This is a genomic window from Nonomuraea sp. NPDC050547 (genome assembly GCF_044457345.1).
Classification (GTDB): Bacteria; Actinomycetota; Actinomycetes; order Streptosporangiales; family Streptosporangiaceae; genus Nonomuraea.
The window spans coordinates 52158-109196 of record NZ_JBITGW010000028.1 but is presented as its reverse complement, the minus strand read 5'-3'; the positions used below and the strand labels follow the sequence as shown (position 1 = coordinate 109196).

The window sequence follows — 57039 nt, the reverse complement described above, 5'->3', positions numbered from 1 at the left end:
GGGGAAGCGGGTGCCGATGTTGATGGTCACCCGCATGATCCGCGAGGTGGCGACCCTGGCCACGTAGACGACGTCCTCCTGGTCGAGCACCGCCACGGACGCGGATTCGTGCACCTCGGCCACCAGCCGTTCCAGGTGCGGCTGCGCGACTTCGGGCAGCGACATGCTCGACAGGTACGCGTACCCCAGCTCCAGGACCCTCGGCGTGAGCGTGAAGAACCGCCCGTCGGTCCGCACGTAGCCCAGGTCGGCCAGCGTCAGCAGGAACCTGCGGGCCGCCGCCCGGGTCAGTCCGGTGGCCCTGGCCACCTCGGCGAGTGTCAGCGCGGGATGTTCGGAGTCGAACGCGCGGATCACCGACAGGCCTCTGGCCAGCGACTGTACGTGTTCCGGCGCCCGGTTTTCGGAAGTGTCCCTACTTACCATGAAGTAACTATAGAACGTGTTCGCCATCCGTACATTCGTATGGACTGCGAACATCTATCCATTGACGTGACCCCGATCACCGCCTAACGTCACGGAAACGCACACTGTGCGAACGACTGTGCGGCATACGAACATCGAGGCGATGATGCAGACGGTCCGAGACGCCACCTTTGACGTGCTTCGGCGCTATGCCATGACCACCCTTTTCGCCAACCCGGGTTCCAGCGAGGTGTCCCTGCTCACCGGGCTGCCCGACGACCTGACGTTCGTTCTCGCGTTGCACGAGGGCTCCGTGGTGGGGATGGCGACCGGCCACGCCATCGCCACCGACCGCCCGGCGCTGGCGATCGTGCACACGACCGCCGGGCTCGGCAACGCCGTCGGCGCCCTGGCCACCGCGCGCGTCAACCGCGCGCCGCTGGTCGTGATCGCCGGCCAGCAGGACCGCCGCCACCTGGCGCTGGAGCCGTTCCTGACCGGCCGGCTCGACGGCCTCGCCGGCGACTACCCCGTGTGGCGGGCGCAGCCCGCGCGGGCCCAGGACGTGCCGGGAGCGGTGGCCCGCGCGTGGCACGAGGCGCAGACCGCCCGCGGACCCGCCCTGGTGGTGGTGCCCATGGATGACTGGCTCAGCGTCATGCCGCCGGACCAGGTGGTCGCCGCTCCCCATACGCTGCTGCGGCCCAGCGCGACCGCCCTCGACGCCGCCATCGAACTGGCCGCGCTCCTGAACGAGTCCGCCTCCCCGGTGATCGTCGCCGGCGCCGGCGCCGACCACCCGCGTACCTGGGCCGCCCTGGTCGCCCTGGCCGAACGGCTGGGCTGCCCGGTCTGGCAGGAGTCGTTCGGCGCCAGAGCCGGTTTCCCCCAGCACCACCCGCAGTACGCCGGAGTCCTGCCTTCCGGCCGGGCCCAGCAGCGCACGATCCTGTCGGGCCACGACTTCGTGCTCGCGGTCGGCGCCCCCGTCTTCCGCCACAACCCCTACCAGCCGGGCCACCTCGTCACCCCCGGCACCCGGATCGCCGTGGTCACCGACGACCCGTCCGAGGCCCACCGCGCCCCCGCCGACCTGGCCATCCTCGCCTCGCCCGCCACCGTCTGCGAACACCTGCCCACCCACCTCCACCCCCGCCCCGCCCCGCCCCGGGCGCTCACGAACCCGGCCACCCCGAACCACCAGGCCGAGCAGGAACCCGGCGAACCGCGCGACACCGCGTTCGCGTCGCCCGAGCCCGTGGACCCGCGATGGGACACCGGTGGGCGGCCCGCACCAAGCGCGGGCGGCATCGGGCCCGTGCAGAGCGCGGGCGACGGCGGGCGCGTGCTGAGCGGGGGCCGGTGGGCGACGGACGAGCCGGCGGAAGGTACATGGGAGCCGCGCTGGGTGGTGCCCGCCCAGCAGGGCCGCGCCGACGCGCACGGCCTGGTCGACCCCGGCGTGGGCGAGCCGCTGCGGGCCGCGCACGTCCTGGCGGCCCTGGCGGTACGGCTGGCGCCCGAGACGATCGTGGTCGAGGAGACCCCGTCGTCCAGGCCGGAGCTCCACCGCCTGCTCCCGGCCAGGCGCCCCCTGGGTTTCGTGTCGGCGGCCATGGGCGGCCTGGGCTTCGCGCTGCCCGCCGCGGTCGGGCTGCGCATGGCGCTGCCCGACCGCCCGGTGGTGGCGGTGGTCGGCGACGGGTCGGCCATCTACGGCATCCAGGCCCTCTGGAGCGCCGCCCGCTACCGGGTGGGCGCCCTGTTCGTGGTGCTGGCCAACGGCAGGTACGCGGTCATGGACCAGCTCGCCGAGGCGGCGGACGCGGGCAAGCCCCCGTGGCCTGCCTTCGAGGAGGTCAGCCTGAGCGGCCTGGCCACCGCGTTCGGTTGCCCGGCCCGCCGCATCACCGGCCACGACGAACTGCTGGACGTCCTCGACGGCGTCATCCCCAGCCTGCTGGACCGCACCCAGCCTCTCCTCCTCGACATCGCCATAGCCCCCTGACGCCGACCACCCCCCTCAAGGCCACAACAGCAGGAGGCCCACCCCCATGACCCTGCTCGACCCGTCCACCTGGACGGGACGCCTGTTCGGCGGCACCTGGACGCAGGCCGCCGCCACCGCTCCCGTCACCGAGCCCGCCACCGGCGTCCGTCTCGGCACCATCGGCCTGGCCACGCCGGACGACGTCACGGCCGCCGCCCGGCGCGGCCGGGCCGTACAGCCGGAATGGGCCCGCACGAACTTCGAGGAACGCGCGGCCGTGCTGCGCCGCGCGGGCCTGGCCTTCGAGCAGCACGCGGCCGAACTCCACGAGTGGATCATGCGTGAGTCCGGCTCCATCCGCGGCAAGGCGGGCTTCGAGACCCACATCGCCGCCCAGGAGTGCCACGAGGCCGCCGCGCTGGCCTCCCGGCCGATCGGCGAGATCCTGCCCACGGCCAAACGGCGGCTCAGCCTGGCCAGGCGGGTGCCGTCGGGTGTGATCGGGGTGATCGCGCCGTTCAACGCCCCGCTCATCCTGGCCATCCGCTCCGTCGCGCCCGCCCTGGCCCTGGGCAACGCGGTCGTGCTCAAGCCGGACCCGCGCACCGCCGTGTGCGGCGGCGTCTCGATCGCCCGCGTCTTCGAGGACGCGGGCCTGCCCGAGGGACTGCTGCACGTGCTGCCCGGCGGCCCCGACGTGGGGCAGGCCCTGGTCGCCGACCCGGACGTCAGGGTGATCTCCTTCACCGGCTCCACGGCCGCCGGCAGAAAGGTGGGCGAGGCCGCGGCCCGCCATCTCAAGCGGGCGCACCTGGAGCTCGGCGGCAACTCCGCGCTGATCGTGCTGGACGACGCCGACCTCGACCGGGCCGTCTCCGCCGGTGCCTGGGGCTCCTACTTCCACCAAGGTCAGATCTGCATGACCGCGGGCCGCCACCTCGTCCACGCGTCCGTCGCCGCCGAGTACGTCGGGAAGCTGGCCGCCAAAGCCGCCGCACTGCCGGTCGGCGACCCCTTCACCCAGGACGTGGCGCTCGGCCCGCTCATCGACGCCGGCCAGCGCGACAAGGTCCACGCGCTCGTCGGCGCCGGCGGCGAGGTGGTCACCGGCGGCACCTACGACGGCCTGTTCTACCGCCCGACCGTGCTGACCGGCCTCACCCCCGACAGCCCCGCCTATGCCCAGGAGGTCTTCGGCCCGGTGGCGCCCGTGCTCACCTTCCGCGACGAGGACGAGGCCGTGGCGCTGGCCACCGGCAGCGAGTACGGGCTGTCGCTGTCCATCCTCACCCGCGACGCCATGCGTGGCCTCGACCTGGCCGAGCGCATCCCGACCGGGATCGCGCACGTCAACGACCAGACCGTGGACGACGAGGCGGTCGCCCCGTTCGGCGGCGTGGCCCACTCGGGCACCGGCTCCCGCTTCGGGGGCGCCGCCGCCAACGTCGAGGCGTTCACCGAGACGCGCTGGATCACCGTCCAGGGCCCGATCGAGACCTACCCGTTCTAGGGAGACGGCGTGAAGCGTGTCTTCGGTGTGGACGAGTTCGGCGTCGTCGTGGTGCTCGTCGTGCTCGTGGTGGCCATCGGACTGTTCCACCCCGCCTTCCTCGACCGCGCGCAGCTCATCGACGTGGTACGGCAGGCCTCCTTCATCGGCGTGCTGGCCTGCGGCATGACGTACCTGCTCGCCATGCGCGAGCTGGACCTCTCGGTCGGATCCACCTACGCGCTCAGCCTCATCGCGGGCAGCATGATGATGCGCGCGGGCGTGAACCCGTGGCTGGCCGCGGCGGCCGGCGTGGCCGTGGGCGCCGTGCTCGGCCTGGTCAACGGGGCGCTGTGCAACACGCTCGGCATCCCGTCGATCATCGCCACGCTGGGCACCCTGTCGGTCTTCCGCGGCCTGGCCCTGGCGCTGAGCGAGGGCCGCCAGGTGGCCGGGCTGCCGCGCGAGGACGCCTTCTTCACGGTGGTCGGCGGCGACCTGCTGGGCCTGCCCACCTCGATCTGGGTGCTGGCGGCGGTGGCGATAGCGCTGACCGTGGTCTTCAAGGCCACGCCGTTCGGCTACCGGGTGCGGGCGATCGGCTCGAACCCCGACGCCGCGCGCTTCTCCGGCATCTCGATCCCGCGCGTCCGCCTCCAGGTGCTGGTGCTGTCCGGCGCGCTGGCCGGGGTGGCGGGCGTGCTCACGCTGGGCTTCTTCGCCTCCGGCCAGCCGACCATCGGCCAGGGCTACGAGCTGCAGGCCATCGCCGCCGCGATCATCGGCGGCACCCCGCTGCGCGGCGGTTCCGGCACGGTCTGGGGCTCCGTCCTCGGCACCGTGATCCTCGGGACGGTCGCCAGCGGACTCGTGTACTTCGGCGTCCCCATCAACTGGAGCCTGTTCGCCACAGGCATCGTCATCCTCCTCGCCGTCGCGCTCGACGCCCTGTTGCGCCGCCGCGGCTCCGCCAGCTCTAGGGAGTCCCTGTGAGGAACTCTGTGAAACGCGCCCTGATCGCCGCCGTCCTCGTCCTGACCGCCGCCTGTTCCGGCGGCGGCCCCACCTCCTCCGGCGCCCCGAAGATCGGGTTCTCGCTGGCCACCACCGACGCCGACTTCGCGCAGGAGATGGCGGCCGGCGGGCAGTTCGCCGCCGACGCGGTCGGCGGCGTCGACCTGCAGATCAGCGCCCCCAACTCGGTGGACCCGCCGGCCCAGGTCAAGCTCTTCGGCGACCTCGGCCGCACCGCGCCCGACGGCATCGCGATCGAGGACCTGGCGCCGGAGTTGTTCGTACGGCCGCTGGCCGACCTGGCGGCGCGGAAGATCCGGCTGGTCGGCGTGGACACCGTGCCCGCCCCCGGCAGCAACGTCGGCCTCTACGTCGGCAACGACAACCGGGGCGCGGGCAAGCAGCTCGCGCTCGAAGCCATCAAGCTCCTGCCGCCGGACGCCACCGGCGACGTGGTGCTCGGCACGCCGAACCCCGGTGTGCCGGTGCTGGACGAGCGGGCCAACGGCATGAAGGAGGCCTTCGCCGAGAAGCTGCCCGGTGTGAAGGTGCTCGGCCCCTTCGAGACCAAGAACGACCCGGCCGCCAACTTCGAGATCTGGAACGGGCTGGTCAAGGCCCATCCGAAGGCGCTGGCCTTCCTCGGCACCGGGGACCAGGACGCGTACAACCTGGCCAAGGCCAAGCAGACCGCCGGGGGCTCGTACCTGGTGGCCGCCTTCGACCTCGACCCCAAGACGCTGGCCGCGGTCAAGGACGGCACCAGCTTCGCCGCCATGTCCCCCGAGCACTACTTCAAGGGCTATGTCGCGATCCGCATGCTGGCCGAGGCCGCCAAGGCGGGCAAGGCGCTGCCCGAGGGCTGGGCCGACCCCGGTCACCTGCTCGTCACCAAGGCCAACGTCGACGAGATCACCGCCAGACAGGCCTCCGACCAGGCCAAACGGGCGTGGCTGAAGAGCCGGGCCGATGAGTTCTTCAGCGGTATCCAGGGCAGGCTGAGGCCGCTGAGCGAGGCGAAGTAGCCCATGTACCTCGCGTCGGGCATCGGCAAGCGCTTCGGTGGCGTGCGCGCCCTCGACGGCGCCCGCATCGAGCTGCGCCCCGGCAGCGTCCACGCCCTCCTCGGCGAGAACGGCGCCGGCAAGTCCACGCTGGTCAAGATCTTGGCCGGCGCCCTCCCGCCCGACGAGGGCGAGCTCCTGCTGAACGGCGCGCCCGTGCGCTTCTCCACCACCCGCGACGCGGTACGGCGGGGCGTCGCCGTCGTCTCCCAGGAGCCCAGCCTCTTCCCCGACATGGACGTGCTGGCCAACCTGTTCCCCGCCTGCGACCTGCGCCGCGGCGGCCTCCTGCTGGACAGGAAGGCCATGGCGCGCAAGGCAGGACCGGTCCTGGACGAGCTGGAGCTCACCCGCCCGCCCACCACCAGGGTGGGTGAGCTCACCCTCGCGGAACGCCAGCTCGTCGAGATCGCGCGGGCGCTGCTGGAGGACCCCGCGGTGCTCATCCTCGACGAGCCCACCTCGGCGCTCCAGGCCGACGCCGCCGCCCGGTTGCTGCGCATCCTCGCCGCGCTGCGCTCGAGGCAGGTCGCCGTCGCCTACGTTTCGCACGTGCTGGAAGAGGTGGTGCAACTGTGCGACGAGGTCACGGTCCTGCGCGACGGCCGCAACGCGCTGAGCGCCGTCCCGATGGCCGAGCTGACGCTTGAGAAGATCGTGCGCGCCATGGTCGGCGAGCGCCCCACGGTCCCCGCCGCCCGTGCCACCCGCCCCGCCGGCCCCGGTACGGCCGGCCTCCGCCTGCGCGGCGTCCACGTGCCCGGCCACCTCGACGGCGTCGACCTGGAGGCGCGGCAGGGCGAGATCGTCGGCCTGGCCGGCATCGCGGGCGCCGGCCAGACGGCCGTCCTTGAGGTCGTCTGCGGCCTGCGCGCCCCCTCGGCCGGCACGCTCGCCTACCCCGGAGGCGGCCCACGCCCGCGCGGCCTGCGCCAGGCCATCAAGGCGGGCGTCGCCGTGGTGCCCAGCGACCGCAAGCGCCTCGGCCTCATGCTGGACAAACCCCTCTGGGAGAACATCGCCCAGGTGCGGACCGTCGCGCTGGGCCGTACCGGGACCTGGGTGCGCGCGAAGGACCTGCGCGAGCGCGCGGTCGCGGCCACCGCGCGGCTGCGGATCCGGGCGAGCGGCCCCGGCCAGCTCGCCGGCCGGCTGTCCGGCGGCAACCAGCAGAAGGTCGTCTTCGCCAAGTGGCTGGAGGCCGCGCCCGGCGTCGTCCTGCTCGACGACCCCACGCGCGGCGTCGACGTCGCGGCGAAAGCCGAAATGCACGCCATCGTGCGGGAACTGGCCGCGGAGGGCCGGGTCGTGCTGCTCACCTCCACCGACCCGGCCGAGCTGGCCGAGGTCTGCGACCGGGTCCTTGTCTTCCGCAAAGGCCGCGTCGCCGCCGAACTGGCCGGCGAGCGGCTGACCGACCACGAGATCCTCCACCTCGCCCATGGAGCCAACAGTGAGTGATCGTCTCGCCGGACGTACCGCGGTGGTGACCGGCTCGGCCGGCGGGCTCGGCCGGGAGTTCGCCGCCGCCCTGGCCGCCGCCGGGGCGCGGGTGGCCGGGTTCGACGTCGCCGCCCAGAGCGCGACCGCCCGGCGGATCGGCGCCGCGTTCCTACCCGTCACCGTCGACGTGACCGAACCCTCGCAGGTCACGCGGGCCATGGCGCTGGTCGCCGCCGAGGCGGGCGGGCCGCACATCGTGGTCAACAACGCCGGGGTCTACCCGCCCATCCCGTTCGAGAAGACGACGCTCGACGACCTGCGGCGGATCCTGCGGGTCAACGTCGAAGGGCCGTTCACGGTGACGCAGGCGGCGCTGCCGTACCTGCGCGAGGCCGGGTGGGGGCGCGTCGTCAGCATCGCCTCCGGCGCCGTCTTCGTCGGCCCGCCCGACCTCGTCGCCTACACCGCCTCCAAGGCCGCGCTCATCGGCATGACCCGCTCGCTCGCCACCCTGCTCGGACCCGAGAACATCACCGCCAACGTCATCGCCCCCGGCCTGACCAGGACCGAGACCGCCGCGCGCAGCACCGGGGCGGACGGCGGGTTCGAGCGCGTGGCGGCCATGCAGCGGGTGCCGCGGGTGGCGGAACCGGACGATCTGGTGTCGACGCTGCTGTACGTGTGCGATCCGGCCAGCGGGTTCCTCACCGGGCAGACACTCAACGTCGACGGAGGGGCGGCCTTCCTGTGAACGTCTTCGACCGGCTCGTGCCGGGATCGGCTGACATCGGGGTCACCGAGTACGCCGCCAGGACCGACCCGCCCGGCCTCGCCGCCGCCCTTGCCACGCTGGGCCGTGCCGACCTCGCGGGCCAGGTGGGCAGCCCCGCCTTCGACCTGGTGCGGGCGGTCGCGATCGAGGCCTACTACGGGGACTACACCGCCCCCGGGCATACCGGGCCCACCGGGCATGAGGCGATCGGGTTCCAGCCGCCGCAGGGGGCTCGGCTGCGTAAGGACTGGGACTTCCTCGACGAGCGGCGGGAGCCGTACCGGGGAGACGACACGGCGGACGTGGTCGTCGTCGGGTCAGGCGCGGGCGGCGGGCTGATCGCGGCCGAGCTCGGCCGCGCCGGGCTGGACGTGCTGGTGCTGGAGGCCGGTGAGCTGCGCGGCGCGGCCGACCACACCCGCTTCGAGCTGCGCGCCAACCACCGGCTGTGGTGGCCGGCGCGGTTCGCCGACGTCGAGGGCGAGCGCCCGCTCACCCTCCTGTCCGGGCGCTGTGTCGGCGGCACCACCGTGATCAACACCAAGGTCGCGCTGCGGGCGCCCGCGAGCGAGCTCCCGTTCGACCTGACGCCCTACTACGAGCGGGTGGAGGCCGCACTCGGCGTGCGGGTCCGCGCCGACTGGCCGCCCAGCGTCCACCGGGTACGGCCCGGCTTCCGGGCACTCGGCACCGACCTGACCCCGGTCGAGTCCTACACCGACTACAACTGCAGCCGATGCGGCTCCTGCCTGCAGGGCTGCCCGACCAACGCCGGCCGCAACACCCTCAACACGTGGCTCGCCCCCGCCCTGGCCCGCGGCGAGATCCGCCTGGCCACCGGCGCCGAGGTCGACCGGGTGCTCATCGAGAACGGCAAGGTCACCGGCGTCGTTCACACGGGCGGCGTGGCCCGCGCGCCCGTCGTCGTCCTGGCTGCCGGGGCACTCAACACACCGCAGATCCTCCGGCGCAGCCCCGGCTTCCCCGACCTGCCCGGCACGCTCGGCCTGCACCCCGCCCGGCTCGTCTACGGCCTGTTCGACGAGCCGCAGGACTGCCACATGGTCTACCCGATCACCGCGCACTGCCTCGACTACCAGGAGGACTTCGTCGTCGAGGGCACCACCATCCAGGACCCGGTGGCCTTCGCCATGAGCCTGGTGGACGCCTCCGGCCTGCCTCTGTGGGGCGACGCTCTGACCGAGACCCTGCGTACGTACCGCCACTGGGCCGGGCTGCTCGTCATGGCCAACGACCTCAACACCGCCACGGCCGAGCCCGGCGACATCTTCCGCAAACGCTTCGCCCCCGTGGAACGCCGCCGCCTGGCCGACGGCCTCGCCTTCGCGGTCGAGGTACTGGCCGCCGCCGGGGCCAGGCGCGTGGTGTGGACCGGCCTGACCACCTCGCACGTCCAGGGCAGCGTCCCCATGGGCGGCGCCGTCGACCTCGACGGCGCCGCGATCGGCGTCTCCGGCCTGTACGTCGGCGACGCCTCCCTGATCCCCGTCTCCCTGTCGGTCAACCCGTCGCTCACCGTCATGGCCCTGGCCACCAGAGTCGCCGACGCCATCCGCTCCGCCCGATAATCAGCACATGACGCCCACTCCGACGCTGCCGATCGTCATCGCGGTCATCGCGATCGTCCTGGCCTTCCTGGTCACCTCGCCGCTGCTGATCGCCAGCCTGTGCGTGCTCGGTCTGATCTGCCTGGCCTGGTGGTTCATCCTCGACCGCCGCAACCGCCGAGGCTAACCGCGCGACCTCGTCCGGCGGGCCAGCCCCGCTCCGGCCCCGGCCAGCATGACCAGGCCCGCGAGCACCACGATCCGCCCATCCGGCCCGGCCTCACCACCACCACCCGTCTCCGCTCCACCGACAGGCGTTTTCACCTCGTCCACCGGCTCGTCGGACTGCACGGTCTCGGCGTCGTCCACGGTCTCGTCGGGCTGCTCGGTCTCGGCGTCCGTGGGGGTCGTCCCTCCTTCCACGGTGAGCGGGTAGTCCAGACCGGCTCCCCGCGCCTTGACCTCGCACTCGATGGCCCGCGCGCTGGGCGAGGTTCCGAGGTTGAAGGAGGCCGGGTGCACCGAGCCGCTGCCCGTCTGCTTGGGGGTCGTCTTGAGCTCGACGACGCTCTCGGGTAATGGGATGGGCTCCCCGGCGGCGATCTCGGGCAGCGTCGCCACCCCGGTGGCGGAGGTCAGTTTGTCGATCTTGCTGATGCCCGCGTAGACGTACAGCTTGAGCCCGGCTATGGGTGCGATCAGCTCGCCGCCCCCGGCGTACGAGCCACGCCACCCGATCGTCATCTGCTCGCCCACCTTCGCGGTGGGGGGCACGGTCAGGTCCACGTTCACCCGGATCTCCTGGGTCTGCGCGGTGGCGGTCGTGGTGCACGTGTACGTCATCACGCCGGCGCTCTCACCGCCCATCGGGAGGACGCCGGAGGAGGCGGCGAGCAGGACGACGGCGGGGACGAGCAGGTGGACGCGCATGGTGGCCCCCTCGGGGTGGGTGGGACGCAAGAGAGGACGGGGGAGAGGGGGGTTCGGTTGGCATGGGGAGAAAACCCGTGGTCGGGTGGGCCGGGGCGCTGATAGCGTCGCGATGTCCGTGAAGGTGAATCAACCGGGCCGCCGAGCCCCAGGAAGCAGTGATGTATGCCCCGGTCCGCGCCGAGCGCGCCTACCGTGTCTCGGGCCGTCACGCTGTCCCGGGGCTGCCGCATCGCATGCTGAGCTAGGCGGCTCGGCGCTTCCTTGCTGTCGTTCCACGTGGTTTCTCGGCAAGGAGCACCTCCAACGTGTCCGAATACTTTTCCTGTCCGGGGTGCGGGGTCACCTCGGACGACCGGCGTCATCACTGTCCCGAATGCCTGACGGCCGTACACGAGACCGACGGTGCGCGCATGGCGCCCATCGCGGTCGCCGTGCCGTCCGAAGGCGACTGGGTGGTCGTGCACCGGTGCGAGTCGTGTGGTCATCTCGTCTCCTCGCCCGCGCGCGGCGACGACAACGTCCTCATCCTCATGCGGATGGCCGTACGCCCGCTGGCGTCGCCGCCGTTCCCGTTCGAGCTGTTCGGGAGGCTGTGATGCGCGGGCGGGTCAGGAGGCCGCAGCGGCGTAAGGAGCCGCGGGCGGCGACCTTCCGGTGCGCCTCGTGCCGGATGGACGTGTCCATGCACGCGCCGGGCACCGCGCACCGCAACCACTGCCCGTCCTGCCTCGGCAGTCTTCACCTCGACCGGCGGGTGCCGGGCGACCGTGCGGCCGGGTGCGGCGGGCGGATGGAGGCGCTGGGCGTGACCGTACGCGACGACGGCGAGTGGCTGCTGATCCACGAATGCCGCCGGTGCGGCGTGCTCAGCGCCAACCGGATCGCCGGCGACGACAACGCGCTGGCTCTCATGCGGCTGGCCATGCGGCCGCTGTCGGGGAGCCGGCTGAGCATCTGAGCGGACCGCTACGCCCGGGGCGGAACCGCTTCCTCACCCCACGCGCGCCTCCCTACAGTCGATCGTGAAGGGAGGCGCGACGTGGCACTCTGGCGGCTGCTGGCCAGACATCTGCGCCCGCGTCGCCGCGCGGTCGCCGCCGTCGTCCTCCTGCAGGTGGCGCAGACGGCCGCCCTGCTCTACCTGCCCACGCTCAACGCCGTGATCATCGACGACGGCGTGTTCACCGGCGACACCGGGCTGATCCTGCGCCTGGGCGCGGTCATGGCCGGTGTGTCCCTCGTGCAGGGCGGCGCCACGCTCGCCGCCGTCCACCTGAGCGCGCGTACGGCCATGGGGGTGGGCCGTGACCTGCGGGAGGCGGTGTACCTGCACGTCCAGCGCCTGTCCACGCAGGAGGTGGGCGCGCTCGGCGTACCCTCGCTGATCACCCGCACCACCAACGACGTCCAGCAGATCCAGACGCTCGCGCTGTCGCTGCTGACGGTGATCGTCACGGCTCCGGTCATGGCCGTGGGCGGGATCGTGATGGCCGTCCTCCAGGACGTCGCGCTGTCGTGGCTGCTGGTCACGCTCGCGCTGGTCCTCGGTGCCGTCACGGCGGTGCTGGTCGGCAGGATGCGGCCGTTGTCGCGGGCCGTACAGGAGCGCGTCGACGCCGTGAACCGGGTGCTCAGGGAGCAGATCGCGGGCATCCGGGTGACCCGCGCGTTCGTCAGGCAGGACGCCGAGCGCGCGCGCTTCGGGCGGGCGAACGAGGAGCTGACCGACGTCTCGACCCGCCTGGGCTACACGTCGGCCGCGCTGATGCCGCTGGTGGTCAACCTGGTCAACGTCTGCGGCGTCTTCGTGATCTGGGCGGGCGCGCGGCGGGTCGACGACGGCGGTCTGGGCGTCGGCGAGCTGACCGCGTTCCTCACCTACCTGGCCATGATCCAGACCGCCGTGCTCACCGCCGCGTTCGTCATCATGAACCTGCCCAGAGCCGAGGTCTGCGCCGTCCGCGTCGCCGAGGTGCTGGACACCGAGCCCGGCCTGGCGCCGCCCGCGAACCCGGTCGGCCGGATGCGCGCCCCCGGCCGCGTCGAGCTGCGCGGCGTGCGCTTCCGCTACCCCGGCGCGGAGGACGACGTGCTCCACGGCGTCGACCTGGTGGCCCGCCCCGGCACGACGACGGCGATCGTCGGCTCCACCGGCAGCGGCAAGAGCACGCTGCTCAGCCTGATCCGCCGCCTGTCCGATCCCACGCAAGGCACGGTGCTCTTCGGCGGCGAAGACGCCACCACCCTCGACCCCGGCCTCCTGGCCCGGTCGGCGAGCCTGGTCGAGCAGCGCCCGCACCTGTTCTCCGGCACCGTGGCCACCAACCTCCGCCACGGCCGCCCGCGCGCCACCGACGACGAACTCTGGCACGCCCTCGGCATCGCCCAGGCCCGCGACTTCGTGCCCGCCCTCGACACGCCCGTCGCCCAGGGCGGCGCCAACCTCTCCGGCGGCCAGCGCCAGCGGCTGTCCCTGGCCCGCGCGCTGGTCCGCCGCGCGCCCGTGTACCTCCTCGACGACCCCTTCTCCGCCCTCGACCACACCACGGAGTCGCGGGTACGGCAGGCCCTCGCCGCCGAGACCGCCGACGCCACCGTCATCGTCGTGGCCCAGCGCGTGCGCGCCATCCTCGACGCCGACCACATCGTCGTCCTCGACGAGGGCCGGGTCGCGGGCGCGGGCACGCACGACGAGCTCGTCCGCGACAGCCCCGTCTACCGGGAGATCGTCCGTTCCCAGCTCGGCGAGGAACTGGTCGGATGAGCTTCGGGCGCACGGCCTGGCGCCTGCTGACGCTCCTGCGGCCGTCGCGCCGGTTGCGGGGGGTGGCGGTGCTCGGCCTGGCCAGCATCGTCCTCAACGTCACCGGCCCGCTGCTGCTCGGCCGCGCCACCGACCTCGTCGTCATCGGCGCGATCACCCGGCCGGAGCAGGGGATCGACGGCCGCGCGCTGACCCTCACGCTGCTGGGCGCGCTCGCCGTGTACGCCGGTTCCGCGACGTTCTGGATACTCCAGCGGCGCTACACCACCCGGCTCGTCCAGGGCGCCATCTTCCACCTGCGGCGGGAGGTCGAGGAGAAGCTCGGGCGGCTGCCCGTGCCCTACTTCGACCGGCAGCCCCGGGGGGAGGTGCTGAGCCGTACCACCAACGACATCGACAACCTCGCGCAGAGCATGCAGCAGAGCATCGGCCAGATCACCAACTCCGCGTTCCTGATCGTGGGGACGCTGGGGATGATGTTCTGGATCTCGCCGTTGCTGGCGGTGGTGGCGCTGGTGACCGTACCGCTGTCGGTCCAGCTCACGCGGGTGGCGGGGCGGCGGGCGCAGGTGGAGTTCGCGCGGCAGTGGCAGGCCACGGGCGAACTGAACGCGCACGTCGAGGAGGCCTACACCGGCCACACCCTGATCACCGCCTACGGCCGCGGCCAGGAGTCGGCCGAGTCCTTCCGCGAACACAACGCCCGCCTGTACCACTCGTCGGCCCGCGCCCAGTTCGTCAGCGGCGTCATCGGCCCGGCGACCGGGCTCGCAGGGAACCTCGGCTACGTGCTCGTCGCGGTCGTCGGCGGCCTGCAACTGGCCGCCGGTGGATTGACGGTGGGGGCCGTGCAGGCGTTCGTCCAGTACTCGCGCGAGTTCGGCGGGCCGTTGACGGCGCTGGCGGGTCTGGCGGGGGTGATCCAGTCGGGGGTGGCGTCGGGCGCGCGCGTCCTCGACCTGCTCGACGCCGAGGAGGAGCCCGCGGACCCGCCTGGGACGGCCGCGCCTGTGCGGGGCCGCGTCGTCTTCGAAGCGGTCTCCTTCACGTACGGCCCCGCGCTCCGCAAACCCGAGGCGGCGTTGGAACGCGCGGTCGCCCTCGAAAGCGCGGGAGTGCCTGGAGCTGTGTCCGGCGAGGCGGTGATCCGGGACCTTTCGCTGGTCGTCGAGCCGGGCAGCACCGTGGCCGTCGTCGGCCCGACGGGTGCGGGCAAGACCACTCTGGTCAACCTCCTGATGCGGTTCTACGACGTGACGTCCGGCCGTATCACCGTCGACGGGGTGGACGTCCGCGACATGAAACGCGACACGCTACGCGCGGCGACCGGCATGGTCCCCCAGGACAACTGGCTGTTCGGCGGCACCATCCGCGACAACATCGCCTACGGCCGCACCGGCGCGACCCAGGCCGACGTCGAAGCCGCCGCCAGAGCCGCCCACGCCGACCACTTCATCCGCACCCTCTCCCACGGCTACGACACCGTCATCGACCAGGACGGCGGCGCCCTGAGCGCGGGAGAACGCCAGCTGATCACCATAGCCAGAGCCATTCTCGCCGGCCCGGTCATCCTCGTCCTGGACGAAGCCACGAGCTCGGTCGACAGCCGCACCGAACTCCTCATCCAGCAGGCGCTGACCCGAGCCCGCCGCAACCGCACCAGCTTCGTCATCGCCCACCGCCTGAGCACGATCCGCCAGGCCGACCTGATCCTGATGCTGCACAACGGCACCATCACCGAACAGGGCACCCACGAAGAACTCCTCGCCGCCAACGGCCTCTACGCCGCCCTCCACACCCCCTAGCCCCAAGACCGGGCACGGTCACCAGGCCCGCCCCCGGCCAACCAATGCCCATCGGGTCCGGAGCCGTGCACGCGGCCTCCGGCTGCTTCACCTGCGCCGAGGCGGTGTCCCCCGAGGCACGGGGTCGTTTACCCGAGGGGTCATACGCGTCTGTGGGGTGCCCGCGACTGGGGCCACGCGGGTGTGGTGCGGGCGGGTCTGCGGCCACGCGGGTCCGCGCTACCCGCGCCTGTGGGTGCACGCGTGCGGTGGGCACGCGCCGGCCGGTGCACGCGTCGGTGTGCATCGCGCGCCGGTCGGTGTGTGCGTCCGTGGGTGTGCGCGCTTGTGGGCTCTCGCGCGGGCGGGTCTGCCGGCATGTGGGCGTCGTGGGCCGGTGGGCGTGGGAGACTCGGGGGAAATCGATTTCCAAGGGACTGGAGGTGCGGTGGCGCAGATCACGATCAAGGATGTGGCCGGTCGGGCCGGAGTTTCTCCGGCCACGGTGTCGCGGGTGCTCAACCATGGGCCCACGGTGGCCGAGGAACTGCGGGAGCGGGTGCTGGCGGCCGTCCGGGAGCTGGGCTATCGGCCGAGCTCGCAGGCCAGGTTCCTGCGGACCCGTGCCACCACCGTGCTCGGGCTGATCATCTCGGACATCACGAACCCGTTCTTCACCTCGATGGTGCGCGGAGCGGAGGACGCCGCCAGCAAGGCGGGGTACTCGGTGATGCTGGCCAACACCGACGAGGACCTGGAGAAGGAGCAGCGTTCGATCGAGGTGGCCGCCGCCGAGAACATGGCCGGGGTGATCCTGTCGCCGGCCTCCGCGACGCGTACCTCGATCTCGCTTCTCGCCGAACGCGGCATACCCGTCGTTACCGTCGACCGGCGGTTGCAGACGGCCAAAGTCGACCGGGTCGGGGTCAACAACGTCAAAGCCGCCCAGGACGCGGTCCTGCGGCTGGTGGATCAGGGGTGTCGGCGGATCGGGTTCATCGCGGGGCCGACCGAGGTGACGACCGCCGTGGACCGGCTGGCCGGGTACCGGCACGGGCTGCGGGCCGCCGGTCTCGCCTACCGTCGCGAGCTGGTCGTGCGGGGGGACTACCGCATCGAGGGCGGGCGCGCCGCCGCCGCCGGACTGCTGCGTCTCAAACCCGGGCCGGACGCGCTGTTCGTGTCGAACAACCTGATGGCGCTCGGCGCGGCGACCGCTTTGCGGGAGTACGGCCTGCGCTATCCGGAGGACATCACGCTGGCGGTGTTCGACGACATGCGGTGGGCGCTGGGGCTGAGTGACGCGATGACGCTGATCTCGCAGCCCACGTACGAGATCGGGCGGCTCGCGGTGGAGTTGTTGTTGCGCCGCGTGTCGGGGGAGGGGTTCCCGCCTCGGCACGTGGTGCTGCCTGCCGTACTGGTATGACAGGGTTCTTGACGGCGTCGCCGGGCCGCTTGACAATGCGGGAAATCGATTTCCCGAGGAGGCCGGGCACATGGACACACGCTTACGTACCTGGACGGTCACGGGCAGCCTGCTCGCCCTGATCGCCGCCACTGCCCCCCACCTGCCCGCCGACGCCGCGTCGCACGGGAGGCAGGCATCTCCCGGCTCGCTCCCGGCCGCGACGGCGATGCGGAAAGGTCCCGCTCCAGGACCATGGCAAGCGGCGCCGGGCCGGGAAAGCGCCCCAGCGGGACACCCCGGGGTGTGGCAGTCGGTGGCCGCGCCGGGAGGGCGGCACGCGGGTTCGACGGTCTCGGGCGGGGAGGTCGCACGGGATGGGCAAGGGGAAGCGGCGCGAGGAAGGTGGGGCGTGGGGGTCGCGCCGAGAGGGCGAGACCCCAAGGTGTTAGGAGGGCAGGGCCTGGGGGCGGTGTTGGGTGGGGGAGAAGGGTGGGGTGTCCTGGGGGTGGGGCGGTCGCCGGGGGTGGTGGTGGCGAAGGTTACGGGGGCGGGGTCGGGGACGGATCTGGCTTGGAAGGTCAATGCCACCGATCTGGGGATCATGTGGGACAACGGGGCCGGGGAGGTGCTGGCCGCGTTCGGGGACACCTTTGGGGACGGGTGGGCGCCGCCGGGCGCGAACGGGGGTGACTGGCGGAGTCAGGTGCTCTTGCGGAGCGTCGACCGGGATCTGGCCGACGGGATGACCTTCAGCGGTGCGGCCACCGATCGGGCGGGCCATGCCAAGGAGCTGATCCCCAGCAGGAAGGTCGACGGCGACGAGATCACCGTCATCCCCACGGCCGGGGTGTCGGTGGGGACGCGGCAGTACATGGGGTACATGTCGGTACGCCACTGGGGCCAGCCCGGCCAATGGGACACCAACTACGCCGGCATCGCCTACTCCGACGACAACGGCCAGAACTGGACGGCGACCACCCCGGGCACCCCCCGCTGGGACAACCCGGGCGGCGGCAACCACTTCCAGATGGCGGCGATGGTCCGACGTGACGGATATATCCACCTCTTCGCCACCCCCAACGGCCGGAGCGGCGCCGCCTACCTGGCCCGCGTCCCCGAGCAGCAGATCCTCGACAAGGCCGCCTACCAGTACTGGACCGGCTCCCGATGGCAGCAGGGCCAGGACACCCTGGCCGCCCCAGTGGTGAACGCCCCCGTGGCCGAGTTGTCGGTGCGGTTCAACGCCTACACCGGCAAGTGGCTGATGACCTACCTGCAGGGCAGCGACGTGGTCCTGCGCTCGGCCGCCGCCCCGACGGGACCGTGGAGCGCCCCGGCGGTCGTCGCGAGCTCCGCCGACCACCCCGGCCTGTACGGCGGCTTCATGCACCCCTGGTCGCAGGGCCCCGATCTGTACCTGACGCTGTCGGAGTGGACGCCGTACAACGTCTACCTCATCCGGATCACCCTGACCCCGGACGCCGCCATCACCAACGCCAACCTGGTCCGCGACCCGAGCTTCGAGCGCCAGGCCACCGGTACGGTCGCCACCCCGTGGGCCTGTCACGGCAACTGCGGCATTGACAACGGGACCTGGTCCTTCACCGCAGACCGCAATGCCTTCGCCCGCTACAACCGGGGCTGGCATGACCTGTACCAGGTGGTGACGGTCGCGCCGAACACCCGCTATGTCATGACCGGCTGGCTGCGCACCTCGGCCAACAACGACAACGGCTTCTTCGGCGTCAGGGATCCGGGCGGCGCGCCGTTCAGCGAGACGAACTTCCGGGCGGTGGGTTCGTGGACCCGCTACCAGGTGGCGTTCGACAGCGGCCCGCGTACCTCGGTGGAGGTGTTCGCCGGCATCTGGACCGACAACGGCGACATGTGGCTCCAGCTCGACGACGTCTCGCTCGTCCGCGGGTGAGAAATCGATTCCTCCGACAAAACCCCAGGACAAGACCGCAATCAGGGGCTCGACGCAGCAGTGAGCCTCTTGACGCCACCCGCCAACCGAGGTACGACGTCAGCAATCGATTTCTCAAGGAGGATGACCGTGACCTACGGCCAGCACGGCAGCAGCCTCCGCGACCTGCCGAGGTTACGCGCGCACCGCCGCCGCCGGGCGTCGAGCTGGGACCGCACCGGCGGCAACGACGACAGGATCACCATCGAGCCCGGCCAGACCGTGACGCTGGCCGACCTGCGCGGGGCGGGATCGGTCAACCACATCTGGATGACCGTCGCCCCCCGCGACCCGGCCACCCCGGAGACGGCCGACCGGGACTTCCTGCGCAAGCTCGTGCTGAAGATCTACTGGGACGGCTCCGAGCACCCCAGCGTGTTCGTGCCGCTCGGGGACTTCTTCGGCATGGGCCACGCGCGCACCGCCGACTTCGTCTCCGCCCCGCTCCAGATGAGCCCGCAGGACGGCAAGGCGTTCAACTGCTGGTTCCACATGCCCTTCGCCGACGGCGCCAGGTTCGAGCTGGTCAGCGAGTGCGCGTCCGAGGTGCTGTGGTTCTACTACTACATCGACTACGACGAGTTCGGCGAGCTGGGCGACGGGCTGGGCCGATTTCACGCCCAGTGGCGGCGCGAGTGCCCCGCCGACGGCCTGGAGCAGGGCGAGCTGTCCAACTCCGCGTGGCTGTTCGACGGCGCCAACACCGACGGCGCCGGGAACTACGTCATCCTCGACGCCGAGGGCCGCGGCCACTACGTCGGCTGCGTGCTCAACGTGACGAACCTGCGCCAGACGGCCGACTGGAACTGGTACGGCGAGGGCGACGACATGATCTTCATCGACGGCGAGGCCTTCCCGCCGAGCCTGCACGGCACCGGCACCGAGGACTACTTCAACACCGCGTGGTGCCCCAGCCGGCCGTACCACGCGCCCTATCACGGGATCACGCTCCCGGGCGGCGAGAACTGGAGCGGCCAGATCTCCCTGTACCGCTTCCACATCGAGGACCCCGTGCCCTTCACCACCTCGATCCGCGTGACGATCGAGCACGGGCACGCCAACCGGCGCAGCGACGACCTGTCCTCGGTCGCGTACTGGTACCAGGAGCTGCCGCACCGGCCGTTCACCCTGCCGCCCGTGAGCGCCCGGCTGACCTGAGGAGCGGGAAGGAGGAGACGTGCGAGTCATCCGGCTGACCGCGTGCCTGGCGGGCGCGGCGGTGCTGGCGCTCGGCTGCGGATCCGGCGCGGACAAGCGGCCCGGCGGCAGGACCGAGATCACCCTGTGGCAGCAGAAGTTCACCGACCAGGAGGACGCCTGGTACAAGAAGGCCGTGGCGGCCTACAACCAGGCGCAGGACAAGGTCGTACTCAAGCACCAGATCGTCCCTGCCGACGCATGGGACCAGAAGATGAAGGCGGCCCAGGCCGCGGGCAAGGCGCCCGACCTCTACACGCTCAACTACAGCAAGGCGCCGGGTTTCGCCCGCACCGGCCAGATCCAGGCGCTCGACCCGCTCATCCCGGCGGGCAAGTGGACCGGGCTGCAGGAACCCGTGCTGCGCTCGGTGGAGTACAAGGGCCGCAAGTTCGCCTACCCGATGCTGGTCGAGCCGTCGGCCGTCCTGTTCTATCGCAAGGACCTGTTCGCCAAAGCCGGGCTCGACCCCAACCGGCCGCCCGCCACCTGGGCCGAGCTCATCGCGTACGGCAAGCGGCTCACCACCAGGGACGTCTCGGGCGTGGTGACCGCCGGCAACGCGATCGACATGGCGTGGTCCACCTGGGGCCTGCAGTGGAACGCCGCCTCCCACCTGCCCATCAGCGACGACTGGGCGGCGCCGCGGGCGAGCGACCCGGCGTACCGGCAGCTTCTGCGGGTCTACCAGACCCTCTACCAGCAGGGCATCATGCCCAAGCAGCCGCTCGCGCCGTACGCCGACGCCAACCCGATGGGCCAGGGCAAGGCGGCCATGATGATCTGCGGTTCGTGGGCCGCGAGCGTCCTGCTGTCGGACTACCCCCAGCTCGTCCCGGACATCGCCGCCGCCGCGCTGCCGTCCTTCGACGGCGACGGCTCCAAGCCGACCGCGACCCTCGGCGGCTGGACGCTCGTCGTGGACGCCAAGTCGAAGCACGCGCGGCCCGCCGCCGACGCCATCAGCTGGCTGCTGGCCGGAGACACCCGGCTGCTGGTCGACTACTTCAAGATCACGAAGTTCTCCAAGTACTCGCCGCGCGCGGCCGTGGCCGACGCGGTCAAGAACGACCCGGCCGCCGCGGAGAACCCCTGGGCCAAGACCATCGAGGACCAGGTGGTCGCCCGCGCCAAGCCGGAGCCGACCTACGACTGGGCCATCAGCCTGGCCTTCGGCAAGGCCATCGAGAAGGCGCTGCAGGGCAAGGACATCGACGCCGCGCTGAAGGCGGCCGACGCCGAGATCAAGGAGTTCATCGCGAAGAACGACCTCGCGGGCCAGGGATCTTGACGAGGCGCGGAAGGGACACCGGGACGGCGCTGCTCATGCTGGCGCCGCTCCTGGCCCTGCTGGGCGTCTTCGTCCTCTGGCCGCTGGTCCACGCGGCGTACATCAGCTTCTACACCTGGAGCTTCTACGAGTCGCCCGTCTTCGTCGGCCTCGGCAACTACCTCGACGTGCTGACCGACCAGGCGTTCGTCGAGGCGGTGCTGCGCGGGCTGGCGTTCTCGGCCATGGTGGTGCCGGCCCAGGTGGCCGTGGCCTTCGTCTTCGCCGTCCTGGTCAAGTCGCTCAGCCGGCGGATGGCCGCGTTCATGAAGGTGACGATCTACATCCCCGCGGTGATCTCCGAGGTGATCGCCGCCATCGTCTTCTCGCTCATCTACACGCACCGCGGCGGCCTGCTGAACTGGTTCCTCGGCCTGCTGGGCAAACAGGAGGACACGGCCTGGCTCGGCGAGAGCGGCACCGCGCTCGCCGCGGTCGCGGTGCCGGCGGTCTGGCTCGGTGCGGGCGTCGCCTCCCTGATCATGCTGGCCGGGCTGCTCGACATCCCCGAGACCTACTACGAGTGCGCCTCGCTGGACGGCGCCGGACCGTGGACCAAGATGTTCCGGATCACGCTGCCGCTCATGAAGAACATCATCCTGTTCCTGCTGGTCACCGGGTTCGCCGCGTCGCTGCAGTTTCTCGTGCTGCCGCTGGTCATGACACAGGGCGGCCCGGTCGACTCCACGACGCTGCCCAACTTGTTCATCTTCCGCCACTTCACCAACGACCTCTACATCGGCTACTCGATCGCCGCCGCCCTGCTGCTCTTCGCCGTCCTGGGCGCGGTCTCCGCGATCATCTTCCGTCTCGTGCGATCGGAGAAGGCGATGGACGGATGATCGGGCGAGCCATCAGGTACGGCACCGCCGCCCTGTTCACCGTGGCGGCGCTGTTCCCGCTGGCCTGGATGGCGGTGGCCGGGTTCAAGGCCAGGACCGAGGTCGTGGCGACGCCGTTCCAGTTCTTCCCCGAGATGTGGCGCTGGGAGAACTACGCCCAGTTGCTCGGCGACGCGGCGTTCCTGCGCTCGCTGGCGGTCACGTTCACCGGCGCGGTCCTGTTCGCGGCGCTCAGCCTGGCCGTCAACGCGCTCGGCGCCTACGCCTTCGCCCGGCTGGACTTCGCGCTCAAACGGACGCTGTGGTTCGTCGTGATCACCACGATGTTCGTCCCGGGCATCGCGATCATGCTCACCTCGTTCGTCGTCGTCACCCAGCTCGGCATGCTGGACTCGCTGGCCGTCCTGGTGATCCCCGGCGCCGCGTCCGGCCTGCAGGTCTTCTTCCTGCGCCAGTACTACCTCGGGCTGCCGGTCGCGCTGGAGGAGGCCGCCCAGCTCGACGGCGCCGGGCCGTGGCGCGTCTTCCTGCACATCTTCGTCCCGATGTCCAAAGGAGCCTTCGTGGTCGTGGGGGTGACGTCGTTCCTGGCGTTCTGGAACGCCTACATCTGGCCGGTGCTGACGATCACCGATCCGGAGCTGTTCCAGGTGCAGCAGTACCTGGCGGCCTTCCGCTCCGACCGGAGCTCCGAGATGAGCCTGCTCATGGCGGGCTCGACGCTGGCCGCGCTGCCGGTCATCGTCCTGTTCCTGTGCTTCCAGCGGCACATCATCGCCGGCATCCGCATCTCGGGGCTGAAGTGAGGGCGCGGCCCATCCCGCACGAGCGGGGGCGGCACGTGGCCATGCCGCTGGGCGGGATCGGCACCGGCAACCTCGCGATCTGCGCCGACGGGGGGCTGCGCCAGTGGCAGCTCCAGAACTCGGGCAACCACCTGGGCGGCCTGCCGTACACCTTCTTCGCGCTGCGGGTGAGCACGTGGGAGCCGCCGGCGAACAGGACCGTCATCCTGCAGGCGCCGCCCCCCGCGCCGGGGGCGGAGGGAACACCGCTGGTCAACGACGACCACGTGCCCGCGTGGCAGCGGGAACTGCTGACGCGGCATCCGGGAGTGCGGGGAACGACCTTTCGCGGGCTGTATCCGTTCGCCCGGATCGAGTACCACGGGCTGCCGGTGCGGGCGGAGCTGGAGGCGTTCAACCCGCTGATCCCGCTCGACGTGGAGCGCAGTTCGCTGCCGGTGGCGATGTTCACGTTCACGCTGGCCAACGACGGGGCCGTGCCGGCGCAGGTGTGGCTGGCGGCGGCCGTACAGAATCCGGTGGGGCACGACGGGAGCACCGCGGTCGAGGGCGTGCGCGCGGCCGGCTACGGCGGCAACACCAACCGCGTGCGCCGCCACGGCGGGTGGAGCGCGCTGGTGATGGAGAACACGCGCGTGGACCCGGCCGCGCCGGGCGCGGGGCAGGCGGTGCTGTCGGCCGACTCGCCGCACGCGTCGTTCCTGCCGCAGTGGGCGCACCCGGAGGAGTTTCTGTCGTTTCTCGCCGGACGCGCCGTCTACGGCGACGCCGATCGGGTACGGCACGCGTCCTGGTCACCCGACCCCCAGATCGGCCGCGCCTGGCCGGGCCCTTCGCCGGCGGGCCACACCTGGAACGGCGGCCTGGTGGCACCGGTCACCCTCGAACCCGGCGCAAGCGCCCAGATCCGGATATGTCTCGCCTGGCACTTCCCCAATAGATACGCGGACTTCATCCAGTTCGGCCCGCCGAACCCCGCCTGGGGCCCGACCCGCTTCTGGCTGGGCAACGCCTACGCCACCCGCTTCCCCGACGCCATCGACGTGGCCGCCTACACCCAGGAACACTGGACCGGCCTGCGCGACGACTCGCTGCGCTGGACCGGCACCTTCGCCGGCCTGCCGGTGGACCTGGCCGAGCACCTCGCCGCGCAGGCCGCGATCCTGCGCAGTCCCTCCTGCTTCCTGGCCGCCGACGGCACCTTCTACGGTTTCGAAGGCGTGCTCGGCGCCTCCACCCCGATGTGGTCGGGCGACGTCGGCGGCTCGTGCCCGCTCAACTGCACCCACGTGTGGAACTACGCCCAGGCCGTCGCCAAGCTCTTCCCCACGCTGGAGCGCGACATGCGGGCCACCGAGTTCGGCGTCACGCAGGCGCCGCAGGGCTACCTCCCGCACCGCGTCCTGGCCCCCGCCTACCTGCGCCAGCTCTGGGACGTCCCCATCGGCGGCCCCACCGAACCCGCGCTCGACGGCATGCTCGGCGCCCTGCTCAAGACCTTTCGCGAGGTACGGCACGGCGACCCCGCCGACCACCGCCCCGCCCTCCGGCGGCTGCTCGGCCACATCCGCCGCACCTGGGACCCGGAGGCGACCGGCGTGCTGCGCGGCGTGCAGCCGTCCACGCACGACATCGACCTGAACGGCCTCAACCCGTACATGGGCGGACTGTGGCTGGCCGCGCTGCGCGCCGCCGCCGAGATGGGCCTCGGCGACGACCTGCCCGAGCTGTTCGCCCGGGGCAGCGCCCTGTACGACGAACGGCTCTTCAACGGCGAGTACTACATCCAGGAGCCGGAACCCGGCACCGACTACCAGTGGGGGACGGGCTGCCTGTCCGACCAGCTCATCGGGCAGTGGTGGGCACACCAGCTCGGCCTCGGCCACATCCTGCCTCGCGAGCACGTGGTCTCGGCGTTGCGGGCGATCGTGCGGCACAACCTGCGTACCGGCTTCGAGGGGTTCGAGCATCCGTACCGGGTCTTCGCCGACGGCGGCGACACCGGGTTGCTCATGTGCACGTGGCCGCGGGGCGGGCGGCCCGAGGTGCCGACCCGGTACTGCGACGAGGTGTGGACGGGCAGCGAGTACCAGGTCGCCGCGCACTGCCTGTGGGAGGGGCTGACGGAGGAGGCCGACGCCATCCTGGGCGGGCTCTGGCGCCGGTATGACGGGCGGCGGCGCAACCCGTACAACCAGATCGAGTGCGGCGACCACTACGTGCGCGCCATGGCGGGCTGGTCGGTGCTGGACGCGATGTCCGGCGCCGTCTGGGACGCGGGCACAGGGCGGCTCACCGTGCGGGACCGGGGGCACGGCCGCTGGCCCCTGCTGCTGCCGACCGGCTGGGGCCACCTGACCCGCGACGCCGACGGCGTCCACGTCACCTGCCTGTACGGCGAGCTCCCGTCAGGCGCCTCGGTCGAGGAAGCGGCGCAGCCCGGCGCGTACGGCGTCGGTGGGCACGGCGGCGGCGAAGGCTGACGCCTCGACCGTGAGCGCCTCGTCGATCGGCAGGTTGACGCCCCGGGTGACCGCGCGCAGGCAGGCCGCCACGGCCGTCGGCGCGTGGCGGACGATCCGGGCGGCCAGGTCGCGCGCCGCGGTGAGGAGCCCGCCGGCGGGAACCACGGCGTTGACGAGGCCGAGCTCGGCGGCGCGGGTGGCCGGGACGGGGTCGCCGGTGAGGATCATCTCCAGGCCGCGCTTTCGGCCGGCGTGGCGCGGCAGCCGCTGGGAGCCGCCGAAGGGCGGCGGAAGGCCGAATCCACCGCCGATGCCTTCGTCACCGGCCCGTATCGTCCGCGCGCGCTGCGGCTGGCCCTGGGCACGCCGCCGCAGGCCGAACTCGGGCCCGCGCTGCGCCGCCTGCGGAACGCGATCGAGGCGATCCCTCCGTGATGCGGCGGGGAGCGGTCAGATGCCCGGCAGAGTGGTGAACGTGATGCGGTCGTACGGTGACCAGTTTCCCGTCTCGTACAGCAGCCCGACCCCCGCGTCGCCCAGGTGCACCAGGTCGGAGTAGGCGGCGGGCACCCCGGACACGTGCCGGACGAACCGCCACGTCTGACCCGCGTCCTCGCTGACCCGCAGCCCCATCGCGGCCCGGTCGGTGAGGTGGGACGGGCCGGAGTACAGGAGCCGGCCGCCCGGCAGCGCCAGGACGCTGGCCTGGACGTCGGCGGTGACGATCGTGGCCTGGGCGCGGTAGGAGAGCTCAAGGGTCTGGCCGCCGTCGCGGCTGTAGGCGTCGGCGCGGTTGCCGGGACCGGTGCCGCCGCGGTCGCGGCAGTTGAAGTAGAGGCGGCCGTCGGGCAGTTCGGCCAGGGTGGTCTCGTTCTCGTTGACGTAGCCGTTGGGGTTGGAGGAGGTGAAGCCGATCCGCCAGTTCGCGCCCTGGTCGTCGGAGTAGACGCAGTGGCCGCCGTAGTGCTTGGGCTCCGATCCGGTGTCACCGGCGGCGGGCGGGCGGGAGTGGCTGGCGCCGATGACGATCCGGCCGGAGGTGGTGACGATGCCGTGGCCGGGGCCGGTGGCGTACCAGCGCCAGGCCGGTTGCTTCACGGCGGCGGTGATCTCGGCCGGCGGGCTCCACGTCGCGCCGGCGTCGTCGGAGCGCTGCAGGTAGACGCGGCGGGGGGCGGCGGTGCCGCGCATGATCTCGTGCTCGGTGGCCGCGCCCGCGTTGCGGCAGGTGAGCAGGAGGATGCGGCCCGACGGCAGGACCACGGGGGCCGGGTTTCCCGCGGTGTCGTTCCCGTGGCTGGTGACCACCTGGAGCGGGCCCCAGCTCTGGCCGCCGTCGGAGGAGCGGCGGCACACCACGTCGATGTCGCCGGTGTCGCTGATCGCCTGCCGTCCCTCGGCGAACGCGACCAGTGTTCCGTCCTGCGCGCGGACGATCGCGGGAATGCGGAACACCGGATAGTCCGTGCCTGAGGCGAACACCACCGTCGACATGCGTTCGATCATTCCGCAGGAACCGCCCTCGCCGCTAGAGACCAACCGTTCCGGCGTCGCCGTCCACGACGACCGGCCGGCCGTTGCGCTGCCGGGTGTGCGGGCCGGTGGTCTGCCCGGCTTGGGAGGCTGTCGACGGAGCGCATGAGTAGGGCCTACTCATGCGCCATACCCGGATATGCCGGACCGTGCCTGGTATGGATGGTTTCCACGACACCACCACGGCCGGGGTGACCGAACTGCGCGTGCACGGGGTCTCCGGCACCCCGCCCGCCGACATCCTCAACCACCCCCACCCGCGGCAGGTCTGCGGTGACGACGAGGCCGGGTTCTACCGGCGGTGGTGGCCCGGCGGGCAGCCGACCGGCCCGGACGCCGACCTGCCCGGGATCCGGCGCAGGGAGGCGTACGCGTGGGGCGGCCTCACCTCCGGCGGCAAGACGATCGCGCTGTGGTTGTTGCTGCTGCCGTTCGCGCTGGTCAACCTGGCGTACTTCATGCTGCCCCGGCCCGCGCCCCGGTCCCCGGGCCGCACACCCTCGCGCTGGGGGACCCTGCTGCGCGACGTGGCCGAGGCCGGGCTGCGGCTCTACGCGCTGCTGCTGACCGGGGCGCTGGTCGGGGCGGTGACCCGGGCCGCCGTGGACCTCGTCGGCTGGCAGTGCGCGAACGCCCGCCGGAGCTGCACCCTGCCGGACGCGCCGTCGTGGGTGCAGTGGCTGAACGCGCTGTGGCCGAATGAGATCTCGCCCCGGCTCGCGCTCACCGCGCTGGTGCCCTTCGCCGTCGTGGTGCTGCTGTGGGTGATCGGCCGGCGGACCTGGAAGCGCGACGAGGGTACGGCCATGCCGTCCAACGGGGCCGAGTCCACCTCCGCCCTTCTCGCCCAGCCACGGTTGTGGCACGGAGAAGGGCCGGTGGGGCGGCTGCGGGCGCTCCATCTCGCGTTCGCGCTCGGGTCGATCGGGCTGGTGGTGGCGCTGCCGTACACGGGGATCGGGGTGGGGCTGGCCCTGACGCTCGCCAACGCGGGCGTGCAGGTCGCCGCGATGCTGCTGGTGCTCCTGCCCGGCGTGGCCCGCCGCGTCAACCCCCGGTCGGACTCCGGCCGGCCGTGGCTCGACGGGGTGTGCGTCGCGGTGCGGTGGGCGGGGCTGGGGGCCTTCGTGGTCACGTTCCTGGTGGCGCTGAACGGGTTGCCCAACGGGGCGCCGGCCTACCGGCTGCCGGCCGGTGTGCTGGGGCGGGTGAACTTCGCGTTGACGTCGGGGGTGGCGCTGGTGCTGCTGGCCGTCGTTCTGGGCCTGGTGCTGATGGACCGGCAGCGGGAGGCGCGGCGGCCGGTGGGCGGGATGGCGAGCTGGTTCGTGCTGATGGCCGCCACCGCCTGCGTGAACGCGCTCGGGCTCGGGGTCGTGTTCTGGACCGCCTCCTTCTTCGGGGTCCCCGACTCCATGAACTCCGGGATCTCCGCCGACGGTCCCGGCCGCCGCCTCTTCCTGGGTGACGAGACCTGGTGGACCGCCTCGCTGCTGCCCGTCGTGGGGGTGGGCGCGCTGGTCGTGGGCGTCGTCCTGGTGTGCGTGCGGCTCCGGGTGGCCGCGGCGCTGGCGCCCAAGCTGGCGGAGCCGTACGGGGCGGAGAACCAGACCACGGTGGCGCGCATGTGGGCGCTGGCCTCGCTGACCGACAAGGCCGGGCTGGTCTTGGGGGTGCTGTCCGGGTTCGGGCTGGTGGGGTTCGCCGTGGTGACCGTCATCTACCAGCGCGAGCTGCTCATCCCCGTGGGCGGGGTCGCCGGGCTCATGGCCACCCTCGGCAGCTGGGCGCTGGCCGCGCTGCTGGTCGGGCTGGTTCTGCTGGGCCGGCGGGCGTACAGCGACAACGGGCTGCGCCGGACGATCGGGATTTCGTGGGACATCTGCACGTTCTGGCCGCGGGCCATCCACCCGCTCGCCCCGCCCTGCTACACCGAGAGGGTCATCCCCGACCTGCTGCGCCGCCTGCGCACGCTCGCCCCCGGCGAGACCGACCGGGTCCTGCTGTCGGGACACAGCCAGGGCAGCGTCATCGCGGTCGCCGCGATCATGCAGCTCGACCCGGAGATGAAGAAGCGCGTCAGCCTGCTGACGCACGGCTCCCCGCTGCGCCGCCTGTACGCGGCCTTCTTCCCCGCCTACTTCGGCCCCGACTGCCTGAAGGAGGTGGCGAAGGTGCCGTGGATCAACCTGTACCGCCGCAGCGACCCGATCGGCGGTCCCATCTTCCACCGCATCCCGAACGCGGCCGCGGACCCCGAGGAAGCCGGAGAAACCGCCAAAGGACCGGGGTCGATCACAGGCCCCGTCACGGAGTGGGCCACGGTGGCGACGACGGCGTCGGACACCGGGCCGCTCATGGGCTCGGTCACCCGTCCCGGAAGCAGCCATGTCGTCGACCGCCACTGCTGGGACCCGGCCCGCCCCGAGCACGGCGAACGGCTGCCCATCGCGTACTGGCACTCCGACTATTGGCTCGACCCCGCCTACCAGGAATCCGTGGCCTTCCTGACCGGACGGCCCGGCGGCCCGGCCGTCACGGTCACCCGGGTCGAGGCCCCGGACCAGGTGGGCTCGTAGCCGCGCTTACCTCCTCCTCGCGAGCCTGTCGATCCGCCTCGGGAAGGAGGCGGGGTTCGGCATCGGGCCGGAGGCGGGACGATCTTCGAGCTGGGAGGGTCGGAGATGTTCCGCGTCACTCCGTGAAAGGGCTCATCATGCTCGCGAGGAAGTTGTTGACCGCAGTCGTGGCAGGGTCGGCGATCCTGGCCACCGCGACCGTCACCGCCACCCCGGCCGCCGCCGACCCGGGGCTCGACCGGCGGGCGTTGCGGCAGACGCTGGAGGAGGTGCCCAAGGGCGGCGTCTACGGCATCTACTCCGACGTGCGGTACCGGGGCCAGGAGTGGCGGGGCGCCGCCGGTCGTGCCGACGTGACGACCGGTCAGAGGATGCGGCCCGACATGCGCCACCGGGTGGGCAGCATCACCAAGAGCTTCACCGCCACCGCCGTGATGCGCCTGGTGGAGCGGGGCCGCATCGGGCTGGACACTCCGGTGGAGACGTACCTGCCCGGCCTGCTGCCCGATGCGCGCATCACCGTGCGGATGCTGCTCAACCACACCAGCCACCTCGGCGACTACGACGAGGCGCTGATCACCGTTCCGGAGGACCTGGAGGCCATGCGGGTCCGCCAGTACTCCAAGCAGGAGCTGATCACCCTCGGAGTGGGCGTGGGCAAGACCGGCGAACCCGGACAGCTGCCCGGGGTGTACTCCAACACGAACTACATCGTCCTCGCGCTGCTGATCACCAAGATCACCGGCGAGGAGGCCGAGGACCACATCACCCGGTCCGTGATCCGCCCGGCGGGGCTGGTGAACACGTCCTTCCCGCGTACGCCGTACCTGCCGCGCCCGCACGCCAGGGCGTACACGTCGGTGTTCGGGTACTTCGACCCGCCGCGTGACTACACCGTGTTCAACATGTCGTGGGGCTCGACCGCCGGGGCGATCGTGTCCACGATGTCCGACCTCAACCGCTTCTACCGGGCGCTGCTCGGGGGCAAGCTGGTCAGTCAGGCCTCGCTGGCGCAGATGAAGCAGACCGTTCCGGTCCTGCCGGGCGAGGGAGCGCCGTCGGCGGCCGACTACGGCCTGGGCATCTTCTCGCTGAACCTGCCCTGCGGCGGCAAGGCGTGGGGCCACGACGGCGGCGTGATCGGTATGGGGACCAACTCCTTCACCACCGAGAACCTGCAGCGGCAGGCCTCGACCGGCGTCAACCTCACCTGGCACCCGGCCGCCGAGCCGGGCGAGATCGCCCACGCGCGGCACCTGCTCACGGGGCTGTGCGGCACCGATCAGCCCGCCGCCAAGTCCGCCCCGTTCACGCTGCCGAACCTGGACACGCCGCCGGTTCCGTCACGCTCCTGACGGAGGCTCCTCCAGCACGCGCTGGACCACGGCGAAGGCCGCGTTGGCCGCCGGGACGCCGCAGTAGACCGCGCTCTGCAACAGCACCTCGCCGATCTCGTCGGGGGACAGGCCGTTGCGGAGCGCGGCGCGCGCGTGCATGGCCAGTTCCTCCAGGTGCCCTCCGGCGACCAGCGCGGTCAGCGTGACGCAGCTGCGGGTACGCCGGTCGAGCCCGGGGCGGGTCCAGATCTCGCCCCAGGCGTAGCGGGTGATGAAGTCCTGGAAGTCGCGGGTGAAGGCGGTGGTGCGGGCGACGGCCCGGTCCACGTGCGCGTCGCCCAGGACTTCGCGCCGTACCCGCATGCCGTCAGCCGGGGGCAGATGGGCCAGCAGGGCGGCGGTGACCTGCGCGGGGCGGTCCACGGTGGCCAGGTGGGCGGCTCCGGAGATCTCCACCAGGCTCGCTCCGGGGATGCCGTCAGCCAGCAGCCGGGCGTGGGCGGGCGGCGTGGCCGGATCCTCGCGCCCGGCGACGATCAGCGTGGGCGCCGCGATCGCGGCGAGCGACCCCCTCAGGTCGTACGCGGCCAGCGCGTCACAGCAGGCGGCGTACGTCTCGGGGTCGAACCCGGCCAGATCGTCCAGCAGCTCTTTGGCCCGCGGGGTGCCCGCCCCGGCCGCGAACCAGCGCCGCGCCGCGGCGTCGAGCAGCGGAGCGGTGCCCCGCGCGCGCACCAGCCGCGCCCGCTCGTGCCAGCCCTCCGGCTCGCCGAAACGGGCCGACGAGCAGATCATCGCCAGTGAACGCACCCGCCCCGGACGCGTCAGCGCGAGCTGCGCCCCGATCGCCCCGCCGAGGGAGACGCCCGCGTGGTGGAACGCGCCGATCCCCAGCGTGTCCGCCAGCCCGATCACCGCCTCGGCCAGCTCGCCGACGGAGCCGAGAGCGGGCAGCTCGTAGCGGACCACCCGGAAGCGCCGGGCGAGTTCGGGCACCTGGGCTTCCCACAGCCGCGCGGTCGTGCCCACGGACGGGCCCAGCAGAAGCGGCTCGCCGTCGGCCGGGCCGTCGATCCGGTGCCTCATGGCGTGTCCTCCAGCGCTCGGGTGACCAGGTCGGCGGCGGCGCCGGTGGAGCCGGGGACCGCCAGGTTGGCGCGCATCCGGTCCGGATGCACGCGCAGGCCGGACACCAGCTCGGCGGCGTCACGGGCGGCCCCGGCCGCCAGGCGCAGCGCCTCGCGCAGCGGTTGCCACTCCGCGTGCCAGGCGCCTGGCGGCCGTTCGTCCTCGGCGGCGAGCGAGCCGTACAGGATGGAGGCCAGCGCGGGGACCTGCCGCGCGGCGGCGGCGATCATGACGGCGCGGACGGGGTTGTGCTTGTGCGGCATCGACGACGAGCCGCCGCCGACCCCCTCCGACAGCTCGCCGATCTCGCCGCGCGACAGGACCAGCACGTCCGCGGCGAGCTTGCCGAGCGCCCCGCAGGTGAACGCCAGCGCGCCCGCCAGGTCGGCGACCGGGGCGCGCAGGACGTGCCAGGGCAGGAGCGGCGCGGCGAGCCCCAGCTCGCGGGCGAACGCGGCGCTCAGCGCCGGATCGAGAGTCCCGGCGGGACCGCCGAGCTGGGCGGGCGGGTCGAGCGCCGCCACGCGGCGGCGCGCGTCGATCGCGAGCTTGCGCCATCCGGCCGCCTTGAGCCCGAAGGTGGTGGGCACAGCCTGCTGGGTGAGCGTGCGCGCGGCCATCGGGGTGTCGCGGTGCTCGCGGGCCAGCCGGGTCAGCCCGGCGATCACGGTGTCGAGGTCGGCGAGGAGCGGGCCGAGCGCCCGCCGGGTGACGAGCATGAGCGCGGTGTCGAGGATGTCCTGGCTGGTGGCGCCCGCGTGCACCCACCGCGCGTGCTCGCCGGCCGCCGCGCGCAGCCGTTCGACGAGCGGGATCACCGGGTTGCCGCCGGACCGCGCCCGATCGGCCAGCTCGGCCGGCTCCGTGGTGGCGGCGAGCGCGGCGCACGCCCGCTCGATCGCCGCGACCGCCTCCGCCGGGGCCTGGATCCTGGCCAGCGCCAGCTCCGCCTCCAGCATCGCCCGCAGCACCGCCGGGTCGCCGGTGGCCTCGCCCACCCCCCGCATGGGCGACAACAGCCCCAGATCAGCCGAACTCAAGGAAGACCGTCTCCTTCTCCCCCTGCAACCACAGGTCCCACCGGTACACACCCGTACGCTCCGGTACGGCCAGCAGCGTCCCGCCCCGTTCCATCGAGTCGGGGAACGCGCCGGGCCGCAGGTAGATCCGCGTGAACAGGTGATGCAGCAGCCCGCGTGCGAACACGCACACGCTGATGTACCCGTTGGCCGGCGCCACGGTCCGCAGCAGCCAGTGCCCGTCGGCGTCGGTCGAGACGCGGCCGAACCCGGTGAAGTCCGCGCCGTGCCGCCCGATGACCGCCCCGGTGACCGGGTCGCGGCGCAGGCTGCCCGGCGCGCCCCGCAGCGAACCGGCCGCGTCGGCCTGCCAGAACTCCAGCAGCGCGTCGGGCACCGGCGCGCCCGCGCCGTCGAACACCTGGCCGTGCACGGTGATCCCGCCGCTCGCCAGGTCGCCGCCGCCGGGGAAGGGCAGGGCGTAGCCGTAGAAGGGACCGACGGTCTGGGAGGGGGTGGGCGGGAGCGTCATGACTCCGTCCAGGTGGCGGCGGGCCCGTCGAGCACGATGTCCCAGCGGTAGCCGAGCGACCACTCTGGCTGCGACAGCGCGTGGTCGTAGGCGGCGACCAGCCGTTGCCTGGCGGCGGCGTCGGTCACCGAGCGCAGGACCGGGTCGTAGGGGAAGAGCGGGTCGCCGGGGAAGTACATCTGCGTGACCAGGCGCTGGGTGAAGGCGCTGCCGAAGACGGAGAAGTGGATGTGCGCCGGTCGCCAGGCGTTGCGGTGGTTGCGCCAGGGGTAGGCGCCGGGCTTGATCGTGGTGAACCTGTAGGCGCCGTCCTCGCCGGTCAGGCAGCGGCCGACGCCGGAGAAGTGGGGGTCGTGCGGGGCCGGGTGGTCGTCGCGCTGGTGGGGGTAGCGGCCGGAGGCGTTGGCCTGCCAGATCTCCACGAGCTGTCCGCGGACCGGGCGGCCCTGCCGGTCGGTGACCCGGCCCTCGACGGTGATGCGCTCGCCCAGCGGCTCGCCCGCGTGCTGCCTGGTCAGGTCGGCGTCCAGGGCGGTCACGTCGGTGACGCCGAAGACGGGTCCGCGCAGCTCGGCGGCGTCCGGGTCCTTGACCGGCACCAGGGGTTGCTTGGGGTGGCGCAGCACGCTGCTGCGGTAGGGGGCGTAGTCGCGCCGCGGGTGGCCGGAGGGCTCGGGCGGCGCCGGCCACTCGGCGATCTCGCGGTCGATGTCGTCCTGCGTCAGCATGCGGGTCACCTTTCGAGCACGACGGCCAGGCCCTGGCCGACGCCGATGCAGAGGGAGGCGAGGCCCGTGCCCGACCCGGCTTCGGCGAGCTGGTGGGCCAGGGCGCCGGTCAGGCGGGCGCCGGACATGCCCAGGGGGTGGCCCAGGGCGATCGCGCCGCCGCGCGGGTTGACGATGGCGGGGTCGAGCTCGGGCAGCTCGGCCAGGCAGCCGAGGACCTGGGCGGCGAAGGCCTCGTTCAGCTCGGCCACGGCCAGCTCGCCGAAGCTCCTGCCGGCCTTGGCCAGGGCCCGGCGGCTCGCCTCGACCGGGCCGAGTCCGAAGAAGGCGGGTTCGAGGGCGCTGACGCCGGAGGCCACGATCCGGGCGAGGGGCTCGCGGCCGCCGAGCCCTTCTTCGTCGGTCAGCAGGAGCGCCGCGGCGCCGTCGTTGAGGGGGGAGGAGTTGCCCGCGGTGACCGTGCCGCCGGCGCGGAAGGCGGGTTTGAGTTTGGCCAGGGCCTCCAGCGAGGTGTCCCGCCTGATGCCCTCATCCGCCGAAAAATCGCCCACGGGCACAACTTCTTGGGAAAAATCGGCTTTTGCGGCTTTCTGGTGGCTCTCCAGGGCGAACGTGTCCTGGGTCTCGCGGGCGATGCCGTACCGGTCGGCGATCAGCTCCGCGCCCTCGCCCAGCGGCACCGTGTGCTCGGCCGGCATCCTGGGGTTGACCAGCCGCCACCCGAGCGTGGTCGACACGAGCTCCGCGCCCCCGGCAGGGAAGGCGCGCGAAGGCTTCGGCAGCACCCAGGGCGCGCGGGTCATCGACTCCACGCCGCCCGCGATGATCGCCGAGGCGTCGCCCATCGCGATGGCGCGGTAGGCCTGGATGACCGCCTCCATCCCCGAACCGCACAGCCGGTTGACGGTGGCGCCCGGCGTGCTCACCGGCAGCTGGGCCAGCAACGCCGCCATGCGGGCCACGTTGCGGTTGTCCTCACCGGCGCCGTTGGCGTTGCCGAGCAGCACCTCGTCCACGTGCTCGCGCCCGGTGCGCTCGGCCAGCGCCCTGACCACGTGCGCCGCCAGGTCGTCCGGACGGGTCTCGGCCAGCGCCCCGCCGTACCGGCCGATGGGGGTCCGCACGGCGTCGGCGATGTAGACGGCTCTCATCCGATCACTGCTCCTGTACGGCCGCGCAGTTCGTCCACGCTCACGCCGGGCGCGGTCTCGACCAGCGCGAAGCCTTCGGGGGTGACGTCCAGGACGCCGAGGTCGGTGATCACCCGGTGCACGCAGGCCCGCCCGGTGAGCGGCAGCGTGCACTCCCGCACCAGTTTGGGGCTGCCGTCCTTGGCGGTGTGCTCGGTGACGACGAGCACCCGCCGCGCGCCGTGCACCAGGTCCATGGCTCCACCCATGCCCTTGACCAGGCGTCCGGGAACCATCCAGTTGGCCAGGTCGCCGCCCGCGGACACCTGCATCGCGCCGAGCACCGCCACGTCGATGTGCCCGCCGCGGATCATGCCGAACGACAGCGCCGAGTCGAAGAAGGCCGCGCCGGGCACGACGGTGACGGTCTCCTTGCCCGCGTTGATCAGGTCGGGGTCCACCTCGTCGGCCGCGGGGTACGGGCCGACGCCGAGCACGCCGTTCTCCGAGTGCAGCGTGACCCTGATCCCGCGCGGCAGGAACGACGGGATGCGGGTGGGCAGCCCGATCCCGAGGTTGACGTAGTCGCCGTCGCGCAACTCCGCCGCCGCTCTGGCGGCCATCTCGTCGCGGCTCCAGCTCATGCCCGCACCGTGCGCCACTCGATGCCCTTGGCCGCGGCCTGCTCCGGGGTCAGCGGCAGCACGCGCTGCACGAAGACGCCCGGCAGGTGCACCTCGTCGGGGTCGAGGTCGGTCAGCTCCTCCACCTCGGCGATCGTGATCCGCCCCGCCATGGCGGCCAGCGGGTTGAAGTTGCGCGCCGCCTTGCGGAAGGACAGGTTCCCGTGCCGGTCGCCGCGCGCCGCCCGTACCAGCGCGAAGTCGGTGGTGATCGCGTGTTCCAGCACGTACGGCACGCCGTCGAACTCCCGCACCTCCTTGGGCGGCGCGGTCAGCGCCACCGAGCCGTCGGGGTGGTGGCGCAGGGGCAGGCCGGACTCCGCGACCGGTGTGCCCACCCCGGCGGGCGTGTAGAAGGCGGGGATGCCGCAGCCGCCGGCGCGCAGCCGTTCGGCGAGGCTGCCCTGCGGGGTCAGCTCCACCTCGACCTCGCCCGCCAGGTACCGCCGGCCGAACTCCTTGTTCTCCCCGATGTAGGAGGCGGTGACGCGGGCGATGCGCCCGGCCGCCAGCAGGAGCCCGAGGCCGCCGCCGTCGGTGCCGCAGTTGTTGGAGACCACGCCGATGCCGGTGACGCCGCTGTCCAGCAGGGCGTCGATCAGCACGGCCGGGATGCCGCTCAGGCCGAAGCCGCCGACCGCGAAGGAGGCGCCGTCGTGCACGCCGCTCAGCGCCTCCGCGGCGGAGCCGACCACCTTGTCCATTGTCGCTCCAAGCGTTCGCAGAGTGAACTAAAGTTCACTATGAGCCGGTTTCGAGTATGGGGACCGCCCCGCCGGGCTGTCAAAGGAGGGCGCATGGAGCCGAGCGGAGCGCTGGAGCGCGGACTGACGGTGCTGCGGGTGGTGACCGCCGTGCCGGACCGCCGCTGGCGCGCCACCGACCTGGTGCAAGCCACCGGGCTGGCCCGCGCGACGGTCGACCGCGTGCTCGCCACGCTGGTCACCCTCGGCCACCTGCGGGCCGACGGCCGCGACGTGCTGCTCGCGCCCCGGCTGCTGGAGCTGGGCGCCGCCTACCTCGCCGCGAGCGGCCTGCCCGCCACGCTCGGCCCGCACGCCGAGGCCCTCGCGGAAGAGCTGGACGAGTCGGTCTCCCTCGCCGTGCCCGACGGCGGCAGCGTGCGCTTCGTCGCCCGCTACACCCGGCGGCGCACGATGACCGTCGCCCTGCGCGTCGGCGACGTGCTGGCCGCCGAACGGTGCGCCGCCGGGTTCGTGCTGCTCGGGGCCGCCGTGCCCTGGGCCGTGGACGACCAGCTCGTCGAGCCCGGCCTGGTCGCCGTCGCCATGCCCGTCCACGAACCCGGCGGCGAGGCCGTCTGCGCGGTCAGCGTCATCAGCCACACCAGCCGGCACACCGCCGACGGCCTGCGTGAACACGCCCTGCCCCACCTGCGGCGTGCCGTCGCCGCCATGGAGGCCGCACTACGCCTCGACCCACCGCGCCGGCTCGTGCCGGGCGCCGACCTGTCGCGCGTGCCCAAGGACGAGATGGGCGCCGCCTACCTGCAGTCGCTGGCCCGCGGGCTCGGCGTGCTCGTCGCCCTCGGCGCCGCGCCCGGCGGGCTCACGCTGGCCGAGGCGGCCCAGGTCACGGGGCTGGCGCGGGCTACCGTGCGGCGGGCCGTACAGACGATGGAGCGGTTCGGCTACGTGAGCGCGCGGCGCGCCCGCTTCGTGCCCCTGCCGCGCGTCCTGGAGCTGGGGTACGCGCGCCTGTCGGCGCTCACCCTCGCCGAGGTCGTCCAGCCGCACCTGGCGGCGCTCGCCGAACGGGTGCGCGAGTCCGCCTCGGTCGCCGTGCTGTCCGGGGACGACGTCGTCTACGTCGCCCGCGTACCGACGGCCAGCATCATGAGCGTGGACATCACGCTCGGCACCCGCTTCCCCGCCCATGCCACCTCGATGGGCCGCGTGCTCCTGGCCGCCGAGCCCGTCGCCCGCCTCGCCGCGCTGGAGCTCAAACCCCTGACCTGCCGCACCGTCACCGACCCCGCGCTGCTGGCCGAGGCGGTACGGCAGGCGGGCGGCGACGGCTACGCGCTGGTCGACCAGGAGCTGGAGGACGGCGTCCGCTCGATCGCGGTGCCCCTGCACGACGGCGACGGCAACGTGGTCGCCGCCGTCAACGTCGCCACCCACGCCAGCCGCGCCACCGCCCAGACCCTCGTGGAGCGCGTCCTGCCCGAACTCACCTCGGCCGCGGCCCGCATGACCGCGGACCTCTCCCACCTGCCGAGCTACGGCTCGATCTCCTGAACATCCGTCTCCTCCTGCTGCGCCGCCCCCGGCGTGACCGCCCCCGTGGTGGTCACCGTGGCGGTGACGCCGACCAGCCCCGCGGCCACGAGCACGGCCGCGACCCACCGCCGCCGCCTCGACGGCCGCGCCCGCACCGGCTCCGCCTCCGGTGTCCGCACCGGCTCCGCCACAAGCACGGGCGCCGCCTCCGCTTCCGGTGTGGGCGCCACCTGGGTGGCCACCCGCTTGCGGGCGGCCACCCAGGCCGACGCCTGCTCGGCCCCGAGCCCGCACCCGCGCGCGAACGCCTCCACCACCTGCTCACGCGGCAGCGTCTCACGCTTCAGCATCCCCGCCGCCGTCGAGTACGGCAGCGCGTGCCCGGCCCGCTGCGCCCGCGCCTGGATCTCCCGGTAGCTCCGCCCCGACCACGCCTTGAGCCGGCGCAACCCGCTCATGAACTCGGCACCGGTCCGCACGTCAGAAGGATCAGTCGTGTCGCTCATAACCCGGCAGTACAGCCGACTCGCACAGACCCGCACAACCCGGAACAGCGATCCCGCCACCTCCGGGCCGGCCGGCGGGCCAGCGTCGAGGACATGACTTCCGTGTGGATCCACGCCGCCCTCGCCGGCACGCTGCTGGCGCCGGCTCCCGTCGACAAGGGGATCGTGTCCTTCCTCGACCGGACGCTGCCGGACGGTCCCGGCGGCACCGTCGCCGTCGTGCGCGACGGCCGGCTCGTGCACTGCGCCGGTTTCGGCCTGGCCGACCGCGAACGCGGCACGCCCGCCGGCTGCGAGACCGTCTACGACATCATGTCGATCACCAAGCAGTTCACCGCCGCGGCGATCATGAAGCTGCAGATGATGGGCAGGCTCCGCACCACCGACCGGATCAGCGCCCATCTCGGCCGCGTCCCCGCCGGCAAGCGCGCGATCACCCTGCGCCACCTGCTCACGCACACCTCCGGCCTGGGCGACGGCGGCGACGACTACGTCCCCGTCTCGCGCGACACCATGATCCGGCGCGCCCTGGCCGCGCCACTGCGCCAGGCCCCCGGAGCCGGGTTCCGCTACTCCAACCTCGGCTACAGCCTGCTGGCCGCCGTCGTCGAGCGCGCCTCCGGTCTCAGCTACGAGAGGTTCCTGGCCGCGTACCTGTTCGCGCCCGCGGGAATGACCCGCACCGGGTACGTGCTGCCGCGCTGGTCACCCGCCGACCTGGCCGTCGAGTACGACCGGCGCGGCAAGCGGCGGGGCCGTCCCACCGACCATCCCTGGGCCAAGGACGGTCCGCACTGGTACCTGCGCGGCAACGGCGGCATGCTCTCCACCGCCGCCGACCTGTACCGCTGGCACCGCGCCCTGGAGGGCGACACCGTCCTGTCGCGCCGGGCCAAGGCCGAGATGTTCACCCCGCGCGTGCTCACCGACCGGCGCGAACGCCACTACTACGGCTACGGCTGGGGCATCGTCCCCCGCACCCGCCTCGGCCGGGTCGCCGAGCACGACGGCGGCAACGGCTGGTCCTTCGGCGAGTACGCCCGCTTCACCGGCGGGCGCGTGATGGTCTTCTGGATCACCAACCAGGCCTACAGCACCGGCGGATGGAACCTGGAGGACCTCAACGGCACGCTCACCCTGGGCCTGGCCGAGCGCGCCTAACGCGCCGCCGGCGCGTTGCGGACCACCGCGAGCGGGCACGTGGCGTAGTGCAGCATCGCCTGGCTCACCGACCCCAGGATCAGCCCGGTGAGCGCGCTCTGCCCGTGCGTCCCCACGACGAGCAGGTCGGCGCCCTCGGAGGCGTTCCTGAGCGCCTGCGCCGGATGGTCGTGCACCACCTCCCACACGACCCGCACGTCGGGATGGCGGTCGCGATAGCCCGCGACCGCCTCCTTCAGCAGCCGCAGCTCGTCCTCCTCCGCCGAGGCCGACGCCAGGACGCCGTCGAGGTCCAGCCGGTTCCAGGCGTGCACCGCCCGCAGCGCGAGACCGTGCCGGTCGGCGTGCCCGAAGGCGTACGCGAGCACGCGCCGACCGGCCTCGGAACCGTCCACTCCCACGACCACCTCCCCGCGCGGCACCGTGGCGGGCGGTTCCCTGACGATGACCACGTCACACGCCGCGTGCCCGGTCACCCCCGCCGCCACCGATCCGAGCAGCAGCCCGCGGAAGCCGCCCATCCCGTGGCTGCCCATCACGAGCAGTTCGGCGCCGGCGGACAGCTCCAGCAGCGCCGCGCGGGCGTCACCCGGTACGGCCCGCCGCTCGACGTCCAGGCCGGGCGCCTCCTGCCCGGCCCGCTCGACGGCGGCGGCCAGCACGGTCGCGGCGCCGTCCCGCATCCACTCCGCCACCCCGGCGTACCGCTCGCCGGGAACGGCGGCGTGCGCCCAGGCGGGCATCGCGTGCACGACCAGCAGGGTCCGCCCGCGCAGCGCCGCCTCCCTGGCCGCCCAGCCGACGGCCTCAAGCCCTGCCCGCGAACCATCCACGCCGACAACGATCACGACACATCACCCCGTTCCACCTTCTTCCTATCCCATCGCCCGCCGCGGGCCTGCGGCGGGTGGGCCGGTCAGGCCGGGTACGCGTGGGTCTCGGTGGCCTTGACCGAAGCCCAGATCCGCTGGCCGGGTGACAGGTCGAGTTCGGCCACCGCCGCGGGGGTGATGTCGGCGAACGCGGAGACGGGACCGCCGAGGTGAACGCGGACGTTGTCGCCGTGCCGTTCGATGCCGTCGATGCGGGCCTGCCACAGGTTGCGCGGGCTGCCGTCCGGCCGGGAGCGGTACAGGGCCACGGCGGCGGGCGGGAAGGCCACGAACACCGGCCCGTCGAAGTGCTCACTGGCGTGCAGCAGCAGCCCGCCCACCTTGACCCCGGACTCGGCGGCCACGCCGCGGTACAGGTTGAGCCCGACCAGGCGGGCCACGTAGTCGGTCCGGGGGCGGCGGGCGACCTCGGCGGGCGCGCCCTGCTGCACGATGGCCCCGTCCTCGATCACGATCAGCCGGTCGGCCAGCACCATGGCGTCGAGCGGGTCGTGGGTGACCAGGACGGTGGCGCCGTCGAAGTCGTCGAGGTGGCGGCGCAGCTGCGAGCGGACCTCCAGCCGGGTGTGGGCGTCGAGCGCGGCCAGCGGCTCGTCCAGCAGCAGCAGCTCGGGCCGGACGGCCAGCGCCCGGGCCAGCGCGACCCGCTGCGCCTGCCCGCCGGACAACTGCCGCGGCTTGGCGGCGGCCTTGCCGCCCAGCCCGACCCGCTCCAGCAGGGCGGCTGCGGTACGGCGCGCCTCGGCCTTGGCGACCCCGCGGCAGCGTGGCCCGAACGCGACGTTCTCCAGCGCGGACAGGTGCGGGAAGAGCAGGTAGTCCTGGAAGACCATGCCGATCGGGCGGCTCTCGGCGGGCAGGGCGTCCAGGTCCCGGCCGCGCAGGATGATCCGGCCGCCGGACATGCGGGTGAGCCCGGCCAGGGCGCGCAGCGCGGTGGTCTTGCCCGCGCCGTTGGGCCCGAGCAGCGCCACCACCTCGCCGGGCGCCACGTCGAACGCGATGTCGAGCGTGAACGCGGCCCGGTCCACTCGCAGCCGGGCACGCAACCCCACCGGCTCTTCCCGCCCCTCGCCCGTCGCGTCACGCGCGCTCATGGGCTGTTCACCCATCGGTCGCGCAGGCTGGCCAGGATGATCACCGAGACCGCGAGCAGCACCAGGCTGAGCACGATCGCCGCCTCCGGCTCGGTCTCCAGCGCCAGGTAGACCGCCAGCGGCATCGTGCGGGTGGTGCCGGGGAAGTTCCCGGCGAACGTGATCGTCGCCCCGAACTCTCCCAGCGCCCGCGCCCAGCACAACACCGCCCCCGCCACCACCCCCGGCATGATCATCGGCAGCGTGACCCGCCGGAACACGATCCACCGGGAGGCGCCGAGCGTGGCCGCCGCCTCCTCGAAGCGCTGGTCGGCGCCGCGCAGCGCGCCCTCCACACTGATCACCAGGAACGGCATCGCCACGAACGCCTCCGCGATGACCACCCCCGCCGTGGTGAACGGCAGCGTGATCCCGAACGCCGACTCCAGCCACTGCCCGACGAGCCCCCGCCGCCCCAGCACGAGCAGCAGCGCGACGCCGCCGACCACCGGCGGCAGCACCAGCGGCACGGTCACCAGCGCCCGCGCCAGCCGCCGCCCGGGAAAGCTCACCCGGGCCAGCAGCCAGGCCAGCGGCACGCCGAGCACCAGGCAGATGAGCGTGGCCAGGGAAGCGCACACCACCGACAGCCGCAACGCCTCCAGCACGTGCGGTTCGGCCAGCCGCCGGCCCAGGGTGGACCAGGGCGCGCGGATCAGCAGCCCGGCCAGCGGCAGCACCAGGAACACCAGGCCGGCGACGGCGGGCACCACCAGCATCCATGGCAGCCGCCCGGCCCGCTCGCGCGTGGAAGAGCTCATCGGGATCAGGGAGCCTCGAAGCCGGCCTTGGTCAGCACGTCCTTGCCCTGCTGTGACAGCACCAGGTCGGTGAACCGCTTGGCCAGGTCACCGGCGGGTGCCTTGGTCAGGGTGGCGATCGGGTAGTCGTTGATCGCCTTGTCGGCCTCGGGGAAGCCGATGCCGGTCACCTTGCCCGCCGAGGCGATCACGTCGGTCGTGTAGACCAGTGCGGCGTCCACCTCGCCGAGTTCGACCTTGGTCAGGGTGGCCTTGACGTCCTGCTCCAGCGTGACCGGCGTGACCTTGAGACCGGCCGCGCCCAGCGCCTTGACCGCGGCGGCCCCGCACGGCACCTGCTCGGCGCACAGCGCGACCTTGACCTTGGGGTCGGCCAGGTCCTTCAGTTCGTCCACCTTGGCCGGGTTGCCGGCCGGGACCGCGATCTGCAGCTTGTTGCGGACGAACGTGGCGGGCGCGGCGGCCAGGGAGGCGTCGGTGACGGTCTTCATCGTGGCCGGGCTCGCGGCGGCGAACACGTCGGCCGGAGCGCCCTGGACGATCTGCTGGGCCAGCGTGGCGCTGGAGCCGAAGTTGAACTTCACCGTGGTGCCCGGATGCGCGGCCTCGAAGGTCTTGCCGAGCTCGGTGAACGTTCCGGTCAGCGAGGCCGCCGCGAACACCGTCAGCTCCTTGGCCCCGCCCGCGGGGGAGACCGAGGCGCCCGTTCCGGAACCGCACCCGGACAGCACGGCCAACGCGATGACCCAGGGGGAAAGACGCCTGAACATCGAGGGGCTCCTCACGCCGCACCGGCCACGCGCTCGTGACCGGGGATCTCGACGACGACGTTGGTGGACTTGATCACGGCGACCGCCACCGCCCCCACCTCCAGGCCGAGCTCGTCGGCGGCCTGCCGGCTCATCAGCGACACCACACGGAACGGCCCCGCGGCGATCTCCACCTGGGCCATCACCGCGTCGCGGATCACCTCGGTCACGATGCCCCGGAAGCGGTTGCGCGCCGAGGAACGCCCACCCTCGACCTCCTCGACCTGGGCGCGGGCGAACGCGGCCAGCTCGGCGCCGTCGACCTGCCGGTGGCCGTGCTCGTCGCGCTCGGCGCCGAGGCGGCCCGCGTCCACCCAGCGGCGGATCGTGTCCGCGCTGACCCCGAGCAGCGCGGCGGCTTCACTGATACGAAACGTCGTCACGAACGCCTACGTTACCCCTTCGCAGATTCAAGCCCGTACACCGGTGGCCCCCCGCATCAGCGGACAGGGCCGCCGTTTCGTCCTGGCATGCGCGGGAGGTCAGTTCGCCGGGGAGAGCAGGTCGTCGTGCAGCTTGCCGAGCACCTCGTCGAGGGCGGCGGCCACGAAGGAGGCGGCGACCTGCCGGTTGAGGTCGGCGCTCTGGCCGACGAGCTTCTCCGCCACCTGCCCCGACATCTTGGCCGCGATCTTCTGGGGGAAGGTGTTCCATTCGTACACCAGGAAGGCGACGATCAGCGGGATGACGATGAAGCCGACGAGCGCGCCGGCGCCCGCGCCGAACAGCTTGACCAGCAGCATCTTCAGGACCAGCGCGACCCCGATCTTCTTGAGCAGGATGATCAGCACCTTCTGGAACGCCGCGCTGGCCAGCACCGCGCCCACGGCCTTGGCCACCGCGACCTTCACCATGGGCAGCGCGAGCGCCTTGGCCAGCAGGGCGGCGACGGTGGCGCCGAGCGTGGTGTGCATGGCGTGCGTGGCGCTCGCGAGGGCCATGTCGGCCGCCTGCTCGCCGACGGTGGTGTGCGTCGAGAGCGTGATGGAGTCCTTCACCTCCCGTTGCACGTGCGCGGCGAGGTCGCGGAACTCCTCCTCCAGGATGCGGTGGACGGCGGCGTTCTCCACGAGCTGGCGGCCGAGGACCTCCGCCAGATCCGACATCGTCTCCTCTGACTGGTAGAACTCCGTGGTGGCCGCGACGACGGCGGCTTCGACGACGTCCTCGATCCGGCAGGAGATCGTCGCGCCGCCGGTGCCCTTGACGTAGTGGAAGAGCGACTTGGCGTAGTCGGGGGTGGGGGAGGGGCTCACCGTCCGGGTGTGGCCGCCTTCGGTGACGGTCAGCGTGAGCAGCTCCGAGGTCGTGCGCGCGTTGATCGCGGCGGACACGCGGGTCTCGATGGCCGACCGTAGCTGAGGGGCGCGCTCGCCGAGCGCGTCGACGAGCGCGTTGAGGTCGATCTCCTGCCGCAGAAGGTCCGCGGTCATGCCAGATGGGCTCATGGCACTCACTGTCGGTTCGGGACGTGGCCGCGGGCCATGACGGGATGGCTGACAGCGCGTCAGCGCGTGCAAACGTCGCGCAAGTCATCGTGCGCCTGGCTCTTGGAAAACGCTTGCCCGGAGGTTACGGTTCTCTCAATACTCCGATGAATATGGGCATTGAGCGGTTTATTCGCTCTTCTAAAGGGATTTATCCCTTGATTGGTAGGAGGTTTCGTGATCACTGCTCCGCGCCTGCTCGCCGCGGCCGTCCTCGCCTTAGGCCTGGCCCAGAGCCCGGCCGTGGCGGCGTCCGCGTCCGAGGTGCTCGTGGCGAATCCGGCCGAGCTCACCAAGGCCCTGGCGGACGCGGGCCCCGGCGACACGATCGTCATGGCCGACGGCACATGGGAGAACGCCTTCCTCGACCTCAGCGCCGCCGCCGCGCCCGGCAGGCCGGTGACGCTGCGGGCGCAGACGCCCGGCAAGGTCGTGCTCACCGGCCGGTCAGGGATCTCGCTGAACAGCCCCGACCTCGTGGTCAGCGGCCTGACCTTCACCGGCGGCACCGTGCCCGACGGCAAGGGGTCGGTCATCACGTTCAACAGCGACCGGGGCCGGGTCACCGACACGGCCGTGGTGAACTTCAACCCGGCCGAACCGCAGACCCCCTACTACTGGGTCTACTTCCGCGGCGGCGCCAACCGGCTCGACCACGTCCTGCTGGAGGGCAAGAACCACCAGGAGCCCGTGGTGGGCAACGACCGGGGGCCGCGGGCCACGTACAACAAGGTCGATCACAGCCGCTTCGCCAACGTCCCCAACATCGGGCGCAACGGCATGGAGGCGCTGCGCATCTGGGGTTACGGGCAGTGGGGCGATCTCGGGACGACGGAGGGGGCGTACTTCACCATCGAGAACAACCTCTTCGAGCACGTCGACGGCGACGACGAGATCATCTCGCTGAAGTCCAACCACAACACCGTGCGCCACAACACGATCAAGCAGTCGAGCGGCGGCCTCGTCCTGCGCTACGGCAACTACAACACGGTCGAGAACAACGTCATCCTGGGCGACCGGTACCCGGCCAGCGAGGGCATCCGGGTCAGCGGCGACCACCACACCGTGCGCGGCAACTACGTGGCCGGAGTCTCCGGCTACGGGCTCAAGGTCACCAGCGGCGAGCACATGTTCGACGAGAACAACCAGCTCGACTATCTGACGCCCGGCTTCGTGCCGCAGAAGAACCCGCTCGCTCCCTACGGCTACCTCTTCCACTACGGCCAGGTGACCGACAGCCGGTTCACCGGCAACATGTTCGTCGACAACGCCAAGAGCGACATGCACCTCGGCTGGTTCTACAAGAACCACTGGCCCGGCTACCAGATGGTCCTCCTGCCCACACGCAACACCTTCACCGGCAACCTCGCCTATCGCCCGGCGGGCGGCGTCTCGGTGCAGACCAGCAAGCAGGACACCGCGCCGCCGTTGCAGAAGTTCACCTTCGAGCCCAACACCTTCCACGGCAACCTCGTCGTCGGCGGCACGCTCGACGTGAACGCGCCCAACACCGCCGACGGCATCACGGTCGTGCCCCTCGCGGGGAAGGCCGCCCCGCGAGCCCCGCGGAGCGCGAGCACGGCGGACACCGGGCCGGCCTGGCGCGAGTGAGCGGTCAGGCAAGGAAGAGTTCGATCACCGGGACGGCGACCGGGGGACGCTGAACGGGCAGCTGAAGGGTCAAGGTGCCCTCCGGCTGCCCGCCCATCTTGGTGTTCTGCGCGACCTCGCCGGGCTTGGTGACGACCATCCTGATCTCCGAGGCGTCGTCGAGCAGTTGTGCGTAGCGGACCTTGCCCGCCAGCCCCGGCAGGTGCACATGGCGCAGCGGCCAGCTGAACAGGTGCAGGTAGAGGCGGTCGCCGTTCTGGGTGTAGCGGCAGTCGGCGGGCGGCGTGAACGAGGCGGGCCCGCAGCCGCGGATCGAGCGCTCGTTCCGGTCCATCCAGCCGCCGATCTCGGCCAGGACGGCCAGCGCCCTGGGGTCGATCTCGCCCCGGCCCGTCGGGCCCACGTTGAGCAGCAGGTTGCCGCCCTTGGCGACGCCGTCGACCAGCATGCGGATGAGCAGGTCCGGGCTCTTGTAGTCGAGGTTGTCGCGGTCGTAGCCCCAGCTGCCGTTGAGCGTCTGGCAGGCCTCCCACACCTCGGCCACCGGGCCGGAGGGCTGGTACTGCTCGGGCGTGACGAAGTCGCCCGGCAGGCCGGTGCGGTCGTTGACCAGGATGCCGGGCTGCAGCTCGCGGACCATCTCCAGCAGTTCGGCCGAGCCCCAGTCCTCGGCGCCCTTGCCGCCCCACCACTCCTTCCTGCCGGCGTAGGAGAAGTCGAAGAACAGGTAGTCGATCGTCCCGTAGCGGGTGAGCAGCTCGCGGACCTGCCCGTGCAGGTAGCGCCGGTACTCGGCGATGTCGCCACCGCCCTCGCCGTCCACCTCGTCACGGCGGGGGTGGGTGCCGTCGACGGGGAAGGACGGGTGGTGCCAGTCGATCAGCGAGTGGTAGAAGCCGACCTTCAGCCCCTCGGCCCTGCAGGCCTCGGCGAAGGGCCCCACCAGGTCCTTCCCGTACGGCGTGCGGGTCGCCTTGTAGTCGGTCAGATCGCTGTCCCACAGGCAGAACCCGTCGTGGTGCTTGGTCGTCAGCACCACGTAGCGCATCCCGGCGGTCTTGGCCGCGCGCGCCCAGCCGGCCGGGTCGTAGCGGTCGGGGGAGAAGTGGTCGAAGTAGACCTGGTACTGCTCGTCGGTCATCTTCTCCCGGGTCTTGACCCACTCGTGCCGGGCCGGCAGGGCGTACAGGCCCCAGTGGATGAACATCCCGAATCTGTCATGGGTGAACCACGTCATGAAAAATCATCCCTTGAGGGCGCCGGAAGACAGGCCGTGGACGAACGAACGCTGGAAGAACAGGAACACGATCACCGAGGGCAGCAGGGCCAGCAGCGAGGCCGCCATGACCACGCCCGGCGTCACGATCGGGTCGATGCGCAGCGTCCGCAGCGCCAGCGGCAGCGTGTAGGACGAGGAGTCCTGCGCCACCAGCAGCGGCAGCAGGTACTGGTCCCAGATCATGGTGAACCCGAACACGCCGATGACCCCGAGCGCGGGCTTGCACATCGGCAGGATGATCTGCGCGAAGATCCGCAGCTCGCCCGCCCCGTCGATCCGCGCCGCCTCCTCCAGCTCGCGCGGCACGTCCTTCATGAACTCGGTCATCACCAGGATGGAGAACGCCCAGGCGCCGAGCGGCACGATCATGCCGGCCAGCGTCCCGATGAGGTTCACGTGGATCACCGGCACGTCGGCCAGGATGATCGACAGCGGGATGGCCAGGATCTCCTCGGGCAGCATGAGCGTCGCGAGAATGGCCACGAACACCAGCGACATGAACCGGAACCGCTTGCGCGCCAGCGCGTACGAGGCCAGCACCGAGACCGTGACCTGGAGCAGCAGCCCGAAGCCCACGACGAGGAAGGAGTTGAGCAGATACTTCAGCACGCCCTGGTCGACGGCGACCGTGAAGTTGTCCAGCGTCGGGCTGGTCGGCACCAGGCTCAGCTGGGTCGGGTCGGAGACGTGGTTGAAGGCGCTGACCAGCAGGGCCAGCAGCGGCCCCGCGAACACGACCAGCACCAGCGAGTAGATCACCAGCTTCGTCGCGCGGCCCGCGGGGGTCGCGTTCTCCTTGAGACCGAGAGCCGTCTCGCTCATCGGTTCTCCTTCCTTCTGAGCAGGTAGACGAAGACCGTCAGCACGAGTGTCGCGACGAACAGCAGGACCGCCCCCGCCGCGCCGACGCCCAGCCGGTTCTGCTCCAGGCCGAGCTTGTAGATCAGGGTCATGACCACCTCGGTGGAGCCGTTCGGCCCGCCGTTCGTCAGCAGGAACACCTCGGTGAAGACCCGCAGCCCGCGGATGGCGGCCAGCACGAACAGGATCGTGAAGACCGAGCGCAGGCCGGGCAGCGTGACGTGCAGGATCCGGCGCCACCTGGAGGCGCCGTCGACGGTGGCGGCCTCGTAGAGGTCCCGGTTGACGCCGGCCAGCCCCGCCATGAAGATCATCATGTCGTACGGCGCGCCCCGCCAGATCCCGGTCATGATCACCGAGGCCATCGAGGCGTCCGGGTCGTTGATGAACCCGGAAGGCCCGAGCCCGACCAGCCCGATGATCGAGTTGATCATGCCGTCGGCCGTCGGGTGGTACATGATCCGCCAGAGCTCGGCGACCACCGCCATCGGCACCACGACCGGCAGGAACGCGGCGGACCTGATGAAGCCGAGCCTGCGGCTCTGCCCCTCCATCAGCAGCGCCAGCGCGAACCCGAGCGCCATCGAGCCGGCCGTCTGCCCCACGGCCAGCACGATCGTGTGCCAGGCCGCGCTGTGGAAGCCCTCGGAGGCGAGCATCGTGGCGTAGTTACTGGTCCCGACCCACCTGTTGCCGAGGAACGGCTGGACGTCCTGGAAGGACATGACCAGCGCGTTGCCCATCGGGATGAACTTGAAGAGCGCGAACAGGATGATCGCCGGGGCCAGGAACAGCCACGGGATCCACCAGCGGCCGTCCCGCCCCCCGTTCTTGGAACGGAGAGCGGGGGCGCCGGTCGTCGCTCGCGCGGCGACGGGACTCAGTTGCTCGACGCTCATGAGGCGGCGATGCCCTGTTCGGTGAGGATGGCGGCGAGCTTGGTGTCGAGCTTGCCGAGTTCGGCCTTGAGGTCGAGGGAGCAGTCCGCCACGAGCGCGTTGACGGTCTCGGCCGACGCCTGGCGCACCGGGGTCCAGTTCGGCAGCGACGGCGCGTACCGGCCGGAGGTCTGGTAGGCCTCGGCGAAGGTCTTCCAGCGCGGGTCGGGCCGCACCTGGGCGATGTCGACGGTGGTGTTGACGGGCAACTGCACGATGTACGCCGCTTCGCCCTCCATGCCGATCTTCTGGCCTTCGGCCGAGATGGCGAAGGCGGCGAAGGCGTCCTGCGCCGCCTGGTTGGGCGAGCCGGCCATCAGGTAGACCGCGCCGCCCTCGGCCAGCACCTCGGCGCTCTTGGCGCCCTTGGGCATCGCCATGACCTCGTACTTGTCCTTGCCCAGTGCCTTGTCGAAACGGGGCAGCAGGTAGGGGCCGACCACGTAGAGACCGGCCTTGCCCGCCTCGAACGTCTCGTTCGTCGGCGGCGTGTCCATGGTGACCGCGCCCGGCTGGATCACCTTGTCCTTGCAGCCCAGGTCGCGGAACCACTGCATCGCGGCGACGGACTCGGCGGTGGACATGGCCGGCTTGTACTTGCCGCCGCCCGCGTCGGCCACGAAGTCGCCGCCCGCGGCCCAGAGGAAGTTCGAGAAGTACCAGGACGCGTACCCGCGCTTGGTCGACAGCGGCGCGGCCAGCCCGTAGGTGTCGGCCTCGCCGTTGCCGTCGGGGTCCTTCTCGGTGAACGCCTTGGCCATCGCCGCCAGGTCCGCCCAGCTCTGCGGCGGCTTCAGGCCCAGCTTCTCGCGCCAGTCCTTGCGGATGAGCAGCGCGGTGGCCTGCGCCGAGTACGGCAGGCCGTACTGCTTGCCGTCCACGGCCTTGCCCGCGGCCAGGGCCCGCTCGCTGACGTCCTTGGCGCTGGCGACCTTGGACAGGTCGATCTCGCGCAGCAGGCCCTGGCTCTGCATCGTTCCCAGTTGGGCGACGTCGTTCATGACGATGTCCGGCAGGTCCTTCTGGGCGGCACGCTGCTGCATCTTCGTCTCGAAGTCGTCGAAGATGGCCGTCACCTTGACCTTGTGGCCCGTGGCCTTCTCGAACGCCGCGGCCAGCTTGATCGTGCCCTGCTCGCCCGGTCCGCCGGGCGTCGTCCTGGTCCAGAGCTCCAGGGGCGCCGAGGCGTCCTGCTCGACGTTGCCTCCCGCCGGACCGGAGCCGCACCCGGTCAGCACCAGCGCGGCGGCGAGGAGACAACCCACCCTGTATTTGGCATGTGTCCGCATATGTGAACGGCTCCCAGTCTCTTGGATAACGCTTTCCGAGAAGCTAGCGTTGCCCCATTGGCACGGTCAATGGTCCGATGACTCCCGGCCGAAATCGATGCGTAAACAAGCCGCGTGCTGCCACTGACCCGATGACTCTTGATGACTCTGGAGTGTTCATGTCCGAGCTTGATCCCCGGCCCACCGCCCTGCTCGTCATGGAGGAACGGCGGCGCGGCGACGTCTACCCGCCCGAGGTCCTGCGCGACCTGGACGAACTGGTCAGATGGGGCGCGCCACCGCGTACCCGGGAGCAGCTGGCCCAGGACCCGGACGTGCTGGCGGACGTGGAGATCCTGCTGACCGGATGGGGCCCGCCCCGGCTCGACGCGGCGCTGCTGAGCCGGGCGCCCAAGCTGCGCGCGGTGCTGGTCGCCGCCGGCTCGGTACGGCCGCTGACCACGCCGGAGTTCTGGGCCCGCGAGATCCCGATCGTCTCCGCCGCCTCCGCCAACGCGATCCCGGTGGCGGAGTTCGCGCTGGCCCAGATCCTGCTGGCGCTGAAGCAGGCCCACCGGATCGCCCGCGAGATCCGGGCCACCCGCCGCTACCCGCACGACCCGCCCGTCGCCGGCGGGTACCGCTCCCGCGTCGGCCTGTTCGGCCTCGGCGCGATCGGCCGCCTCGTCGCCGCCCACCTGCGGCACTTCGACGTGGACGTGCTGGCCTGCGACCCCGTGGCCGACCCCGCCGGGCTGGACGTGCGCCTGGTGGAACTGCCCGAGCTCTTCGCCACCTGCCCGGTCGTCAGCCTGCACGCGCCGCTGCTGCCCGAGACGGAAGGCGTGGTCGACGGCGAGCTTCTCGACCTCCTGGAGCCCGGCGGCACCCTGATCAACACCGCCCGCGGCGCGCTGGTGGACGAGCACTCCCTCGTGGACGTCCTGCGCCGCAGGACCGACCTCACAGCGGTACTCGACGTCACCTGGCCGGAACCGCCGCCGCCGGACTCGCCGCTGTTCACCCTGCCCAACGTCGTCCTGACCGCGCACGTGGCGGGGGCTCTGGGCGGTGAGCGGGCGCGCATGGGGGAACTGGTCGTGGACGAGCTGCGCCGCCTGGCCGGCGGGGAGGCGTTGCGGCATGCCGTACCGGCTGACCGGGCGCACATCATGGCGTGACGGCGGTGCGGGCCGCCGGCGTCTTCACGACGCCGGCGGCCGCGAGGGGCGCTAGGAGTGGGCCAGCGTGTACAGCCGGTCGTGCTCGTCCCAGCGGGCGGTGCTGATGACCTTGGTCGCGTCCGGCACGCTGCCGCGGCGCAGCTCCCTGGCCAGCGCGTTGAGGCGGGCGGCGGAGGCCGCGACGGCTTCGCGCAGGGGCGTCGGGCTGCCCCAGTGGGTCTCGTCCTCCTTCAGGCTCTTGCGCAGGCCGGCGGCGATCGTGGACAGGCGAGCGCCGTAGGACTGGCCGCGCAGTCTGGCCAGGTCCTCCTCCACCAGCGCCATCGTGTCCGCCAGCGCCTTCGCGTCGTAGGTCTCCTTCCGCCCGGCGTCGCTCTTCTCGCCGTGGCCGCCCCGGTCGCCGGTGTCCACGGTGGCGAAGGGGAGCAGGTTGCGGAAGTTCAGGTAGGCGGTGGCGGCCTCACCGGCCGTGGCCGCGGTCAGCGCCTCCAGTGCCGCGTCGAACAGCTCGTCGAGCTGGCCGCCCTCCAACTGGATGATCGGCAGCAGCCGGTCCAGCTTCATGACCTCCGACGTGAGGTCGTCGGTGACGAGCTGGCGTACCGCCGCCATGGCGCGGTCCTCGTTCGTAGCCGTGACGAGCCGGCGTGACAGGGCGCCGCACTGGACCACCCAGGCGGTCGTGTGGCAGCCCATCCCGGTGACCCCGGGAGGCGCGGGCGCGCGGCCGTTGACGACCAGCGGCTGACCGGCGGTGAAGGTCACCACGAGCGGGTCGTTGGCCGCGTCGTCCACCCAGGCGTTGGAGCCGGTGGCGTCCGGCAGGGCGGACATCGTGGTCCAGGCCGCGGCGATCCGGGTCAGCAGTTTCGTGACCGCCTCCTGGCCGAGGTCGGCCCCGGGGAACAGGCGGCGCAGCTCGGCGGTGAGCTTGGCCTTGGCCGCCTCGGCGGCGGAGGCGCCGAAGAAGCCCGAGTAGGTGACACTGCGCGGGTACGCGGTGGCGACCAGGCTCTGATGTTCGTGGACCAGCGTCGGAATGATCGCCTCGACCCGGGCGGCGGCGTCCTTGGCCAGGGCCTCGATGGCCTGGACCGAGAGCAGGGCTCGGCTGAGGGAGGCGCCGACGTGCCGGCCCTCGCCGTCGCGCAGCTCGCGCAGCCGTTGCTTGCCGGTGCCCGGAGACAGGCCGACGACGCTGCGGGCCGCGGTCTTGATGGCCTTGGCGGCGTGGAAGAGCTCCTGGTCGTCGGTGGGCCTGGCGTACCTCTGCGCGATCGTCTCGGCCATGGTCTCGACGTCGGTGGGGGTCATGGCGATCGAGCCGATGCCGCTGACCAGCTTCTCCAGGTTCTCGGCCAGGATCGCGAGCTCCTTGTAGCTGGCGCGCGGGACCTTGGCCGCCTCGGGGTCGAGCAGGAAGATGATCCCCGACTCGCGCAGGGCGGCGTCGTAGGAGAACATCCGCCACAGCGCCTCCTTGACCTGGTCGGCGGTGTAGGGCGGGTCCGGGTCCTTCGGCGGCTGCGCCTTGGGCTGCGCGGGCTGCCCGGGTTGTTCCGTCTCCATCTGCTCGGCGGCCAGCTTCGCCTCCTCCTCGCGCTGGAGTCTCAGGCGGTCCATGAACAGGGAGTGGCGCTCGTGGGCGATGAGCATGTTCCGGTAGCGGCCCTCACCCGACCCGATCGAGCCGCGGGCCGAGGGGTTGAAGACGGTGGCGTACGGGAGGTAGTTCACGTAGGCCAGATGGTGGGCGACGGCCACGCCCAGGGTGTCGGCGGCGCGGGCGCGCACCTCGTCCTGGGTCTCCATCGAGCCGTCCTTCTTCTTCCGCGGGCCGTCGATCAGCGCCCTACGGGCCAGATCCAGGCCGGTCACCGTGCGATGGGCGGCGTCCTCCAGCCTGGGCGCGCGCTCCTCGTGGTCCTCCAGCCACAGGAAGAGCTTCATCTGGGTGGAGTCGAGATTGGACATCCAGGCGGTCGCCTCGTCGTGCAGGGCCTGGACCTTGTTGATGGCCTCGGTCAGGGTCAGGTTGTGCAGGACCGCCTTGAGCGCGTCGAGGTGCACCTGCCAGGCGATGGTGTGGTCGCCCATGCGCCCGCCGAAGGGGGAGGGGGTGCGGGGACGGGGACTGATGACCACGCGCCGGATGATGTCGCCGCCCGTGTGCGGCAGGATGGCCGGTCGCAGGTAGACGGTGGCGCCCTTGGGCAGGTCCGAGTGGGACTGGGCCACCAGGGGAATCGGTCCTTCCACCGGCGTCGTGTCGGTGTCGCCCGCGGTCGGATCCTGGTTCTTCTTGAAACGCTTCATTGCGCTCCGTCCCGGTTGGCGCTGATATGAACTCCCTCTTTTCCCGCGGAAGCCGTGGTCGCGGCTAGTGGCGAGGTCGTCACAGTTCCGGATCGGCGGACGTCTACGCTGGTAGGAGGGTTCGGGGGGAGGCTCATCCATGAGGTGCTCACGAATGCGCGTGCTGGTGGCCCTGACCGGGCTGCTGGCCCTGCACACGCCTGCCGGGGCCACGGTCGCCGCGCGGGAGTTTCCCGAGCTGACCCCGGCGGTGGCCGCCCGCCTGGACTCCGTCGTACAGAAGACCATGCGTGAAGCGGGCGTGCCCGGCGTGGTCGTCGGCCTGTCGGCGCCCGGCAAGGGCTCGTACGTGCGGGCCTTCGGCGTCGCCGACAAGGCGACCGGAGCCGCGATGACGCCCGGCGTGTACTCGCGGATCGGCAGCGTCACCAAGACGTTCACCGTGACCGCGCTGCTCCAGCTCGTCGACCGGGGCAAGGCCGGCCTGGACGACCCGATCGCCACCTACGTCGAGGGCGTCCCGAACGGCGAGCGCATCACGCTGCGCCAGCTCGCCGGCATGCGCAGCGGGCTGTTCAACTACAGCGAGGACGAGGGGTTCTTCAAGGCGCTCACCGGCGACCCCACCCGCTCCTTCACGCCGCAGGAGCTCCTGGCCTACTCCTTCAAGCATCCCGTGCTGTTCGAGCCGGGCGCCGAGTTCTCCTACTGCAACACCAACCTCATCCTGCTGGGGCTGGTCGTGGAGAAGCTCGGCGGGCGGCCGCTGCACGAGTTCGTCAGCGCCAACATCCTGAAGCCCGAGGGGCTGAACCGGACGCTTTTCCCGACCGGCGCCGCCTTTCCGAGCCCGCACCCCCACGGCTACACCAACCAGACCGCGTCGGGCGCGGTCCAGGACGCCACCGGCTGGAACCCCTCCTGGGGCTGGGCGGCGGGCGCCATGATCTCGGACCTGGAGGACCAGCGGAAGTGGGCGAGGATCCTGGCCACCGGCACGCTGCTGACTCCGCGTACGCAGGCCGAGCGCCTCAAGACGGGAACGACGCAGATCTCCGGCACCGGCTACGGGCTCGGCATCTTCAACGTGGAGGGCTGGATCGGGCACAACGGCTCGCTGCCCGGCTACCAGGCCTTGACCCTCTACCTGCCCGCCTACCAGGCGACGCTGGTCATGCTGCTCAACACCGACATCTCCTACGAGGGCCAGGAACCCAGCACGGTCCTCGGCCGGGCGGTCACCGGCGTCGTCACCCCTGACCACGTCTACCGGCTGGGCGGCTGAGCACCCCGGCACGACGAGAGGGCCGGCCCCTCGCGGGACCGGCCCTCAACGGTCAGACGGTCAGCCGAGACCGTTCTTGAGCGCGGTGATCAGTTCACCGTTGCTGGTGTCGCCGCTGAGCTCCCAGAAGAACGCGCCACCGAGGCCCTGGTTCTTCGAGTAGGTCATCTTGCCGCCGATGGTGGCCGGCGTGTCGTAGCTCCACCACTGGTTGCCGCAGAAGGCGTAGGCCGTGCCCGCGACGGTGCCGGTGGAGGGACAGCGGGTCTTGAGGACCTTGTAGTCCTCGTTGCCCGGCTCGTAGGTGCCTGGCGCCGGGCCGGTGGCGGTTCCGCCAGGTGTGGCCTGGGTGACGCCGGTCCAGCCTCGGCCGTAGAAGCCGATGCCGAGGAGCAGCTTGCTCGCCGGGATGTTCTTGCTCTTGAGCTTCTGGATGGCGTTGTCGGAGTAGAAGCCCGCGATCGGGATGCCGGTGTAGGAGGTGAGAGGCGAGTGCGGGGCGGTCGGGCCCTGCGCGGCCCAGGCGCCGAAGAAGTCGTAGGTCATGACGTTGTACCAGTCGACGTACTGCGCGGCGCCGCCGTAGTCGGCCGCGTCGATCTTGCCGCCGTTGGTGCCGTCGGCGGTGATGGCCGCGGTGACCAGGTTGTTCTGGCCGAAGCGGGCGCGTACGGCCTGCATGACGTTCTTGAAGGAGGCGAAGCCGCTGGTGTCACAGGTCAGGCCGCAGGCGTTGGGGTACTCCCAGTCGATGTCGATGCCGTCGAAGACGTCGGCCCAGCGGGGGTCCTCGACCATCTGGTAGCAGGACTCGGCGAAGGCGGTGGGGTTGGCCGCGGCCTGGGTGAAGCCGCCGGACCAGGTCCAGCCGCCGATGGAGAAGAGGATCTTGAGGTTCGGGTACTTCTTCTTCAGCTTGCGCAGCTGGTTGAAGTTACCGCGCAGCGGCTGGTCCCAGGTGTCGGCGACGCCGTCGACGCTCTCGGCCGCCGAGTAGGACTTCTCGTAGTCGGCGAAGGAGTCGCCGATGGTGCAGCGGCCGCCCGTGGTGTTGGCGAACGCGTAGTTGATGTGGGTCATCTTGGCGGCCGAGCCGCTGGTGTCGATGTTCTTGACGTGGTAGCCGCGCTGGTAGACGCCCCACTGGACGAAGTAGCCGAGCACCTTGTTACCGCCGCCGCCGGGGCCGTCCGAGGTGGTGGCGGAGGCCGAGTTGCTGTCGGCCGAGCGGTTGCCTGCCGCGTCGCGGGCCCGGACGGTGTAGGTGTAGGCGGTGTTCGAGCTGAGCCCGGTGTCGGTGTGGGTGGTTCCGGTCACGGTGGTGACCAGGGTGCCGCCTCGGTAGATCTCGTAGCCGGTGACGCCGACGTTGTCCGTGGAGGCGTTCCA

51 protein-coding genes (1 of these 51 cut by a window edge) are annotated in these 57039 nt (G+C 72.0%); 27 read left to right on the top strand and 24 right to left on the bottom strand.

Annotated elements, in window-relative coordinates:
• Positions 1 to 426, bottom strand: the 5' portion of a protein-coding gene (locus ACIBHY_RS49555; protein WP_397248923.1) for an IclR family transcriptional regulator. Its footprint begins 393 nt before the window's first position; the window shows 426 of its 819 coding nt (coding positions 1-426); its start codon is at positions 424 to 426; its stop codon lies off the left edge, out of view.
• Between the two features lie 142 nt (positions 427 to 568).
• On the opposite strand from ACIBHY_RS49555, the gene ACIBHY_RS49550 reads away from it, so the two are divergent.
• Genes ACIBHY_RS49550 through ACIBHY_RS49515 form a run of 8 tightly spaced genes read left to right on the top strand, consistent with a single transcriptional unit; the run spans position 569 to position 9932 of the window.
• Complete coding sequence (locus ACIBHY_RS49550) at positions 569 to 2413, top strand: thiamine pyrophosphate-dependent enzyme (protein WP_397248925.1); 1845 nt, start codon at positions 569 to 571, stop codon at positions 2411 to 2413.
• 46 nt (positions 2414 to 2459) lie between these two features.
• Positions 2460 to 3905, top strand: a complete 1446-nt coding sequence (locus ACIBHY_RS49545) for a benzaldehyde dehydrogenase (protein WP_397248927.1) — start codon at positions 2460 to 2462, stop codon at positions 3903 to 3905.
• Between the two features lie 9 nt (positions 3906 to 3914).
• Entirely contained in the window at positions 3915 to 4877 is a 963-nt protein-coding gene (locus tag ACIBHY_RS49540) for an ABC transporter permease (RefSeq protein WP_397248929.1), read from the top strand.
• Positions 4874 to 5923 carry a sugar ABC transporter substrate-binding protein gene (locus tag ACIBHY_RS49535; RefSeq protein ID WP_397248931.1) on the top strand — a complete coding sequence of 350 codons (1050 nt, stop codon included), beginning with the start codon at positions 4874 to 4876 and terminating at the stop codon, positions 5921 to 5923. Before ACIBHY_RS49540 ends, ACIBHY_RS49535 begins: the two co-directional genes overlap by 4 nt.
• A 3-nt stretch (positions 5924 to 5926) precedes the next feature.
• Positions 5927 to 7423, top strand: a complete 1497-nt coding sequence (locus ACIBHY_RS49530) for a sugar ABC transporter ATP-binding protein (RefSeq protein WP_397248933.1) — start codon at positions 5927 to 5929, stop codon at positions 7421 to 7423.
• Positions 7416 to 8156: an SDR family NAD(P)-dependent oxidoreductase gene (locus tag ACIBHY_RS49525; RefSeq protein ID WP_397248935.1), complete on the top strand. Its 741-nt coding sequence runs from the start codon at positions 7416 to 7418 to the stop codon at positions 8154 to 8156. The genes ACIBHY_RS49530 and ACIBHY_RS49525 overlap by 8 nt, the downstream gene beginning before the upstream one ends.
• Positions 8153 to 9766 carry a GMC family oxidoreductase N-terminal domain-containing protein gene (locus ACIBHY_RS49520; RefSeq protein WP_397248937.1) on the top strand — a complete coding sequence of 538 codons (1614 nt, stop codon included), beginning with the start codon at positions 8153 to 8155 and terminating at the stop codon, positions 9764 to 9766. The genes ACIBHY_RS49525 and ACIBHY_RS49520 overlap by 4 nt, the downstream gene beginning before the upstream one ends.
• Positions 9767 to 9773: 7 nt before the next feature.
• Positions 9774 to 9932 (top strand): hypothetical protein, encoded by a 159-nt coding sequence (locus ACIBHY_RS49515; RefSeq protein WP_184973862.1) that lies wholly within the window; start codon positions 9774 to 9776, stop codon positions 9930 to 9932.
• On the opposite strand, the gene ACIBHY_RS49510 is transcribed toward ACIBHY_RS49515, so the two are convergent.
• Entirely contained in the window at positions 9929 to 10675 is a 747-nt protein-coding gene (locus ACIBHY_RS49510; RefSeq protein WP_397310441.1) for a hypothetical protein, read from the bottom strand. The genes ACIBHY_RS49515 and ACIBHY_RS49510 overlap by 4 nt on opposite strands.
• A gap of 308 nt (positions 10676 to 10983) precedes the next feature.
• Here ACIBHY_RS49510 and ACIBHY_RS49505 point away from each other — a divergent pair, with 308 nt between their 5' ends.
• The 11 genes from ACIBHY_RS49505 to ACIBHY_RS49455 all read left to right on the top strand — a co-directional run bounded on the left by ACIBHY_RS49505 (position 10984) and on the right by ACIBHY_RS49455 (position 25261).
• Positions 10984 to 11274, top strand: coding sequence for an RNHCP domain-containing protein (locus ACIBHY_RS49505; protein ID WP_397248941.1), 291 nt, complete (start codon positions 10984 to 10986; stop codon positions 11272 to 11274).
• The gene (locus tag ACIBHY_RS49500; RefSeq protein ID WP_397248943.1) at positions 11274 to 11636 is read left to right on the top strand and encodes an RNHCP domain-containing protein; all 363 of its coding nucleotides are present in this window, start codon (positions 11274 to 11276) and stop codon (positions 11634 to 11636) included. The genes ACIBHY_RS49505 and ACIBHY_RS49500 overlap by 1 nt, the downstream gene beginning before the upstream one ends.
• A gap of 81 nt (positions 11637 to 11717) precedes the next feature.
• Positions 11718 to 13442, top strand: coding sequence for an ABC transporter ATP-binding protein (locus ACIBHY_RS49495; RefSeq protein ID WP_397310440.1), 1725 nt, complete (start codon positions 11718 to 11720; stop codon positions 13440 to 13442).
• Positions 13439 to 15247: an ABC transporter ATP-binding protein gene (locus ACIBHY_RS49490; protein WP_397310439.1), complete on the top strand. Its 1809-nt coding sequence runs from the start codon at positions 13439 to 13441 to the stop codon at positions 15245 to 15247. Before ACIBHY_RS49495 ends, ACIBHY_RS49490 begins: the two co-directional genes overlap by 4 nt.
• 427 nt (positions 15248 to 15674) lie before the next feature.
• Positions 15675 to 16655: a LacI family DNA-binding transcriptional regulator gene (locus ACIBHY_RS49485; protein ID WP_397097773.1), complete on the top strand. Its 981-nt coding sequence runs from the start codon at positions 15675 to 15677 to the stop codon at positions 16653 to 16655.
• Positions 16656 to 16725: 70 nt separating this feature from the next.
• Positions 16726 to 18564, top strand: coding sequence for a DUF4185 domain-containing protein (locus ACIBHY_RS49480; RefSeq protein ID WP_397310438.1), 1839 nt, complete (start codon positions 16726 to 16728; stop codon positions 18562 to 18564).
• 123 nt (positions 18565 to 18687) lie between these two features.
• A complete protein-coding gene (locus tag ACIBHY_RS49475; protein WP_397248949.1) occupies positions 18688 to 19761 on the top strand; it encodes a glycoside hydrolase family 172 protein in 1074 nt (357 codons plus the stop codon).
• A 19-nt stretch (positions 19762 to 19780) separates the two neighbouring features.
• Positions 19781 to 21091, top strand: coding sequence for an ABC transporter substrate-binding protein (locus ACIBHY_RS49470; RefSeq protein WP_397310437.1), 1311 nt, complete (start codon positions 19781 to 19783; stop codon positions 21089 to 21091).
• Positions 21088 to 21972 (top strand): carbohydrate ABC transporter permease, encoded by an 885-nt coding sequence (locus ACIBHY_RS49465; protein WP_397310436.1) that lies wholly within the window; start codon positions 21088 to 21090, stop codon positions 21970 to 21972. The genes ACIBHY_RS49470 and ACIBHY_RS49465 overlap by 4 nt, the downstream gene beginning before the upstream one ends.
• Positions 21969 to 22778, top strand: coding sequence for a carbohydrate ABC transporter permease (locus tag ACIBHY_RS49460; RefSeq protein ID WP_397248955.1), 810 nt, complete (start codon positions 21969 to 21971; stop codon positions 22776 to 22778). The genes ACIBHY_RS49465 and ACIBHY_RS49460 overlap by 4 nt, the downstream gene beginning before the upstream one ends.
• Positions 22775 to 25261 carry a GH116 family glycosyl-hydrolase gene (locus ACIBHY_RS49455; protein ID WP_397310435.1) on the top strand — a complete coding sequence of 829 codons (2487 nt, stop codon included), beginning with the start codon at positions 22775 to 22777 and terminating at the stop codon, positions 25259 to 25261. The genes ACIBHY_RS49460 and ACIBHY_RS49455 overlap by 4 nt, the downstream gene beginning before the upstream one ends.
• Here the strand turns inward: ACIBHY_RS49455 and ACIBHY_RS49450 are convergent.
• Complete coding sequence (locus ACIBHY_RS49450; protein WP_397310473.1) at positions 25187 to 25507, bottom strand: enoyl-CoA hydratase-related protein; 321 nt, start codon at positions 25505 to 25507, stop codon at positions 25187 to 25189. The genes ACIBHY_RS49455 and ACIBHY_RS49450 overlap by 75 nt on opposite strands.
• On the opposite strand from ACIBHY_RS49450, the gene ACIBHY_RS49445 reads away from it, so the two are divergent.
• Entirely contained in the window at positions 25496 to 25678 is a 183-nt protein-coding gene (locus ACIBHY_RS49445; RefSeq protein WP_397310434.1) for a hypothetical protein, read from the top strand. The two genes, ACIBHY_RS49450 and ACIBHY_RS49445, sit on opposite strands and share 12 nt — an antisense overlap.
• 15 nt (positions 25679 to 25693) lie before the next feature.
• Here the strand turns inward: ACIBHY_RS49445 and ACIBHY_RS49440 are convergent, their stop codons facing one another.
• The gene (locus ACIBHY_RS49440) at positions 25694 to 26737 is read right to left on the bottom strand and encodes an exo-alpha-sialidase (RefSeq protein WP_397310433.1); all 1044 of its coding nucleotides are present in this window, start codon (positions 26735 to 26737) and stop codon (positions 25694 to 25696) included.
• Between the two features lie 197 nt (positions 26738 to 26934).
• Between ACIBHY_RS49440 and ACIBHY_RS49435 the strand changes: the two genes are divergently transcribed.
• Together ACIBHY_RS49435 and ACIBHY_RS49430 are read left to right on the top strand one after the other, a co-directional pair.
• Positions 26935 to 29355, top strand: a complete 2421-nt coding sequence (locus tag ACIBHY_RS49435; RefSeq protein WP_397310432.1) for a hypothetical protein — start codon at positions 26935 to 26937, stop codon at positions 29353 to 29355.
• A gap of 155 nt (positions 29356 to 29510) precedes the next feature.
• On the top strand, positions 29511 to 30710 hold the full coding sequence (locus ACIBHY_RS49430) for a serine hydrolase domain-containing protein (protein WP_397248963.1): 1200 nt from the start codon (positions 29511 to 29513) through the stop codon (positions 30708 to 30710).
• Here the strand turns inward: ACIBHY_RS49430 and pcaC are convergent.
• The 7 genes from pcaC to ACIBHY_RS49395 are packed head-to-tail and all read right to left on the bottom strand — an operon-like array spanning position 30699 to position 36616.
• The gene (gene pcaC / locus ACIBHY_RS49425) at positions 30699 to 31778 is read right to left on the bottom strand and encodes a 4-carboxymuconolactone decarboxylase (RefSeq protein ID WP_397310431.1); all 1080 of its coding nucleotides are present in this window, start codon (positions 31776 to 31778) and stop codon (positions 30699 to 30701) included. The genes ACIBHY_RS49430 and pcaC overlap by 12 nt on opposite strands.
• Positions 31775 to 32860 (bottom strand): lyase family protein, encoded by a 1086-nt coding sequence (locus tag ACIBHY_RS49420; RefSeq protein ID WP_397310430.1) that lies wholly within the window; start codon positions 32858 to 32860, stop codon positions 31775 to 31777. The genes pcaC and ACIBHY_RS49420 overlap by 4 nt, the downstream gene beginning before the upstream one ends.
• Positions 32847 to 33371, bottom strand: a complete 525-nt coding sequence (locus ACIBHY_RS49415) for a protocatechuate 3,4-dioxygenase subunit alpha (protein ID WP_397310429.1) — start codon at positions 33369 to 33371, stop codon at positions 32847 to 32849. The genes ACIBHY_RS49420 and ACIBHY_RS49415 overlap by 14 nt, the downstream gene beginning before the upstream one ends.
• Complete coding sequence (gene pcaH / locus ACIBHY_RS49410; RefSeq protein ID WP_397248971.1) at positions 33368 to 34099, bottom strand: protocatechuate 3,4-dioxygenase subunit beta; 732 nt, start codon at positions 34097 to 34099, stop codon at positions 33368 to 33370. The genes ACIBHY_RS49415 and pcaH overlap by 4 nt, the downstream gene beginning before the upstream one ends.
• 5 nt (positions 34100 to 34104) lie before the next feature.
• Entirely contained in the window at positions 34105 to 35250 is a 1146-nt protein-coding gene (locus ACIBHY_RS49405; protein WP_397248973.1) for a thiolase family protein, read from the bottom strand.
• Entirely contained in the window at positions 35247 to 35873 is a 627-nt protein-coding gene (locus ACIBHY_RS49400) for a CoA transferase subunit B (RefSeq protein WP_397248975.1), read from the bottom strand. The genes ACIBHY_RS49405 and ACIBHY_RS49400 overlap by 4 nt, the downstream gene beginning before the upstream one ends.
• Complete coding sequence (locus ACIBHY_RS49395; RefSeq protein WP_397248977.1) at positions 35870 to 36616, bottom strand: CoA transferase subunit A; 747 nt, start codon at positions 36614 to 36616, stop codon at positions 35870 to 35872. Before ACIBHY_RS49395 ends, ACIBHY_RS49400 begins: the two co-directional genes overlap by 4 nt.
• 93 nt (positions 36617 to 36709) lie before the next feature.
• Here ACIBHY_RS49395 and ACIBHY_RS49390 point away from each other — a divergent pair, with 93 nt between their 5' ends.
• Positions 36710 to 38173: an IclR family transcriptional regulator C-terminal domain-containing protein gene (locus ACIBHY_RS49390; protein WP_397248980.1), complete on the top strand. Its 1464-nt coding sequence runs from the start codon at positions 36710 to 36712 to the stop codon at positions 38171 to 38173.
• Here ACIBHY_RS49390 and ACIBHY_RS49385 read toward each other — a convergent pair.
• Entirely contained in the window at positions 38155 to 38634 is a 480-nt protein-coding gene (locus ACIBHY_RS49385; protein ID WP_397310428.1) for a hypothetical protein, read from the bottom strand. The genes ACIBHY_RS49390 and ACIBHY_RS49385 overlap by 19 nt on opposite strands.
• 120 nt (positions 38635 to 38754) lie before the next feature.
• Here ACIBHY_RS49385 and ACIBHY_RS49380 point away from each other — a divergent pair, with 120 nt between their 5' ends.
• A complete protein-coding gene (locus ACIBHY_RS49380) occupies positions 38755 to 39822 on the top strand; it encodes a serine hydrolase domain-containing protein (protein WP_397310427.1) in 1068 nt (355 codons plus the stop codon).
• Here ACIBHY_RS49380 and ACIBHY_RS49375 read toward each other — a convergent pair.
• The 6 genes from ACIBHY_RS49375 to ACIBHY_RS49350 form a co-directional block, all read right to left on the bottom strand.
• Positions 39819 to 40670 carry a universal stress protein gene (locus tag ACIBHY_RS49375; protein ID WP_397310426.1) on the bottom strand — a complete coding sequence of 284 codons (852 nt, stop codon included), beginning with the start codon at positions 40668 to 40670 and terminating at the stop codon, positions 39819 to 39821. The two genes, ACIBHY_RS49380 and ACIBHY_RS49375, sit on opposite strands and share 4 nt — an antisense overlap.
• Before the next feature lie 68 nt (positions 40671 to 40738).
• Positions 40739 to 41812 (bottom strand): ABC transporter ATP-binding protein, encoded by a 1074-nt coding sequence (locus tag ACIBHY_RS49370; protein WP_397248988.1) that lies wholly within the window; start codon positions 41810 to 41812, stop codon positions 40739 to 40741.
• Positions 41809 to 42612: an ABC transporter permease gene (locus tag ACIBHY_RS49365; protein ID WP_397248990.1), complete on the bottom strand. Its 804-nt coding sequence runs from the start codon at positions 42610 to 42612 to the stop codon at positions 41809 to 41811. The genes ACIBHY_RS49370 and ACIBHY_RS49365 overlap by 4 nt, the downstream gene beginning before the upstream one ends.
• Before the next feature lie 5 nt (positions 42613 to 42617).
• A complete protein-coding gene (modA, locus tag ACIBHY_RS49360) occupies positions 42618 to 43382 on the bottom strand; it encodes a molybdate ABC transporter substrate-binding protein (RefSeq protein ID WP_397310425.1) in 765 nt (254 codons plus the stop codon).
• 11 nt (positions 43383 to 43393) lie between these two features.
• Positions 43394 to 43804 carry a molybdopterin-binding protein gene (locus ACIBHY_RS49355; RefSeq protein WP_397310424.1) on the bottom strand — a complete coding sequence of 137 codons (411 nt, stop codon included), beginning with the start codon at positions 43802 to 43804 and terminating at the stop codon, positions 43394 to 43396.
• Positions 43805 to 43903: 99 nt separating this feature from the next.
• Positions 43904 to 44854: a hypothetical protein gene (locus tag ACIBHY_RS49350; protein ID WP_397248994.1), complete on the bottom strand. Its 951-nt coding sequence runs from the start codon at positions 44852 to 44854 to the stop codon at positions 43904 to 43906.
• A 231-nt stretch (positions 44855 to 45085) separates the two neighbouring features.
• On the opposite strand from ACIBHY_RS49350, the gene ACIBHY_RS49345 reads away from it, so the two are divergent.
• Entirely contained in the window at positions 45086 to 46519 is a 1434-nt protein-coding gene (locus tag ACIBHY_RS49345; RefSeq protein WP_397248996.1) for a polysaccharide lyase 6 family protein, read from the top strand.
• Between the two features lie 4 nt (positions 46520 to 46523).
• Here the strand turns inward: ACIBHY_RS49345 and ACIBHY_RS49340 are convergent, their stop codons facing one another.
• The 4 genes from ACIBHY_RS49340 to ACIBHY_RS49325 are packed head-to-tail and all read right to left on the bottom strand — an operon-like array spanning position 46524 to position 50862.
• Positions 46524 to 47756 carry an alpha-L-fucosidase gene (locus tag ACIBHY_RS49340; protein ID WP_397248998.1) on the bottom strand — a complete coding sequence of 411 codons (1233 nt, stop codon included), beginning with the start codon at positions 47754 to 47756 and terminating at the stop codon, positions 46524 to 46526.
• Between the two features lie 6 nt (positions 47757 to 47762).
• Positions 47763 to 48620 (bottom strand): carbohydrate ABC transporter permease, encoded by an 858-nt coding sequence (locus tag ACIBHY_RS49335; protein ID WP_184973813.1) that lies wholly within the window; start codon positions 48618 to 48620, stop codon positions 47763 to 47765.
• Entirely contained in the window at positions 48617 to 49558 is a 942-nt protein-coding gene (locus tag ACIBHY_RS49330) for a carbohydrate ABC transporter permease (protein WP_397310423.1), read from the bottom strand. Before ACIBHY_RS49330 ends, ACIBHY_RS49335 begins: the two co-directional genes overlap by 4 nt.
• Positions 49555 to 50862: an extracellular solute-binding protein gene (locus tag ACIBHY_RS49325; RefSeq protein ID WP_397249002.1), complete on the bottom strand. Its 1308-nt coding sequence runs from the start codon at positions 50860 to 50862 to the stop codon at positions 49555 to 49557. Before ACIBHY_RS49325 ends, ACIBHY_RS49330 begins: the two co-directional genes overlap by 4 nt.
• Before the next feature lie 182 nt (positions 50863 to 51044).
• On the opposite strand from ACIBHY_RS49325, the gene ACIBHY_RS49320 reads away from it, so the two are divergent.
• Positions 51045 to 52046, top strand: coding sequence for a hydroxyacid dehydrogenase (locus ACIBHY_RS49320; protein ID WP_397249004.1), 1002 nt, complete (start codon positions 51045 to 51047; stop codon positions 52044 to 52046).
• A 51-nt stretch (positions 52047 to 52097) separates the two neighbouring features.
• Here the strand turns inward: ACIBHY_RS49320 and ACIBHY_RS49315 are convergent, their stop codons facing one another.
• Entirely contained in the window at positions 52098 to 54365 is a 2268-nt protein-coding gene (locus ACIBHY_RS49315) for a hypothetical protein (protein WP_397310422.1), read from the bottom strand.
• A 154-nt stretch (positions 54366 to 54519) separates the two neighbouring features.
• On the opposite strand from ACIBHY_RS49315, the gene ACIBHY_RS49310 reads away from it, so the two are divergent.
• Positions 54520 to 55650, top strand: coding sequence for a serine hydrolase domain-containing protein (locus ACIBHY_RS49310; protein ID WP_397310421.1), 1131 nt, complete (start codon positions 54520 to 54522; stop codon positions 55648 to 55650).
• A 60-nt stretch (positions 55651 to 55710) separates the two neighbouring features.
• Here ACIBHY_RS49310 and ACIBHY_RS49305 read toward each other — a convergent pair.
• Positions 55711 to 57039 (bottom strand): glycosyl hydrolase family 18 protein (locus ACIBHY_RS49305; RefSeq protein WP_397310420.1); only part of this gene is annotated, 1329 nt, incomplete at its 5' end.

Coding starts and splice junctions, on each gene's coding strand:
- ACIBHY_RS49550 (WP_397248925.1), top strand. CDS start 569: ATGATGCAGACGGTCCGAGACGCCACCTTTGACGTGCTTCGGCGCTAT.
- ACIBHY_RS49545 (WP_397248927.1), top strand. CDS start 2,460: ATGACCCTGCTCGACCCGTCCACCTGGACGGGACGCCTGTTCGGCGGC.
- ACIBHY_RS49530 (WP_397248933.1), top strand. CDS start 5,927: ATGTACCTCGCGTCGGGCATCGGCAAGCGCTTCGGTGGCGTGCGCGCC.
- ACIBHY_RS49515 (WP_184973862.1), top strand. CDS start 9,774: ATGACGCCCACTCCGACGCTGCCGATCGTCATCGCGGTCATCGCGATC.
- ACIBHY_RS49510 (WP_397310441.1), bottom strand. CDS start 10,675: ATGCGCGTCCACCTGCTCGTCCCCGCCGTCGTCCTGCTCGCCGCCTCC.
- ACIBHY_RS49500 (WP_397248943.1), top strand. CDS start 11,274: ATGCGCGGGCGGGTCAGGAGGCCGCAGCGGCGTAAGGAGCCGCGGGCG.
- ACIBHY_RS49490 (WP_397310439.1), top strand. CDS start 13,439: ATGAGCTTCGGGCGCACGGCCTGGCGCCTGCTGACGCTCCTGCGGCCG.
- ACIBHY_RS49480 (WP_397310438.1), top strand. CDS start 16,726: ATGGACACACGCTTACGTACCTGGACGGTCACGGGCAGCCTGCTCGCC.
- ACIBHY_RS49475 (WP_397248949.1), top strand. CDS start 18,688: ATGACCGTGACCTACGGCCAGCACGGCAGCAGCCTCCGCGACCTGCCG.
- ACIBHY_RS49460 (WP_397248955.1), top strand. CDS start 21,969: ATGATCGGGCGAGCCATCAGGTACGGCACCGCCGCCCTGTTCACCGTG.
- ACIBHY_RS49440 (WP_397310433.1), bottom strand. CDS start 26,737: ATGTCGACGGTGGTGTTCGCCTCAGGCACGGACTATCCGGTGTTCCGC.
- ACIBHY_RS49435 (WP_397310432.1), top strand. CDS start 26,935: ATGGATGGTTTCCACGACACCACCACGGCCGGGGTGACCGAACTGCGC.
- pcaC (WP_397310431.1), bottom strand. CDS start 31,778: ATGAGGCACCGGATCGACGGCCCGGCCGACGGCGAGCCGCTTCTGCTG.
- ACIBHY_RS49415 (WP_397310429.1), bottom strand. CDS start 33,371: ATGACGCTCCCGCCCACCCCCTCCCAGACCGTCGGTCCCTTCTACGGC.
- pcaH (WP_397248971.1), bottom strand. CDS start 34,099: ATGCTGACGCAGGACGACATCGACCGCGAGATCGCCGAGTGGCCGGCG.
- ACIBHY_RS49405 (WP_397248973.1), bottom strand. CDS start 35,250: ATGAGAGCCGTCTACATCGCCGACGCCGTGCGGACCCCCATCGGCCGG.
- ACIBHY_RS49400 (WP_397248975.1), bottom strand. CDS start 35,873: ATGAGCTGGAGCCGCGACGAGATGGCCGCCAGAGCGGCGGCGGAGTTG.
- ACIBHY_RS49395 (WP_397248977.1), bottom strand. CDS start 36,616: ATGGACAAGGTGGTCGGCTCCGCCGCGGAGGCGCTGAGCGGCGTGCAC.
- ACIBHY_RS49390 (WP_397248980.1), top strand. CDS start 36,710: ATGGAGCCGAGCGGAGCGCTGGAGCGCGGACTGACGGTGCTGCGGGTG.
- ACIBHY_RS49380 (WP_397310427.1), top strand. CDS start 38,755: ATGACTTCCGTGTGGATCCACGCCGCCCTCGCCGGCACGCTGCTGGCG.
- ACIBHY_RS49370 (WP_397248988.1), bottom strand. CDS start 41,812: ATGAGCGCGCGTGACGCGACGGGCGAGGGGCGGGAAGAGCCGGTGGGG.
- ACIBHY_RS49365 (WP_397248990.1), bottom strand. CDS start 42,612: ATGAGCTCTTCCACGCGCGAGCGGGCCGGGCGGCTGCCATGGATGCTG.
- modA (WP_397310425.1), bottom strand. CDS start 43,382: ATGTTCAGGCGTCTTTCCCCCTGGGTCATCGCGTTGGCCGTGCTGTCC.
- ACIBHY_RS49350 (WP_397248994.1), bottom strand. CDS start 44,854: ATGACCGCGGACCTTCTGCGGCAGGAGATCGACCTCAACGCGCTCGTC.
- ACIBHY_RS49340 (WP_397248998.1), bottom strand. CDS start 47,756: ATGACGTGGTTCACCCATGACAGATTCGGGATGTTCATCCACTGGGGC.
- ACIBHY_RS49335 (WP_184973813.1), bottom strand. CDS start 48,620: ATGAGCGAGACGGCTCTCGGTCTCAAGGAGAACGCGACCCCCGCGGGC.
- ACIBHY_RS49330 (WP_397310423.1), bottom strand. CDS start 49,558: ATGAGCGTCGAGCAACTGAGTCCCGTCGCCGCGCGAGCGACGACCGGC.
- ACIBHY_RS49320 (WP_397249004.1), top strand. CDS start 51,045: ATGTCCGAGCTTGATCCCCGGCCCACCGCCCTGCTCGTCATGGAGGAA.
- ACIBHY_RS49315 (WP_397310422.1), bottom strand. CDS start 54,365: ATGAAGCGTTTCAAGAAGAACCAGGATCCGACCGCGGGCGACACCGAC.
- ACIBHY_RS49310 (WP_397310421.1), top strand. CDS start 54,520: ATGCGCGTGCTGGTGGCCCTGACCGGGCTGCTGGCCCTGCACACGCCT.